At 41.9% G+C, this 57,671-nt stretch carries 53 protein-coding genes and 2 pseudogenes; 12 read left to right on the top strand and 43 right to left on the bottom strand.

All coding sequences use genetic code 11. The features are described 5' to 3' along the window. Positions 1-272: 272 nt before the first annotated feature. The 7 genes from HP552_RS03740 to HP552_RS03710 all read right to left on the bottom strand — a co-directional run bounded on the left by HP552_RS03740 (position 273) and on the right by HP552_RS03710 (position 6,137). Positions 273-434, bottom strand: coding sequence for a hypothetical protein (locus HP552_RS03740; protein ID WP_175394294.1), 162 nt, complete (start codon positions 432-434; stop codon positions 273-275). A gap of 128 nt (positions 435-562) precedes the next feature. Next, entirely contained in the window at positions 563-1,420 is an 858-nt protein-coding gene (locus HP552_RS03735) for a hypothetical protein (protein WP_175394293.1), read from the bottom strand. A gap of 122 nt (positions 1,421-1,542) precedes the next feature. Next, on the bottom strand, positions 1,543-2,745 hold the full coding sequence (locus HP552_RS03730) for a DUF4179 domain-containing protein (RefSeq protein WP_175394292.1): 1,203 nt from the start codon (positions 2,743-2,745) through the stop codon (positions 1,543-1,545). Further along, a complete protein-coding gene (locus HP552_RS03725; RefSeq protein ID WP_175394291.1) occupies positions 2,717-3,310 on the bottom strand; it encodes an RNA polymerase sigma factor in 594 nt (197 codons plus the stop codon). Before HP552_RS03725 ends, HP552_RS03730 begins: the two co-directional genes overlap by 29 nt. Before the next feature lie 248 nt (positions 3,311-3,558). After that, positions 3,559-4,776 (bottom strand): outer membrane protein assembly factor BamB family protein, encoded by a 1,218-nt coding sequence (locus HP552_RS03720; RefSeq protein ID WP_175394290.1) that lies wholly within the window; start codon positions 4,774-4,776, stop codon positions 3,559-3,561. Positions 4,777-4,818: 42 nt separating this feature from the next. Then, positions 4,819-5,229 (bottom strand): carboxymuconolactone decarboxylase family protein, encoded by a 411-nt coding sequence (locus HP552_RS03715; RefSeq protein ID WP_175394289.1) that lies wholly within the window; start codon positions 5,227-5,229, stop codon positions 4,819-4,821. 98 nt (positions 5,230-5,327) lie between these two features. Then, a complete protein-coding gene (locus tag HP552_RS03710; protein WP_175394288.1) occupies positions 5,328-6,137 on the bottom strand; it encodes a tyrosine-protein phosphatase in 810 nt (269 codons plus the stop codon). Positions 6,138-6,437: 300 nt separating this feature from the next. Here HP552_RS03710 and HP552_RS03705 point away from each other — a divergent pair, with 300 nt between their 5' ends. The 3 genes from HP552_RS03705 to HP552_RS03695 all read left to right on the top strand — a co-directional run bounded on the left by HP552_RS03705 (position 6,438) and on the right by HP552_RS03695 (position 9,265). Continuing rightward, a complete protein-coding gene (locus HP552_RS03705; protein ID WP_175394287.1) occupies positions 6,438-7,916 on the top strand; it encodes an MDR family MFS transporter in 1,479 nt (492 codons plus the stop codon). After that, positions 7,913-8,191 (top strand): DUF1648 domain-containing protein, encoded by a 279-nt coding sequence (locus HP552_RS03700; RefSeq protein WP_175394286.1) that lies wholly within the window; start codon positions 7,913-7,915, stop codon positions 8,189-8,191. The genes HP552_RS03705 and HP552_RS03700 overlap by 4 nt, the downstream gene beginning before the upstream one ends. Before the next feature lie 168 nt (positions 8,192-8,359). Further along, positions 8,360-9,265 carry a TetR/AcrR family transcriptional regulator gene (locus HP552_RS03695; protein ID WP_175394285.1) on the top strand — a complete coding sequence of 302 codons (906 nt, stop codon included), beginning with the start codon at positions 8,360-8,362 and terminating at the stop codon, positions 9,263-9,265. A gap of 72 nt (positions 9,266-9,337) precedes the next feature. On the opposite strand, the gene HP552_RS03690 is transcribed toward HP552_RS03695, so the two are convergent. Both HP552_RS03690 and HP552_RS03685 read right to left on the bottom strand, forming a co-directional pair. Continuing rightward, positions 9,338-10,732, bottom strand: coding sequence for a sensor histidine kinase (locus tag HP552_RS03690; RefSeq protein ID WP_175394284.1), 1,395 nt, complete (start codon positions 10,730-10,732; stop codon positions 9,338-9,340). Continuing rightward, positions 10,729-11,444, bottom strand: a pseudogene (locus HP552_RS03685) (response regulator transcription factor). The gene HP552_RS03690 and the pseudogene HP552_RS03685 overlap by 4 nt, the downstream one beginning before the upstream one ends. Positions 11,445-11,636: 192 nt before the next feature. On the opposite strand from HP552_RS03685, the gene HP552_RS03680 reads away from it, so the two are divergent. Further along, positions 11,637-13,118, top strand: a complete 1,482-nt coding sequence (locus HP552_RS03680; protein WP_175394283.1) for an alpha/beta hydrolase family protein — start codon at positions 11,637-11,639, stop codon at positions 13,116-13,118. 318 nt (positions 13,119-13,436) lie between these two features. Here HP552_RS03680 and HP552_RS03675 read toward each other — a convergent pair whose 3' ends face one another. Next, positions 13,437-13,943 (bottom strand): GNAT family N-acetyltransferase, encoded by a 507-nt coding sequence (locus HP552_RS03675; RefSeq protein ID WP_175394282.1) that lies wholly within the window; start codon positions 13,941-13,943, stop codon positions 13,437-13,439. Between the two features lie 284 nt (positions 13,944-14,227). Here HP552_RS03675 and HP552_RS03670 point away from each other — a divergent pair, with 284 nt between their 5' ends. Continuing rightward, positions 14,228-15,019, top strand: a complete 792-nt coding sequence (locus tag HP552_RS03670) for a substrate-binding domain-containing protein (RefSeq protein ID WP_312884199.1) — start codon at positions 14,228-14,230, stop codon at positions 15,017-15,019. 391 nt (positions 15,020-15,410) lie between these two features. Here HP552_RS03670 and HP552_RS03665 read toward each other — a convergent pair whose 3' ends face one another. The 11 genes from HP552_RS03665 to HP552_RS03615 form a co-directional block, all read right to left on the bottom strand. Beyond that, the gene (locus HP552_RS03665) at positions 15,411-15,662 is read right to left on the bottom strand and encodes a hypothetical protein (RefSeq protein WP_312884198.1); all 252 of its coding nucleotides are present in this window, start codon (positions 15,660-15,662) and stop codon (positions 15,411-15,413) included. A 161-nt stretch (positions 15,663-15,823) separates the two neighbouring features. Beyond that, positions 15,824-16,756, bottom strand: coding sequence for an HD domain-containing protein (locus tag HP552_RS03660; protein WP_175394281.1), 933 nt, complete (start codon positions 16,754-16,756; stop codon positions 15,824-15,826). Positions 16,757-16,920: 164 nt separating this feature from the next. Next, positions 16,921-17,625, bottom strand: coding sequence for a zf-HC2 domain-containing protein (locus HP552_RS03655; RefSeq protein ID WP_175394280.1), 705 nt, complete (start codon positions 17,623-17,625; stop codon positions 16,921-16,923). Then, on the bottom strand, positions 17,622-18,116 hold the full coding sequence (locus tag HP552_RS03650) for an RNA polymerase sigma factor (RefSeq protein ID WP_312884197.1): 495 nt from the start codon (positions 18,114-18,116) through the stop codon (positions 17,622-17,624). Before HP552_RS03650 ends, HP552_RS03655 begins: the two co-directional genes overlap by 4 nt. A gap of 626 nt (positions 18,117-18,742) precedes the next feature. After that, positions 18,743-19,060, bottom strand: coding sequence for a hypothetical protein (locus HP552_RS03645; protein WP_175394279.1), 318 nt, complete (start codon positions 19,058-19,060; stop codon positions 18,743-18,745). Between the two features lie 320 nt (positions 19,061-19,380). Continuing rightward, positions 19,381-19,635 carry a type II toxin-antitoxin system HicB family antitoxin gene (locus HP552_RS03640; protein WP_175394278.1) on the bottom strand — a complete coding sequence of 85 codons (255 nt, stop codon included), beginning with the start codon at positions 19,633-19,635 and terminating at the stop codon, positions 19,381-19,383. Between the two features lie 252 nt (positions 19,636-19,887). Continuing rightward, positions 19,888-20,130, bottom strand: a complete 243-nt coding sequence (locus tag HP552_RS03635) for an Imm8 family immunity protein (protein ID WP_175394277.1) — start codon at positions 20,128-20,130, stop codon at positions 19,888-19,890. A gap of 1,248 nt (positions 20,131-21,378) precedes the next feature. After that, entirely contained in the window at positions 21,379-21,732 is a 354-nt protein-coding gene (locus HP552_RS03630; RefSeq protein ID WP_246310742.1) for a protein-tyrosine phosphatase family protein, read from the bottom strand. A 64-nt stretch (positions 21,733-21,796) separates the two neighbouring features. Further along, on the bottom strand, positions 21,797-22,708 hold the full coding sequence (locus HP552_RS03625) for a flavin-containing monooxygenase (RefSeq protein WP_175394275.1): 912 nt from the start codon (positions 22,706-22,708) through the stop codon (positions 21,797-21,799). A 67-nt stretch (positions 22,709-22,775) separates the two neighbouring features. Beyond that, a complete protein-coding gene (locus HP552_RS03620) occupies positions 22,776-24,191 on the bottom strand; it encodes an NAD(P)-binding domain-containing protein (protein WP_175394274.1) in 1,416 nt (471 codons plus the stop codon). 64 nt (positions 24,192-24,255) lie between these two features. Continuing rightward, positions 24,256-24,684, bottom strand: coding sequence for a MarR family winged helix-turn-helix transcriptional regulator (locus HP552_RS03615; protein ID WP_175394300.1), 429 nt, complete (start codon positions 24,682-24,684; stop codon positions 24,256-24,258). Positions 24,685-24,825: 141 nt separating this feature from the next. Between HP552_RS03615 and HP552_RS03610 the strand changes: the two genes are divergently transcribed. Beyond that, positions 24,826-25,320: an arsinothricin resistance N-acetyltransferase ArsN1 family A gene (locus HP552_RS03610; protein WP_175394299.1), complete on the top strand. Its 495-nt coding sequence runs from the start codon at positions 24,826-24,828 to the stop codon at positions 25,318-25,320. A 169-nt stretch (positions 25,321-25,489) separates the two neighbouring features. On the opposite strand, the gene HP552_RS03605 is transcribed toward HP552_RS03610, so the two are convergent. The 4 genes from HP552_RS03605 to HP552_RS03590 all read right to left on the bottom strand — a co-directional run bounded on the left by HP552_RS03605 (position 25,490) and on the right by HP552_RS03590 (position 26,874). Then, positions 25,490-25,927, bottom strand: a complete 438-nt coding sequence (locus HP552_RS03605; RefSeq protein WP_175394273.1) for a hypothetical protein — start codon at positions 25,925-25,927, stop codon at positions 25,490-25,492. Positions 25,928-26,050: 123 nt separating this feature from the next. Next, the gene (locus tag HP552_RS03600) at positions 26,051-26,395 is read right to left on the bottom strand and encodes a hypothetical protein (protein ID WP_175394272.1); all 345 of its coding nucleotides are present in this window, start codon (positions 26,393-26,395) and stop codon (positions 26,051-26,053) included. 6 nt (positions 26,396-26,401) lie between these two features. Next, positions 26,402-26,665 carry a hypothetical protein gene (locus HP552_RS03595; RefSeq protein WP_175394271.1) on the bottom strand — a complete coding sequence of 88 codons (264 nt, stop codon included), beginning with the start codon at positions 26,663-26,665 and terminating at the stop codon, positions 26,402-26,404. Beyond that, positions 26,662-26,874: a hypothetical protein gene (locus HP552_RS03590; protein WP_175394270.1), complete on the bottom strand. Its 213-nt coding sequence runs from the start codon at positions 26,872-26,874 to the stop codon at positions 26,662-26,664. Before HP552_RS03590 ends, HP552_RS03595 begins: the two co-directional genes overlap by 4 nt. A gap of 302 nt (positions 26,875-27,176) precedes the next feature. On the opposite strand from HP552_RS03590, the gene HP552_RS03585 reads away from it, so the two are divergent. After that, complete coding sequence (locus tag HP552_RS03585; RefSeq protein ID WP_175394269.1) at positions 27,177-27,590, top strand: hypothetical protein; 414 nt, start codon at positions 27,177-27,179, stop codon at positions 27,588-27,590. A gap of 439 nt (positions 27,591-28,029) precedes the next feature. On the opposite strand, the gene HP552_RS03580 is transcribed toward HP552_RS03585, so the two are convergent. The 3 genes and pseudogenes from HP552_RS03580 to HP552_RS03570 form a co-directional block, all read right to left on the bottom strand. After that, entirely contained in the window at positions 28,030-28,401 is a 372-nt protein-coding gene (locus tag HP552_RS03580) for a hypothetical protein (RefSeq protein WP_175394268.1), read from the bottom strand. A 699-nt stretch (positions 28,402-29,100) separates the two neighbouring features. Next, on the bottom strand, positions 29,101-30,198 hold the full coding sequence (locus tag HP552_RS03575) for an NADH:flavin oxidoreductase (RefSeq protein ID WP_175394298.1): 1,098 nt from the start codon (positions 30,196-30,198) through the stop codon (positions 29,101-29,103). A 530-nt stretch (positions 30,199-30,728) separates the two neighbouring features. Further along, positions 30,729-31,259, bottom strand: a pseudogene (locus HP552_RS03570) (excinuclease ABC subunit UvrA); the annotation flags it as partial. Between the two features lie 257 nt (positions 31,260-31,516). Here HP552_RS03570 and HP552_RS03565 point away from each other — a divergent pair. Next, positions 31,517-31,765 carry an erythromycin esterase family protein gene (locus HP552_RS03565; protein WP_246310741.1) on the top strand — a complete coding sequence of 83 codons (249 nt, stop codon included), beginning with the start codon at positions 31,517-31,519 and terminating at the stop codon, positions 31,763-31,765. A 177-nt stretch (positions 31,766-31,942) separates the two neighbouring features. Here HP552_RS03565 and HP552_RS03560 read toward each other — a convergent pair whose 3' ends face one another. The 4 genes from HP552_RS03560 to HP552_RS03545 form a co-directional block, all read right to left on the bottom strand. Then, a complete protein-coding gene (locus tag HP552_RS03560; protein WP_175394267.1) occupies positions 31,943-33,496 on the bottom strand; it encodes an alpha-L-rhamnosidase-related protein in 1,554 nt (517 codons plus the stop codon). 13 nt (positions 33,497-33,509) lie between these two features. Continuing rightward, a complete protein-coding gene (locus tag HP552_RS03555; protein ID WP_175394266.1) occupies positions 33,510-34,346 on the bottom strand; it encodes a carbohydrate ABC transporter permease in 837 nt (278 codons plus the stop codon). After that, positions 34,343-35,221: a carbohydrate ABC transporter permease gene (locus HP552_RS03550; RefSeq protein WP_175394265.1), complete on the bottom strand. Its 879-nt coding sequence runs from the start codon at positions 35,219-35,221 to the stop codon at positions 34,343-34,345. Before HP552_RS03550 ends, HP552_RS03555 begins: the two co-directional genes overlap by 4 nt. Positions 35,222-35,308: 87 nt before the next feature. After that, entirely contained in the window at positions 35,309-36,640 is a 1,332-nt protein-coding gene (locus HP552_RS03545; protein ID WP_175394264.1) for an ABC transporter substrate-binding protein, read from the bottom strand. Positions 36,641-36,770: 130 nt separating this feature from the next. Between HP552_RS03545 and HP552_RS03540 the strand changes: the two genes are divergently transcribed. Together HP552_RS03540 and HP552_RS03535 are read left to right on the top strand one after the other, a co-directional pair. Beyond that, the gene (locus HP552_RS03540; protein ID WP_175394263.1) at positions 36,771-38,579 is read left to right on the top strand and encodes a sensor histidine kinase; all 1,809 of its coding nucleotides are present in this window, start codon (positions 36,771-36,773) and stop codon (positions 38,577-38,579) included. A 5-nt stretch (positions 38,580-38,584) separates the two neighbouring features. After that, positions 38,585-40,162, top strand: coding sequence for a response regulator (locus HP552_RS03535; protein WP_175394262.1), 1,578 nt, complete (start codon positions 38,585-38,587; stop codon positions 40,160-40,162). Positions 40,163-40,195: 33 nt separating this feature from the next. Here HP552_RS03535 and HP552_RS03530 read toward each other — a convergent pair whose 3' ends face one another. The 10 genes from HP552_RS03530 to gyrA all read right to left on the bottom strand — a co-directional run bounded on the left by HP552_RS03530 (position 40,196) and on the right by gyrA (position 55,151). Continuing rightward, positions 40,196-44,614 (bottom strand): glycoside hydrolase family 3 C-terminal domain-containing protein, encoded by a 4,419-nt coding sequence (locus tag HP552_RS03530; RefSeq protein ID WP_175394261.1) that lies wholly within the window; start codon positions 44,612-44,614, stop codon positions 40,196-40,198. 776 nt (positions 44,615-45,390) lie between these two features. Continuing rightward, complete coding sequence (locus HP552_RS03525; RefSeq protein WP_175394260.1) at positions 45,391-45,819, bottom strand: hypothetical protein; 429 nt, start codon at positions 45,817-45,819, stop codon at positions 45,391-45,393. Positions 45,820-45,987: 168 nt separating this feature from the next. Beyond that, positions 45,988-46,227, bottom strand: a complete 240-nt coding sequence (locus HP552_RS03520; RefSeq protein ID WP_175394259.1) for a hypothetical protein — start codon at positions 46,225-46,227, stop codon at positions 45,988-45,990. A 27-nt stretch (positions 46,228-46,254) separates the two neighbouring features. After that, positions 46,255-46,770, bottom strand: coding sequence for a CarD family transcriptional regulator (locus HP552_RS03515; RefSeq protein WP_175394258.1), 516 nt, complete (start codon positions 46,768-46,770; stop codon positions 46,255-46,257). 66 nt (positions 46,771-46,836) lie between these two features. Next, the gene (locus HP552_RS03510; RefSeq protein WP_175394257.1) at positions 46,837-47,748 is read right to left on the bottom strand and encodes a sigma-70 family RNA polymerase sigma factor; all 912 of its coding nucleotides are present in this window, start codon (positions 47,746-47,748) and stop codon (positions 46,837-46,839) included. A gap of 164 nt (positions 47,749-47,912) precedes the next feature. Continuing rightward, positions 47,913-49,013 carry a recombinase RecA gene (gene recA / locus HP552_RS03505; protein WP_175394256.1) on the bottom strand — a complete coding sequence of 367 codons (1,101 nt, stop codon included), beginning with the start codon at positions 49,011-49,013 and terminating at the stop codon, positions 47,913-47,915. A 345-nt stretch (positions 49,014-49,358) separates the two neighbouring features. Next, positions 49,359-49,715, bottom strand: coding sequence for a hypothetical protein (locus HP552_RS03500; RefSeq protein ID WP_175394255.1), 357 nt, complete (start codon positions 49,713-49,715; stop codon positions 49,359-49,361). Between the two features lie 5 nt (positions 49,716-49,720). Continuing rightward, the gene (gene uvrA, locus HP552_RS03495) at positions 49,721-52,282 is read right to left on the bottom strand and encodes an excinuclease ABC subunit UvrA (RefSeq protein ID WP_175394254.1); all 2,562 of its coding nucleotides are present in this window, start codon (positions 52,280-52,282) and stop codon (positions 49,721-49,723) included. Between the two features lie 12 nt (positions 52,283-52,294). Continuing rightward, entirely contained in the window at positions 52,295-52,537 is a 243-nt protein-coding gene (locus tag HP552_RS03490; RefSeq protein ID WP_175394253.1) for a hypothetical protein, read from the bottom strand. Positions 52,538-52,715: 178 nt separating this feature from the next. Beyond that, positions 52,716-55,151 (bottom strand): DNA gyrase subunit A, encoded by a 2,436-nt coding sequence (gyrA, locus tag HP552_RS03485; protein ID WP_175394252.1) that lies wholly within the window; start codon positions 55,149-55,151, stop codon positions 52,716-52,718. A gap of 337 nt (positions 55,152-55,488) precedes the next feature. On the opposite strand from gyrA, the gene HP552_RS03480 reads away from it, so the two are divergent. Both HP552_RS03480 and HP552_RS03475 read left to right on the top strand, forming a co-directional pair. After that, positions 55,489-56,061 carry a CarD family transcriptional regulator gene (locus tag HP552_RS03480; RefSeq protein WP_175394251.1) on the top strand — a complete coding sequence of 191 codons (573 nt, stop codon included), beginning with the start codon at positions 55,489-55,491 and terminating at the stop codon, positions 56,059-56,061. A 41-nt stretch (positions 56,062-56,102) separates the two neighbouring features. Beyond that, a complete protein-coding gene (locus HP552_RS03475) occupies positions 56,103-56,759 on the top strand; it encodes an endonuclease III domain-containing protein (RefSeq protein ID WP_175394250.1) in 657 nt (218 codons plus the stop codon). 689 nt (positions 56,760-57,448) lie between these two features. Here HP552_RS03475 and HP552_RS03470 read toward each other — a convergent pair. Continuing rightward, on the bottom strand, positions 57,449-57,671 hold a 223-nt coding region (locus HP552_RS03470; RefSeq protein WP_175394249.1), incomplete at its 5' end, for a TraB/GumN family protein.

Raw genomic sequence — 57,671 nt, 5'->3', positions numbered from 1 at the left:
ATTGTAAAATTATACGGCTAATAAATTTTACAAATAATATATCATGTCAATTCGGATTAACGTTCATTTGAATCAATATTTTATTTAAGTTATATTTCACCATCGTAGCATCAATCGGCTAACTACTTCACGCCGTAGTATTAAAACTAACCTGCCCGTTAGTTGAATGAAATGAAGGACAAGAACTTGTACCGGTATAGTAAAAAAGCCGCTAAAATAGCCACTTCAATAGGACCATGTTCTTGTCCCTCGACACCAGTTATATAGATTCATCATAAGGACAAAACAGAGTAAAACATCTCGTCTGCTTCAAGAGATCTACCTCTAGAGTACATGACCTCTATGGCTTTAGGGATTTCAAGGGAGGTTGGTCTTTTTACCATCAACCTCTCTTTGTCATTTCCGTCAAAAATAAGGTTGATTTTTACTGCCATAGAAAAAACACCTCCAAAATTGTCTCCAAATCTCAGGACATGGCTACATTTTCTTGAAGGTGTTTTCATTTTTCTCACGTTATGGGGTTAGTCCCCATGGACACTTCACGTATTGAAAAATTTCAGGATTATAGGTATTTCACTCCAATGGAGTAGAACAGACCGTCTGAATTGAAGTTACCTACAATGGTAGGGGCTCCTTTTTTCTCAAAAACAACGCGGTCAGATGGGAAAGCACCCTTTGTTGCTTTGTATCCGGTCAGATCCACACCAAGCCAAGCTTCGGCCTGTTCTGCTGCTTGTGCTAGTAGCTCCTTTTCGGTGAGGGCTTTGATGCTTTTTTCATATTTATCAATTACCTCCTGATCCTTCTCAAACAGATCATCTGCCAAGGCTCTAGCGTTTACACTTTGAACATTTAGAGTCTTTTTGTCGATCTCGATCCACGTCCCGAATTCACCGTCCACGAACATGAACTCATACACTTGCTTAGCACCTTTTTTAATAAGAGAGACACCGCTCAGCTTGCCTTGCTCCACACCTTCCATCTTATCGAAAACAGCATCCACAGCACGTTGTACTGAAGAGTCTACCGTTTCCAGCTGGATTGACTCGGAAGTGTGACTGAGCTTGTCCTCTTGGATGTGGTAGGTCATTTTACCAGTGCTGATGCTAGCACTACTAATTTTCCCTTTTGCATCAATAAGAACATAGCTATTAGGGGATTTTTTAACGGAATAGGACCATTCCGTCCCACCTAAGAAATCACTTTGGTCAAGTTTATAGGCAGTGCCTGTTATTTTCTTTAATGTTTGCTCAGCTTTCTTGACTGCCGCAGCAGGTGCAGTTGTTGCAGCTTTTTCAGTTGCAGAGACCGTTTTATCGACACTGGCTGCACTTGTCGGTGTTTGAGAATATCCCAACGTAGTGGCACCAATGATTCCTGCTAACGCTACAGAGCTTAGTACTTTGTAAACCTTTTTCATTATGTTCCCTCCATATTGTTTAATTTGTTTTACACCTATATAACGATCATGAACTCGTCGATTGTGACAAATAATAATTTTTCATACTCCTACAGGGTTAGAATCACCTCAAACCAATCCTATTATTGAACAATCGGGATCGTCATTTCCAGATCTTTGTGATAGGTTTTAATCGACTGTCCCTCGTGATCTGAAACCACGCTCCAATCTTTTTTCACGGTCAGCGTGTACGGTTTGATAGTGATGGATTTTGGTGTTTTGCCAAACGGCTTGTATGTCTCGTCTTCATGATATTTGGTGCCTGGGCTGCTATGGAAGTAGCCAACTATATTCTGCTGTACCTGATTCCCGTCTTGATCCACGATGTCGTAGTACATTTTGGTTGCACTTAAATCACCAGTCTGTTCCGGTGTTTCAGGTACTTTCCCTTCACTGTCCAGAACCAAACGCGTGGTTACCGAAGTCAGATCTACCTGACTGACTGTGTAGCTGAACTCTCCGTTGCTTTGCGTTTGATTGGGATGAAGAACAATAGAATCTTTCGCCAAGTTTTTGACTGGTACGACAAACTCAAACGGCTCCTGAATTCCACTTACATTCAGCTTTACTGTCATATCAAAACTTTCAGGAAGATTTTTCTCCGTCAATCCCTTCGTTATTTCATACATAGCCATGTTTGGTATGTTTTGTCCATCTGGCGTCTTGCCTACATAGTCAGTGAAACTTCCAAAAAACTTGCTATGCTCTTCAATTTCGATATCTGGTATCGCGAGATAACCTTTATTTTGCAGCTCTATGGGTGTGGTCGGAATAAGCTTTCCATTTTCGTCGGTAGCTCCTTCGGGCGGATAGAGTGAAATCATATTTTCGTCATCAATACCCTGACGTTCAATGGCAAAAGCAAGCCGCGTTCCATCGAACATCACTTCTTTAATGCTTAATGTTACCCCATTCTTGGTTACGGTTAGGTTCGGCAACGTCGTCAGCCCAGTTGTGCTGGCTTGTTTCAAGCTGCTGTCAGCATTATATTCGAATACGTTACCGATCCAAGGTACGTTTTTCAAGGCATCTGCCATAACAGGCGACACGAAGCCGCTACCCATCACCAGCACCCCAAGCATAGCTGCAGATGTCATGCTAACAAGCGTCTTCTTTTTCCAGCTTCCTCTTTGAACGGGTTCTCTTCTCCTTCTGTTTTCCATACGATCCAACCTCTCCATAATTTGATTAGCATAGCTTTCTTGCGGCATCTTAATCTGTTTTACCGTTCTTCTAATTTGTAATATTTGCTCTTCTTCATTGAGTTCTGAGCATTTGTTGTTCATGGGTTACCCCTCCCTTAATCTTTTTTTGTTGAATTAATTTTCGCCTAACTCGTTCATATTTCTTGCGCAGCGTTGCTGGTTTGCAGTCCATGATTTGTCCAATTTCCTCGAAACTGTATTGTTCTACTGCTCTCAGCAGCACGAGATTCTTCTCTTCTCTCTTCAAATTCATAAGCAGTTCTTCTACCTCAGCTACATTTGCGCTTTGGCGATGCTCTTCCATCAACTGAAGCTCATTTTGGAGTGATAGGGTCTTTCTCTTTAGCCGAATTGTCTTTCTGGACATATCCAAGCAATGGTAGTAAGCCACTTTGTACAACCATGATTTGAATGAAACCTGTTGTTCATATTTATGGATCGACCGATACACCTTTATAAAGACCTCTTGTAATGCATCTTCAGCTTCCTCACGATTTTTCAAAATGTAATAACAATAAGTATAGATTTGACGCTCAAACTCACGAATGATGACAACAAAAGCATCCTTATTTCCTTTTTTGGCATCCTCCACGATGGCTTCAATATTCTGTATCAACTCTTCTGTCTTTGGGACTAAGTAATCCATAATATCACCTCCCTTTGCCCTGTCCTCACTTGTTATAACGTGCTGAATATTGCGTTATGTGACATTCGCGAAAAAAAGAATGTCCACAGATTTGATCTGTTAAAAGAATTCGATATGGATGGTTTAGAAATAAAAAAAGCCGCTAGTTAGCGACTTTGTCTATCGTAGAGCCTATCTGCGAGTTCCTAGGATTTGCGTTACTCTAACGGTTTTAGCATAAGTTCGTACATCGTTCTCGCTACGATCTATTATTTTCTATTGACCGGCGATGTTACCTTTACACCACTAATATTGGCTCCGTGCTGGATGATCATCACGTCCTGTCCGACGAGAGTTGATAATGGATTTCCTTTGTAATGTACAGCAGCTAAAGTTTTGCCGTTTTCCGTATCTAAAGCGATTTGTTTTCCATTATTCAAACTGATATATGCAACACCATCACGGTTTGCGAATGACCAATCCACTACTGGAGCATCGAAGGTGTAAGTTTTATCAGGCTCTTCGCCGGAGCGGCCATCCACTGGAAAACGTGAAATCACGGCTTGCTTTTGCTCGTCATCGTACCTTCCAATGATATAAAAGTAATCTCCATCCGAGACAACATCGGATGCACTTTGCATTTCCACAAAATCTACCGGGACATACGACCGGGTGGCCGTTACAGTTCCATTGCTTAAACGAATTTCGTCAATATTTGCAGCATAACCAGCATCAATGCCGCTCGATTCATCGCGAGAATATAACGTTTGGCCGTCTGAGTAAAGAATATCCTGATGATTTCCATCGGTTAGTGTCCATTTTACTTTGCCGCTCTTTGCCTCAATTCCTTGTAATCCACTCGTCGTCAACGCACCTGAGATGGTAGTAGACACCACAAGCATATCTCCGGTTTGAAGAAGGTTGAATCCGTGATTGTTACTTTTTGTTTTCCACTTTACCTTTCCGTTGGAAGCATGGTATGCCGTCAATCCATATTCATCCCCGACATAGATCACTCCATCGGCCAGATGTAGGCTATAATTTGAATACCGCTCTCCCTTTTTGGGACTTACTTGCGTTTGGACTTTCCATTGCAGCTTGCCTGATTTGGCATTCAGCTTTAGAAGTTGTCCCTTTGCATCCGTAAACCATACCGATTGACCATCCGTTACCGTCTGGGATACTGCCGAGGCTTGAACTGTCCAGCGGGTCTTGCCAGCAAGGGCGTCAAACGCAATATACGTATTGCCAACGGTATAATATAGATCATTCTTCAATAATGTGGCCCTAGTATTTATTTTATTCGGGTCTCCTACCGTTTTGGTCCAAAACGGTTTCAGATTTATAGATGTATGATTAACTGCTGATGCGGCTGATACATGGCCTAAGCCAATCTCATAAAATGCAGAAGCTGGCGATAAGAATAGCGCTGCTGCAACACTAGTTTTAACAAGACTAGATAACGTTTTTTTTGTAGTTACTTTCATTACTCTTCTCCTCCAGTTCATTCTAGATTGAATAAGAGACCATTATTCAGGCTGTAAATCCATGATTGCCCCGAACATTTGGGATGCTGTGGTGAAGCAAACGAACGAACAAAGTTCGGCAATCTCCGTCTCTGAAAACTCTTGTCTCAACACATCAAATGTCGCCTGATTAATGGAGGAACGATGGTTCAGAAACAGCTCGGCAAAACCCACCGCAAGGCTGATCTTTGAATCTTTTTGATCCATTACGGCCTTTCCTTTAGCCTGACAGTACTTACATCCATTACCGAATGCTAGCGTGCGGCGAACTTGTTCTTTTAAATCACCATCTAATTCACCATCTTGATAGAAAGACTGTTCAAGTTTGGTCCAGTTCTTTAGAATCTGTTCATTGTGACCCAACAATTGCTGAAACGGGGTGTCACCTGTACTGGAGTAAGATATACTTGGCAATTCGTCTACCTCCTATTCCATATCATTCCAATTTCATAAAAGAATAGTGACATCGTATTAGTACTGATAAGTTTAAACAAGAATATATCATCACGATTTTAAGCATTCTCAAGCGCAAACGACTTGAAACGTACGATGTGGCTTTCGGGAATATCACATTCCTGTTCCAAATAATGTTCTATGTTCTCATGTCTGCCGAGAATATCCTGAAGCACATCCTCTAGATAATCACGCCTCACCTCCAGCATTGGCTTGATTCTTTCAGAAGGCACGCGATATAAACTCATCAGACGAATCATTTTTTCTGCTTTTTTCATACGGGGTCCGATTCGTACATTGGAATATAAGTAATCCTTCATGACGTTCTCGTACGGAACCTTTAGAAGAAGCTGGATGATTGCAGCCAAAAATCCGGTTCGGTCCTTTCCCCCAGTACAGTGAATAAGAACAGGAAGATTTCCTTCTTTGGCAAGCAACCCAAATAGCTCTTTGAGCGTTGACTGAGCGCTCGTCCCCATATGACGATACATGTCCTTCATCGTTTTCTCGAAATCAAGCCCGTCTCCATGAAAGATCAGATGTTTCATGAACTCAAGGCGCGTAAACGCCTGACTCTGATCCTGCAACGTCAAATTTGCAATTGGTGTTCCCTTGTTCAGCATGCGGCTTTTGTTTGACTTTTGCTCTGTTTCTGTCCTCAAATCACAGATTAATTGGAGACCAAGCTGGTCGAACCGTGCCATATCTCCTTTCGATAGTTTCGACAATTCATCCGAACGAAATAGTATTCCCCTTCTTACTCTTTTTCCATCGGTTGTAGCATAACCTCCAAAATCCCTGAAATTATTCAATCCGTCGAAGTGAGACAGGGAGGCGGAATTTAGATTATTGTTATTATTGTTCTTCATGTGCGTTCCTACTTTCTGACCATCCAAAAGTTTTTAGTTATATACGAGCATTTTCTGTTGAAACTCAACAATCATATTAGTGTGACTTATTAGTTTTGTAAAGAACTTATTGTTCAAAATATTAATTTTTATATTGTATTCAAGGATTGACACAGCATCTTACTGAACGCTATGATGAATCTGCGACCTTATAGTTTTTAATAAAACCAATTGGTTCATAGGGGCTTCTGCTCCTTGGGGTAAGTTGAAGCCGGCTCAACTTGATCCTAATCATTTTCATAAGAAAGCAGGTTTACGTATATGTCACAACCGTCTTTGAGTAATGAATCTCGCAAGGAAGGTTCCTTTTCGCTTCTTCCCTACCTTCCGCCGTTATTTGCGATTGTCATAGGAACATTTATGGTGATCTTAGATAGCACCGCTGTCAATGTAGCTCTCCCAACCTGGGTAATCGAATTCGGTGTAACACTTCAAACCATGCAATGGGCAGTGACCGCCTACACTTTGGCGCTCTCGGCAGTCATCCCCTTGGCTGGATGGCTATCGGACAAATTGGGCGCCAAGAGAGTGTTCCTCTCTTCCATAGCATTTTTTACGCTTGGCTCCATTCTTTGTGCATTCGCACAAACGCCTGGACAATTGATTTTGTTTCGAATCGTTCAAGGGCTGGGGGGAGGCATGGTTTCTCCCATTGGGATGGCTATGGTTTATCGCCTGGCACCCCCGGACAAACGCGGGTCTATTATTGGCATGTTAGGCATTCCGATGCTGCTCGCTCCCGCCCTCGGACCCGTATTATCCGGCTGGTTAGTAGAGTATGTGAGCTGGCATTGGATTTTCTGGATCAACCTGCCGATCGGATTACTGGGAATATGGATTGGAATGACGCACTTACCCGCCTTTCAAGCTCAAGGCAATCCATCATTGGATACCGTGGGAATGATTCTCGGTCCGACTGCTTTCGCCTGCTTGACGTATGGTTTCAGCGAAGCCGGTATGGGCCTTGCTTCTTCACGTGCCTTCTTAGGCTTATCTGTCGGTGCTGTTTTGCTTGTGCTTTTCGTGATTTCGTGTTTGTTACAGCGACAGCCTCTCCTCGAATTGCGCGTATTTCGATCCGCTCCATTCACTTTCGGAATCCTGACATCTTGGATTATGCAAACAGCACTATTCGGCACCGTGCTATTGTTCCCGTTGCTCCTTCAGCAAGTCAAACAACTCGGCCCGCTGGATACAGGCCTGCATCTGTTGCCTCAAGCGGTCGGTTCCATGATTTTCATGCCGCTTGCGGGTAAATGGTTCGATCGGACTGGAGTACGACCGCCTCTGACATTAGGGATGCTTCTTATTGCCGGAGGGCTGTGCACGATGGCACTGGTTGGCACGAAGCAGGAACCCGCCTTTATTATGATAATTCTGTTTGCTCTCGGTTCTGGCATGGGCCTGTCCATGATGTCACTCAATACTTATGTATTGAATGCAACGCCCCCTCGTATGGTCAGCCGGGTTACCCCGCTTACGAGTGCTTCTCAGCAGGTGGTTTCATCACTTGCCATTGCTGGTTTCACGGGATACCTTTCGTCGCATATTACAACCAATATGGAAGGTAATATGCCTACAACTGAAGCTTCAATCGCCGCCTTCAGCGACACGTTCTGGATGGCTGCATGCATTGCGGGACTGGGACTTGTGCTCGGTTTATTTTTGAAAAAAACGCAGACACCAGTGAAAGAACATACCTCTATGAGTGAGATGCAAAGAAAGGATACAGCTACATGATAAAATTTCTCTTCGATCCGAAAACTCCCGTTATGGTAACTGCGCTTGCGCTGCTTGCTGCCATGATTGCAGTCTGGTTTTCTCCATCGGAAATCCCCATCCATTTTATGAATGGACATGCGGACAGGTTTGTCAGCAAATGGATAGGCCTATTCTCCTCTCCAGGCATCATGCTGCTTTTGCTCTGGATCCGGAAATGGTCGGACACTGCTGTGTGGATCATCTATGTGTTGGCACTATTGCAGATATTCATGTTATGGGTTGCCTTCATTTAAATACGTCTTGTAGCCAGCTTGATCAGTAGCCATACACTGCATTCAAAGGGATATCGTTTTCCTGTGCGGGATCTTCTTTTTTGCTCGTCGAATATTGGTTATACTTATGCAAGGAGGTTGGAAAGGAATAACGCCCGATATCCGTAATGAGTGATAAGGAGAATTAGCATGAGTTTATTGAAAGAAAAGATCATCCAATCCGCCGTCCGTCTTTTCATGGAGAAGGGCTACAGAGCGACGTCCATTCAGGATATCGCTGACGATTGCAGCATTGCCAAAGGCTCCTTGTACAAGGTCTTCGGATCCAAGGAAGATTTGTTTATCTGCATTTTAAAGCAACGTCAGCAATATATGATGGATGAGGTAGAGCGAATTCGAAAACTTGCATTGCCCCGCCGGGAAACCTATCTGGCCGAGATCACAAGTTTATTTCAATTTTTTAGCCGTCACGGCTATTACATTTCCCGGGACTATACTGAATTTCCCCCGGCGAGCAGCGACAATGTGTATTCCCTTATTCAACAGATCCAGATTCAGATGTTCAATTATTATGAGAACCTGTTATCAAGACAGTATGGTTCAGCCATCTCGCAATGGAAGTGGGATGTGACCTCTCTGTTCAGCGGTCTAGTTCGTGAATATACCTTTCATCTGTTATTCGCCTTCAAACCGATTCACATCGAACAACTGGCCTTATTTATCGCGGAACGCATGGATGATTTGGTTGAGGGATTGGTTAAGACCTCTCCGCAGGCTTTATTGACAACCGAGCTTATGAAGGAATATGAAGCGGTAGATTTGGAGTCCCTTGTGCCAACAAACTCGGCAAGAATGTCTTCATTACTTCATACCATACAGTCGATCATCCCTGAGCTGTATGTCCCTAATGTCAGAAAAAGTGAATTAGAGCAAGTGGCGAAATTACTGGAGGAAGAGATGAACAAGGAAGTGCCGCGGGCCTTTCTGATCCAAGCATTGCTCCGCGACTTGTCCGTCGAACCTGAGTTGTCCTCCCATGCGGATCAGCTGCAGCAGCGGTTAGGTGAAATTCGCCAAGAGAATAAACCAAGGTAATCAAGCCAAATGATAAGCCCGTAAGCTTTAGGACTGTTTTAGCTTAGGGCTTATTTCAATGTGCCAGCATTCTCAGAAAGGAAAGTAAATGGAAATCAGTGTACCCTTAGCCTTACGATTCACCCAGACGACTCCGTTATGCCTCTCAACCGAGCCTTTCACGATGGAAAGTCCCAATCCGGACCCCCCGTCATTGGGGCGCGCCCGGTCTCCGCGTACAAACGGATCGAAAACCGTTTCCAGTAAGTCTGCCGATATCCCTGGACCATCATCCCCCACGGTCAGAAGCAAACCTTCCGTTCTTTCTTCCAAGGTAAGCGAGGCATGAGCTCCATGAGTATTGTACTTCAACGCATTCGCGAGCAAATTATGAATAATTCTTCTTATTAAGCCTTCATGAAAATGAAATATGACCGGCTTATCAGGTATCGTAACATCCAAATGAATGCCTTTCCGCTCAAAGGAGTCATACAGATCGGCGGCTTCCGTACGGCAGATCTCCGCGAGATCGCCTTTCACACGTTCAAAAGAGAACGAGGCGTTTTCGAGCTTGGTCAGCTCCAACAGGTCATTAACGAGAGAACCAATAAAAAGGGCTTTCCGGTGAATGTGCCCCGCATACTTTTTGCGTTGAAGATCGTCCTGTTCCAGTCCTAAACGCAAGACCTCCGCATATCCCTGAATGGTGGTAACGGGGGTCTTCAAGTCATGCGAAATGTCCATTAACATACGTGTACGGTCATTTTCCAGCCGCCGCTTGTCCTCGTGCGCTTTCTTCAGCCTGGTTGTCATCCGGTTGAAATTCAGCTGAATTTCCATCAGTTCCCTATTGGCCTTGATTTGAAGGTGCTCCCCTTGCTCCTCTTCTGAAACTTCCGCCAGTCTATTCGAGACCGCTTGGAGTGGGAGGGTTATCTTTCTGGCGGTAATCCAGCTGTATAACCAGAGAATGAGAGAAAACCCTGCAACAAACACAACCAATCCAGTCACAATAAGTTTGACAAAATACGCAGTCTGTTCCCAATCTGTTCTGACCATTCTGCTTCCCTTTATGAGCATTCCTCCGGGTATGGCCACTAGCAAATGATACTTTGCTCCCGTTTTCGTAAATTGAGGTGCAATGGAGTAATAACCTGAATCGGAAGATTCATAGAATAGACTTAGCAGTTCTTCTTCCGTATAACTTTTAGGATATTCTGCATCTGCACGTCCCCGATAAAAAACGACACGGTTATTTTCATCCAGAACCTGCACATAACCACCTAAAGACGCTACAGTTTCATAGGGAATATCCTCCCAATGCTCCCGAACCAAATTGTCCGCCTCCACCAAAGGCAAAGTTCGGTTCATGTATCCATCCCGAGCACCGTACATAGCGCTATACACCAGATAACAGATTAAAGCAAAAATGATGGTAAACCAGACATAATTGATCATTAGGCTTGAATGCATGCTGCGTGTTTTCATTCGCCGCTCTCCTGGCTGACCAATTTGTATCCCAATCCCTTAATGGTCCGAAGATAGCGTGGATGCTTGGGATCATCCTCAAGCTTGTCCCTAAGTCTGCTGATCTGTACCATAACGGTATTGCTATCCTCAAGGTAAGGCTCGTTCCATACCGCTTCATAGATTTGTTTCTTGGTATAGATTCGTCCCGGAGCATTCATGAACAGGTTTAACAGCTTATATTCCAACGGTCCGAGCACAATGCTCTGATTCTCTCGATACAGCATGCAGGACTCATGATCCAACTGTAATGAACCGCATATACTTCGCGCAGGCTTTATTTCAGCAACCGGTTGAGCGCCAAGGAGGTCATAATATCTCCGCAACTGTGCTTGGATGCGCGCCACGACTTCAATCGGACTGAAAGGCTTCGCTATAAAATCATCCGCGCCAAGTCCAAGTCCTGTAACTTTGTCTACATTCCCGGTTTTGGCCGAAACGATGATGACTGGCAGCCTCAGCTTCTCGCGAATACGGCTAATTAACTGATAGCCATCCATTCCAGGCATCATAATATCGATTAGTGCAAGGTCTATATGTTCCCTCTGAAGGAGGACCCAGGCTTCCTCCCCATTGCCGCTTCCCTCACAGCATAATTCTCCTTTTCAAGGAAAATCCTCAGCAGTTCCACAATATCTTCTTCGTCGTCTACGATCAAGATCGTGCGTGTCATGTTTAGGTTTGGGTTATGATTCATTTCTGTCTTTCCTCCAAACTAGCAATTTCTCCTACCATTACTATACATGCTTATCATCGGTTGAGGTTCTCTACAATTCATTTGTAAGGATCATGTAAGATTGGCTACAGGATCTTTACAGTTACATGTAGTAATCTTTAAATTACAATACATGATTTAGGAGGCTTTATGCGAAATATTGAAGTGCTACTTCTCATTGTGAATACGATTCTGCTCTTCGTTTGTGCTTTCCTTCGTCTCCCCAAAAGAGCCCTGCTGCAAACGACTGGTGCCGGAATTTTGTTGTTATGTGCAGGAATTCAGATCCTTCTTGAAGGCTACCGCTGGCAAAATATTCCTCTATACGGATCGACTCTCATTATCGGTTTAATGGCTTTACAGTCGTATAGAGCTGGAAGATCAGATCAATCGATCCTAAAAACCTCTGTCTCTAAGACAAAAACGCGGTTGAAACAAGCTGTGGTCATTCTGCTCCTGGCAGTCTATACCAGCATTGCAGCCCTCTTGCCAATCATCTTGCCGGTCTTTGCCTTCTCAGAACCAACTGGCTCTTTTCCAGTAGGAACGACCACGCTCTTCATGGAAGACGTCACGAGAAGCGAACCAGAAACAGACAACCCCGGTGATCACCGGAAGCTCATGGTTCAGATATGGTACCCTGCTGAAAGTGCTTCGGAGGCACCAAATGCAGATTATATTGAGAATGTGCCTGTTGTATTATCTGGTCTTCGGGAAGCCGTGTCTATGCCGCCTTTTTTACTTTCTCAACTTCGTTATGTAAAAACACATGCTTATACAGATGCCAAAATATCATCTGAGCAGGAACGCTTTCCGCTGCTGCTGTTTTCTCCAGGTCTAACCGGTTTTCGTAACCAAAACACATTTCAGGTGGAGGAGCTGGCCAGCCAGGGGTACATCGTGGTCGGCATTGATCATCCTTACGATGCGGCAGCCGTTATATATCCTGATCAATCAACGGCTCTGCTCAAATTGGAAGGTTTATCGGGCTTTGAAGATTATAAAGCGAAGACCCGCTATTGGGTTGATGACACCAAATTTGTTCTCGATCATATCGAGGCCATGTCCTCGTCAGCACAGTCTGGAATTCTCTCGGGAAAAGTGGATATGAAGCGAATCGGGGTGTTCGGCCATTCATTCGGTGGTGCAACAGCAGCCCAGATGCTGATGAAGGATTCTCGAATCCAAGCGGCTCTGAATATGGACGGAGTCCTTTACGGCGAGCCCGTTCCCGAGCATGGCTTCGATAAACCGTATTTGCAGATGAATGCAGCTCAAAGCATCGACTACGAATGGTTTGCGCAATCTCTGGATCAAGCCGTTGAAGCTTCCGATCATGACCGGGACCATTATGAGCGATTTTGGGCCGAGTCCCAGCAAAGACGAAAAAAAGCAGCTATGGGAAAGGATTCTTACTTTGTCGTTTTTGACCATGCCAACCATATGAGTTTCACGGACTTTTATCTATTCTCCCCATTACTGCCGCCGAGAGGTGCTGAGCCAAAACTTGTACAGACATATATTAACGAATTGTCGACGGCCTTCTTTGATAAATACCTGAAAGGAAAACAGGAGATCATCATGGAAACAATCGTACGGGATCGGAGCAATGTTACTTTGCAAAAGCCTTAATTTGGAGGCGAATTCTGGAATTACGGAACAACGATCTGTTAGCAATGCAACCACCGTGAATTCAAGTCTTAATCCATAGGAAGGCATTCAACTTTTTTAGAAGGCGTTTTCCATGCGTAAACATTCTAATTCAGCTTCGAGAGCTTCAACGGACCACCCCAATTGCTAGATGGCGTCTAACAATTGGGGTGCAATTCATGCTTGACGGGCCAAATTTTAACTAAAGCTAGGATAGAGGCTAAGCCATAAGAATTCAGTACCTTAGTGAAAGAAACGTTAGAGCATAAATAATTAGGCTTAGCGATTCAACACAAAAACTCAATCCCATTCCGACGCTATAACCCCCATAATATACGTATCGTGAAACTCTCCCTCAAAAAAAGCATGTTTCCTTAATTTCCCTTCCACACAAAATCCCACTTTCTTATACAAACTAATAGCTTGTTCATTAACACCTCTTGTTGTTAAGTAAATTTTATTTAAACGTAGTTGCTTAAAGCCAATGTCAAGCATTTGCTTCATAGCAGGTTCTCCATAACCTTGTCCACGAGCTTCTGGAGCTAACAAGATACCAATACTTGCTCTACCATGTTCAAGTTCTATATTTTGAAGAAAAACCCATCCAATTAGACGCTTTTCTTCATTTTTTATAGCTAATAACAGATCTCCGTCTTGACGTTTTTTCTCCACATGATTCAGAGTTTGTTCATAGTTCAATGGAGTTCTTCCAACCATGGAAATAGAAACGGAGTCATTCAACCAGTGATGCAGTTCTTTAATGTAATCTGTTTCAAAAGCATGTAGAGTTACTTGTTTATCGCTCATTTTTCTTCCTCTTTTCATAAAATTATTTATAGTAAATATAAATTGACACGATTCAAGTAATTATTTTTCATTGTAAACTTCAAATAAATAACTGAAAGGGTCATTTTTGTTATCTGTTTCCGACTTTCTTTCATGTAGTGATATAGCAAATGATGCTAAAATCAAGATACAAGCACACATATAGATTAAACTCAACATGCCCAACACTAGACCCATACAAGTTCCTCCTAAACTTTTTATACATTGATAAAAGCTTAGATTATGGAACCCGTTTCAGAGCAAGCATGGAAAATTTGAAAGGAGAAAAAATGGCCGGCGTCTCAATTACAACCGTATCCCGTGTAATTAATAATCAGCCGTATGTAAGCTTAGAAAAAATAGAAGCGGTTAGACGAGCTATTGAGACAAGCAAATATGAAAAAAACATAAATGCCGTCCATTTAAGTAAAGGAAAAACCTTTCTTATAGGTGTTGCAATCCCATTTTTTAATCATCCTTTTTTTGCTTTGATCGTAGAGGGTATTGCAAACGAAGCATTGAATTCTAACTATAAGATGGTTCTATTCCAGACTAATTATGAAGAGAGTCGGGAAATTGAATCGTTAGATATGTTAAAACAAAAGCAAATAGACGCTTTGATTATCTGTTCCAGAATTTGTGAATGGAATGTTATAGATACCTATTTAAATTATGGACCAATCATCTTTTGTGAAAATACGGGAGACAAAAATGTTTCTTCAATATATATGGATCATTATAAAAGTTTCTCCAAGGGTTTAGAGTATTTGTATTCTAAAGGTCATAGAAAGATTGGCATTTGCGTAGGGAGAAAAGTGGGAACGAACGGTGTGCAAAGGATATCAGCCTATAGGGATTTTTTAAGAAAGCTCAACGAACCATTTGAATCTGAATATATTTTCTCAGACTATTATGATTTCGAGGATGGGCACGAGATTGTTGAAAAATTAATAAACCTGAATAATCCTCCCTCAGCTTTATTGGTTTCAAACGACCAAGTAGCTGCAGGAATAGTTACATGTAGTAAGGAAAAGGGAATTTCAATACGGCAGTTATAGGATTTGACAATCAACCAATAGTTGAAATTATGAATATTACTACAATTGAAATACCTCTAGTGGAGATGGGAAGAAAGTTATTACTTCGGACAATTAGTAATGAAGTTCTTTCATGCGAAGAAATAGCAGTTAAAATAGTTGAAAGACTCACAGTTTAGTAAAAAACTTTGGCGGTTCCAACTTGCTTTTGTGACTATTTCCAAGCGCATCGATAAATAAACCGATTCAGAATGCATCAAAACTAACTTTTGTTACCGAAAAAAATAAAGCGCCTGCTAATCCGCAGACTACTCATGGCTTTTCAACTAACCTGCACGTTAGTTGAACAAAAAGCAGCTAATCACATGGATCAGCTGCTTTCTTAGTTTTAACGCTATCGTTTCCCGTTAGTTCAATGTCTTGGCGCATAAATACGGTCAGTATCCGTATCAATTACAACATCTGGCCTATCATCTATTTCGTGTGAAGAAGGTAGACGCTCAAATTGAAACATCCTACAAAAAATATCTGTAAATTTACTTATGTCTTTACAACGAGTTTTGGCTATTTTATATTTCTTTTTTAATTCCGAAATTGAACATTTCTTGCCGATGATAAGTACATTTTCAAAATAACCATCAATTTCAACTATCAAGTTAATCACCGCCGGTCGCTATCCAGCCTGTAAGCTCAAAAGTATTGATACATAAGATTATTAACGGTCTCTTAGTTAACCCGTCTTTACCAAACCCTTTCGTTCCAACATCATTTGCCAGAGGGGAAGAAATGAAGGTAACTTAACTATCGATACATCAGATACGCCTTCTATACGACCAGATTCGCCGAGTTGACATACACCGTCTTCTGACCATTCTTAGTCTTAAAGTCACCATTCTCCAACTTGTCTAAGAATCCTGTAGTGTGAGCTTCAAGCATGTCAATGAGGTGAACTATGTAAGCCCAAATGGTTACTGGCTTATCGGCAAATTCACCGTGATGCCCCAACTGAACTGAAATAATATCGTAATAAAACTTCTCGCCAAACGTCACCACGATTTCATCTTTATTTCTCATCGTGATCTCAGCACCAAAAACCCTGTGACTTATATAGGACAATTCGGTGTAAACACCATCTTCAATTTCTAACACCTTACCTATATCGTGAAGGATAATGCTCAGGTAGAGTAAATCACCCCAAGGAGCTAGTCGAGAATCATTTTCGATCAAGGTTTTAGCAAGACGAAGCATCTTCATCGTATGGTTCATCAAACCACCGATCTGAGCGTCATGCATCTTCGCCCCCGCCCAAGTAACCTTGAACGGATCGAACAAATTTTCCTTCTGAAAAATGCCGAATAATAGAGTTGCAGCGGGCTGAGTGAGGTTACTGTTTACAAATTGCACGAAACTTTTGAAAACTGATTCCACATCTATTCGCTTGTAAAAGATATTGATATCCGTTACACCGTGCTGGAAGTTTATTTCTGTTAATGTCAACTCGATTTTATCGTTGTAGGAATCAACATTGCCTTTAATCAAGGCAATAGCCCCTACAAGGTTGTTGATGTTGAGATTGTTCTGAAGGTACTCGTCACAAATCTTGAAACCTATTGTCTTACCGTAGTAATGACAAGTACCGTATATAGGTGCCTTACTTGCCGCATCTGTCTTTGGTGTGTAATCAGTGATGTAGATAAGTCCGTTGATAATCTCCCCGTCTTTAACGCTATGCAAATCTATAGGCTGTATGTTTATCACTACTTAATCTCACCTCAAAAATATTGGTCATCAAAATAATTCTATATCATCAATGCAAACCCCTTTTTATTCCAGTGGCCTGCCCGTTAGTTGAATTAAAGCAGCTGATCAAAGTGATCAGCTGCTTTCTTGGTTTTATTACGTAATCATTTCCCGTTAGTTCATTAGTTGTCCTGCGCGAAATGAGCTTCGACTTCGGCGCTCGCAGGCGGCAGTTCCATTCCTTTTTTCCACACGAGTACAGGATCCTCTTCGCTTCCGAAGTACAGCGCCTCGATGGCTTTGCCGTTACCGTGATTCGCTTGGTAAGCATTGTTTTCCGCTTCGCCGAACGTGTAGTACATATTGAACAGTCCCACTTCGGTGATCGGTTTCTTCTTTAAAATGGGACGTACCGGGGTGACGTAAAATCTTCCGGATTCGTCGGTTTCGAACTTGGTTCGGTTCAGATCATACCCGTCTGTAATCTTCACGTGGTAGACGATCCGGCCGTCCGACAGCCGGGACACGTCCGAGATTTGGATGACGTCGGAAGGGACGGGTCGAGTGTTCCATTGGAACAAACCAACGTACCCGAGCAGCAAGACTGCGCAGAAGGAAGCCGCGATAACAGCCCCTTTCAGAAACGCTCTCAGCTTCGCACGGCTCCATAACGCGGAGAGAGACTGCAGAGCCGTCCCTTCGAGGCGGTTCGCCTCCAGCATCGACGGGGGCAGCGGCAATGCGACTTCGATGTTCGCGAGCGCCAACCGGCAACTATCGCATGCCGCGAGATGTTCCTCTATGAATTGTCGGCTTGCCTCGCTGCACACCTCGTCCACGTAGAGTGGCAATAAATCCTTAATGATTTCGCATTTGGCGGTGCTCATGTCTGTTCCTCCTCAAGCTTGGCGATTAATTGATGTTTGGCGCGATGGAAGGTCACTCTTGCCCAGGTCTCGGTTTTCCCGAACAGCAGACTGATTTGAGCGAACGGTAACTCCCCGAACACCCGTAAGGTGAACACTTCCTTGTATGGTTCGCCGAGCCGGTGCAAAGCCTGATGGATGCGGAACGCCTGTTCCTTGTCCGCAAGCGTTGCTTCGAACGTTTCGCCGGCATGCACTGAATAGTCTAGTTCGTTTGTAGGCGCCTGCCTCTTCTGCTTGTCCAAATAGGAAAAGTAACTGTTTTTGGCGATTTGGCAGAGCCAGACACTCATTTTGCACTCGCCTCGGAACGAATCGATTTTCTTCATTGCTTTGAAGAAGGTATCCTGCGTAATCTCTTCGGCGACGGCGGCATCTTGGCTGAGCGATAACACAAAGGTGTATACGGGCTGGAAGTATTCAGCGTACATTTGCTCAAAATCGGTGGTCACATTCTCACGTCCTTACGACTATATGACTACGGAGGCCGAATTTCGTTACAGCCTGGACAGAAGATTTTTAATTTTCGTGTGACAATAGGCATGGGAATTCTTCAAAACATCGTATCATTTAGAGTTTAGGGAGGAGATTGTCTTGCGGATTCAATTCACATCGTTCATCCCATGAAAAAGAAAATGACAGTCCAGAATGTGAAAATAAAGTTCTGAACTGTCAGATTTGATGAACTATCTTTTCCTGTTAGTTTAATGGCTTATTAGTCCTTTTTGGAGGAGTTGGGAATTACAAACCTTGAATTTTAAATAAATCCAAAACCGCAATTATAGACAATCTCAAACCACTATTCCATCGTTGTTTGTTTTCGGCAATGGTACAATGTTCTTGTCCCGCGACATCAAACCTTTTCTCTCTGTTGTTAGTATACCAACAAATTAGTGGGCATTCTGGTGTAATACACCTGACACTATATATTGCCTTTTATAAGAAAAACCTTTGAACTCTTGATAGGGTTCAATGGTATTAGGAATGTTTTACGAACGGACCCTACAATTCCTCATCTGCAGGCTGTTTTTTCACATATGATTCACTATACTATATCTTCACGGATTGACTTAAAACCTTATAGAGACAAGTGATCGTCCTCTACTTCTCCAGACAAATTAAATATCATTTGGTACAATGCAGCATACGAATCTTTGTAGTGCATTCTAATTGTGGTAACTACATGATTATAACCATCATCTGGCCAATTAGTAATACGAAGAGAAACACTATCCATAAACAACTCTACGTCATTTTCATTATAATCCGGGAATTCTTCGTTAAATTCTTGACTGCATTCTTTCTTATAATTGTTGAAATATTTCCAAAAACCAACGTAACTTCGTTCTTCTAGACTATACAATTGGACAAAATCTTTTATTCCTTGTATATCCATAATAGACTCCTCTAATGTTATTTTTCTGTTTTATGTTTACCGATAAGTAAATTTAACCTGACCTGATTTTTCATCCCAGTTTCCATAGAAACGATAATCACCAAATACTTTTGATATGTTTTTAGTTCATATTGGTACCATGTCTTACCTATTTTAACACCTTGATTGGATAGTCTCTTAATTCCTGCCTCACCTTCACTTCGTACAATTCCTTTACGTAATGCATTGACAAATATCCCTACCAATGATTAGATTTACATTTAATCAGTAATTGGACAAGTTCTTGTCCCTAGACAGGATTTTTGTTTAATTATGTACAGTTAACTAGTCATATTCGCTTCAATTAAATATGCTTTATCTTTAGGGTTTAACAATTGAGGCATTATTCTTTGAGGAAGTGGAATATCTTCATTTGGTTCTCCATCTAAAAATAATTCTAGTGCTTCTTTTGCCATGATTAGTGCCTCTTCAACAGAATGCCCAAAGGTAATGCATCCAGGAAGATCGGGAAATGTAACGTTAATCCCATCATCTGCAATGTTAAAAATTGCGTAGTATTGATAGGTTCGAATCATATAGGGCTCACCCCTCTATTTATACCCAGCTTGTTTTTTTATACTACCTAATGTCTTCGACTTATTTGTTAAGCAATCCTACCCGTTAGCTATTAATAAAAAGCAGCAGATCTCAATGATCGGCTGCTTTTTGGATTTATTGAGCTATCGTTTCCCGTAATTTGAAAATTCGATATGTATGCTTCGTAAGAGTCCCTCTACGTTTCATCTTATCTTTTCCCTTGGCTTCAAAATAACTCGTTTCCTGTAATTTCATTGTTCAGATTCCCAAATTGCATAGCGAGAAATGCCATGAATTACATCATCCCAAAAAGTTCTTTGACAATTTCCTAAGATTGTATTTATACGATACTCTACTTTTGAAATATTATAATCACTTGTAATTAAGTATCCTCGTCCTAGTTCAATTTTATCTGAACCTTCTAGTACTTTCAATAACCACTTAGGGCTGACAATATAGAATCTAAATACCTCATCCTTTACTTCCGACTTCACCTATAAAGGCATCTAAACAAACGTAAAATTCATCAGGATCAACCCATTCTTCTGACATTACATGTGTGAACTTTAACTCTGGAACTATCAAACTTCCACCTTCTTTTTTAATTTGATTCTATCATACTGCTTTAAAACTAACCTGCCCGTTAGTTGAATGGATTAACGGGCAAAATAACTATTAAATGTACGCCTAATCAGCAATAGGAATATGTTCTTATCCCGCGGTGCCCCAAAGCCAGGTAATTCCGCACCAAAAATAAGAGATAAGTTTTTAGTGCATTGTTTTTATTAAAATTTGGAGAAAATCTAATATTTTGATCAATGGGTCTTAGTAGTTTATTAACTCGGTGATTGAAGTTATATAGCAATCCAGATAAACCTTATAAAAAATGCGGAGATAAAAGAAAAAAAGATCGTATTCATTGCTATGTATTGTCCCTTCCTATTTAGAACATATAAAGCGACAATAAAAGGTAGGAGCGTTAATAAAAGATACATGATGGTATGTAATTTTGGTGGTCCCTCAAAAGCAATAAATCCCTCTCCAGTAGTTAACAGAAGTGTAATAAAAAAATTAAAGAAAACTAATCCACCGCAAACACTTAATATAGCAGTCCCAATAAGTAGAAAAATTCGAAAAATGATATTCAACTCCTTTCTATATTAAAATCGGATAATTTTACAAAATCATTAGTACTAACTGCTTGAATTATTGCTGAAAATGGTATTTTGAACTCATTACTGTCCTAGTTATATCCTCAATCTCAATCTGCAAGTGTCCTTCGGGCAAATCCTGATTCATTGACTCATCCAAAAGCTTTAACTGTGCTTGTTTTCCCTCTCAGCTTCTTTCTGTTTTCGTTTAGATCTCTTCTTGCCTTTTCTTCTCTTCTTCCTCAATTTCAGCTGTCTTTCTTTTTAACCAGAGATGATTTGACTAACTGTTTTAGCGGAAAGATCTGTTCTTTGCATACTCAAGTGATTTACTTTAATAATCTTTTTCCTGATGTATGAGTTGAGTGCTGTCAAACTCTGCTTCTTGGCCATTACCCTAAGTTTTCCCTTTGATTCACTTACGTTTTAATTTTCTTTGCCTACAACATGTGATGAGCACTTACGTTTGGTCTTAGTACCTTCACGAACAAATGGATAGCTAAGCAAAAAACGAGCAGTCTAGGAATTATAGACTGCCCATTGTTTGTTGAACTAACGTTTCCCGTTAGTTTAACGGTTAAGATCATTGTTTTAGTATAATTTCTTTAATAGTTCCTTTTGCATTGGCTTAATATTGATGATACTTCTGATGGTTTTTGCCTTTAACTCAGCATCCTCAATGGAACTGGCTAACCCTAGTTCTAACAGAGTGCCAGCTGCTACGGTCCCTGTTCTACCTTTGCCTCCTCCACAGTGAAAGGCAACTTTCTTGCCGGCATTATACGCTCTGACAACCTCATGAATGGCTTGTTTGAAAAGCTCGGCTTCATGTTCTTTCGTATCGTCATCAAGCGGAACCTTTACCCACTTCACATGATCTGCTGGATACGCACACTCTGTTGCTTCTTCTCGAAGATCCACCACGACCTCAATGCCTTCGTTCAAAACCATTGCCTCTACGTCGGCAGCTCCGCCCTAAAAACTTGTTCAGCAATAAGTGCATGGTATTTCAAGGTACACCTAATGAGTCAAGAATGTTCAATCCACTAAGATATTCGAAATTCGGAATATAACCTGTGGCAAAAAGAACGACATCCACATCTTCACGAGTCTCATCTGCCCACACTATCCCATTTTCCGTAAAGGCTTTAAACATCAGTTTGGTATCTGGCTTACCTTGATCGATAGCATTTTTATATATACCTGTATCAAGGACACCGTCACTGCTTTTTTGCAATAGCCGTTTCCCCCAAGTTGATTGATCAAGCCTAAGTATGGTTAGCCAAAAGTGAATATCTTTCCCCGCAATGACCTGCGGCTTGAATTTGATCGGTCTTCTGGATGCAATCGTTACATGAGCCGTCCTAGCAAGTTCAACCGCTATTTGGACCGCTGAATTGCCTCCTCCCACTACAATGATCCGTTTATTTTTAAACTCTTTCTCATTTCGGTAGTCTTTGGCATGAAGCATTTCCCCCTTAAATTCATGCATGCCAGGAATGTCTGGAATATGAGGATTTACGAATGCCCCACTTGCACAAATGATGGACCGTGTTCGAAACTGTTCTCCGCTTGAGGTATGGACTGTATAGATATCGCTTTCCTTATCCACCTTAATTACTTCTTGCCCTGTGTATATTGGAAAATTAAATGTAGCTGCGTAGGACTTTAAGTATTGAACAACCTCATCTCTACGCGGATATACATTTGCACCGCCTGGAAATGCGAGTCCTGGCAATGAGGAATACGACGCAGGTGAGAACAACGTTAAGCTATCATAATAATTTGCCCATGATCCTAAATGCTCTTCACTCTTTTCCAGTAAGATAAAGTTCCGTTTAGCTTCTTGTAAGTAGTAGGCTGCTGCCAAACCGGATTGACCACCACCAATAACGATGCAATCATAAATCATGTTTTTCATTTCTCTCCCTCCTTCTATAAAAAAGCTACTGCATCACGTTCCGGATGCAGTAGCTTTAAATTCTGGTTTATCCGCAGCAAGAATTTGATCCTGCCTTTTCTGTTTTTGAAGGAGAGCAGCAATTCGAAGATGATGTTTCCTCCACTTGAACCGGTTCACAGCAGCTGTCCTTGCTATTAGCACCAAGACTGCAAACCCCCGTCTCCGGCAGTTCCAGTTCTACTTTTTGAGCTGACTCCATATCTCCCACCAAAGCCGCTACAATGGATCTGACTTGCTCATATCCCGTTGCCATTAGGAAGGTTGGCGCTCTTCCATAACTTTTGGCACCCACGATATAAAAGTCCTTTTCAGGTTGACGCAGTTCTTTTTCGCCATGTGGTCGAACTGTACCGCAGCTGTGTACATTGGGGTCAATCAATGGTGCAAGCTCATAAACACAGTCTAAGCTTGGGTCGGTTAATACCCGAACTTCTCTCACCATTGATAAGTCAGGACGAGAGCCTGTGTTACCTACAATTTCATCGATGTGATCTATAACCACTTTTTCATCTTTAATGGTTCCGGTAACCTGGATCTGTTCACCTTGTTTTTGAAGTTCTTCAATATGGAATCCTGTCAGGCCCTTTACGGCACCGGATTCAACCACCTTTTGAATGCGAGTACCCAGTTCCCCCCTTGCCTGAAGCCCATCTAATTCTCGTCCTCCATAAACATCCTCAATATTCGCCTTGCGAATAGCCCAAACGATTTCAGTTCCCGACTCCTCTTTTTGAAGCTGGGCAAGTTCAAGCAACGTGTTGATCGCAGAATGTCCGCTTCCTACAACAAGCACCTTCTTGCCGCTATAACGATTTCTCTCTCTTCCTAATACAGCAGGAATACCGTATGAAATTTGACTATTAAGCGCTTTTTCCTCTTCTGAAAATATACCGTCTGAACGAAGCGGGTTGGGATTGGACCATGTCCCAGAAGCATCGATAACAGCCCGCGCTTCATAAATAAACGAAGATCCGTTTTGTTCAACATGGATCACAAACGGCAGTTTCTCACGCCCACTTGTTTTCACTTTACTTAACCCTTTGCGACTGATCGCAGTAACTTTCGTATTCAAGTGTACATTTGGACTTAATTCAGGTAGCGCAGCCAAAGGTTTTAGATAATGCTCAACAATTTCCTTACCCGTTGGGATCTTTTCGTTTTGTGGAGCAACCCAATTCGCCGATAGCAGTAACTCTTTAGCAGCTTTATCGATGTTATATTGCCATGGCGAGAACAGTCGTACATGTTCCCATTTTCTAATGTTTGCCCCTACTTCATCTCCAGCTTCAAACAACATAAACGGCTCACCTTTTGAAATGAGTTGTGCCGCTGCCGCAAGACCAACCGGTCCAGCTCCAATAATTGCAACAGGTAATTTGCCCTTCTCTTGTACAGGTGCTTCGCAGCAGTCTACTTGATTCACAGGAATATTTTTAATCATTTAAGTTTCCTCCTCATAATTAATTGCATTTTGCAAGTATTGTATTAAATAAATGGGATAAGTATTATCCCAGTGGTGTACAGCATACGCTGGATTTCGCCATGCTTTCGTTTAGCAGTTTGACGGCGTTGATGACCATATCCCGTTCAAACTCAGACATATGCGAAAAGACTTCTTTTAAATAATCATTCATCTGCTCATCAATGACCGTAGCAACAAACTTACCTTGTGTAGTCAAGGATAATATGTAAATCCGTCGATCTTCAGGTAAGGGTTTTTTTTGAACCAAACCCAATTTTACGAGACTTTGAACTTGGCGGCTAAAGGTCGTGATGTCAATGGAGAGTGCATCTGCCACTTGCTGAATGGATGGATTATGTTTACGATCAATTTCATAAATGATATGACTCTGAACAAGTGAAATATCTAATCCTCCTGCGGTGCAACAGTTTTTATCCAACAATCCAAATCGCCGTGTCATGATCTGAAACATTTCTCTTACGTTGTTTTCCAATTACCTCACCTCTTGTTATAGTTATACCCGTATTATTTGCAAATTGCAAATGTTTTTTTTTCCTTCCCATTTCAAATTACATTGTGATATATAAACATATACAAAAACAACATAGGAGTGATCAACATGGTAATTCTGCGGCAAGCTACCGAAGTGGATCTGGGAAGCATTTTAACTATCTATAACCAAGGTATTGAAGACCGCATTGCCACGCTAGAAACAGATATAAAAGATGAAGCTTACATGTCTGAATGGTTTAACAAGCACCAGGGGCGTCACTCGGTGCTTATAGCCGAACAAAATGATCAAGTGGTTGGATGGGCTTCTATTAATTCATATAATTCTAGAAGCGCGTATGACGGTGTCGGTGACCTCTCCATTTATATCCATCGTGATCATCGTGGTAAAGGAATAGGCAATCGGTTGCTTCAGAAATTAGAGGAAATCGGTAAACAGAATAACTTTTATAAGTTTGTTCTTTTCACCTTTCCATTTAATACGCTTGGTCAGAGCCTATATCATAAAGCTGGATACCGAGAAGTAGGTGTATTTCAGAATCAAGGCTATCTGGAAGGAAAATTTGTAGATGTGATGGCTATGGAAAAATTATTATAAACATCGAGCCGTATTGATCTTATACTACCTAGGTTAACGAATTACTTGAACACGATAAATTAACCTAACCTGCCCGTTAGTTGAACAAAAGCAGCTGATCACATTGACCAGCTGCTTTCTTTATATTGTAACATTAACATTTCCCGTTAGTTTAACAACTTATGGTGGTTTATTTTTTCACTACATTCATGACGACAAATCCTAAATCGTAACTGTGGCGGAAAGTTATTTGATATTTTTCTACTTTCTTGTCTACCTCATTGTTAATAACCTTGTGAACACTTGCTATTACATCCAATACATAAAAACCACCATCTACCGTTCTCATATTCGCCACTTGAAACGGGTCAATGCTATAAACATTTTCTTTCCCTGTCTTTAAGTATTGTTTTTCTTGGAGCGCAAATAGTGTCTTCCTTTGTAATTCAGTCGTTAACATACGCTCCAATTGTTCTTCTCTAGTTTGTGGGAATCTCCATAATGCAACCCATTCAATGGAATCCTTACCTTTAGTCGCTTCATCATGCGGATGAGCTGCACTTACTGACGGAATGGATAATATAGCCCCAATAGAAAGGACTAGAATAGACATAAAAATCTTTCTCATACAATCACCTCACCATGATTATTCCTCATATGGATGAGTTTTATGTATAAAGGAGTTGTTCTGTTAAACTGCCCGTTAGTTGAACAAAAGCAGCCGATCTCATGAATCAGCTGCTGATTTCTATTACTCCTCAATATTAAAGGGCTCTATCTTGTGCCACTTCTGCAAAAGTAACACTGGAGGGATATACACAGGCATGATCCACTGATACATTAACGCTTTGGTTAAATCCCCCAACCAGAATCGCTCCTGGTCATCCAACTGCATTTTGTAAGCACCACTTGCCATAGAATAACCTTTGCTTATCAGTTCGCGAGCTTCATCGTAGCTAAATTCCTCTCCCTTATTCTGCTCAATTTGTTCCAAGACAGATTCATATGCTATTCGTTGTTTCTGCTCTTCTCCCTCTGTCTTCTCGAGATCATATACTACTGAAAAATCCAACCCTTTCAGCTTATTTTTCTCCACCCAGTCTTAAAACTTATCTGTAATAAATACTTCCACGGCAGCTGTTTCCTTAATTTTAAAAATATATGTATTTTCAGGTATTTTAGCTTTATCAAACACCAAATTTTCGAAACTCATCCACGATCCATCTTTAAATCTACGAATATCTGAACGAAGATAATCCACACAATCCAGTACATTCGTAACATTTATCATAAATATATTTTTATCTTCATTACATAATGGCAGAAACTCTACTTTGTTTAGCAGAATGTGATCTTTCTCCATCATAAGCTTAACCGCTCTGAAACAACGGGTTGACCAATAATATAATGAGGGAAATCGCTATAAACTCTTTTATAAAGAGTCTCTACATCAATTTTTGTCCAACCTTCTAATTTTGATCCACCTTCAAATGAACTATTTATTGGATGAGATTCCTCTTCCACCGCTTCCAACAATTTAACTTTAGAATGTTTAATTAACTTAAAAACCTTCAAATCGTCCTCTCCTTACCTAGATAATACAACACAAACAATTATTATGTTAAACTAACCTGCCCGTAGTTGAATTAAAGCAGACGATCAAAGGGATCAGCTGCTTACTTGGCTTGATTACACTATTGTTTCCCGTTAGCTTAAAGATTTGAGAATTTAACTGATTCTTTTTCGTTAGTTTAATACAAACATATCATAGTACTCTTCTATCCACCTAAGTAAAAAAGTGGTATAAAAAAGGGAGGTTAGGATCATCCTATTACTAATAAATAGTAGTATCTAATTATTAGGAGGGGCTGGTGCTTATGAAAAAGATATTCCATGCTTCAATTGTTATTTTAATTCTGCTTATTAGTTCAACAGCCAATGCCGAACCCACCGCTACCAAAGTACCGAATGCAACTGCAAACTCAGTCGAACTTGTTGACAAAACAAACAGTAAGATTCCAGTTACTGATAATATTTCTTCCGTTATAGAGACAAGTTGGAGCTCTGTTTATTATGATTTTTATGGGGAGCCGGGACATAATTTTACTGTAACATGGCAAAAACTTGTTAATGGTAAGTATGTAACCCAACAAGTTTGGGCGGATAATTTTGATGAAAAGGGCCAGAGGCCAGGATCTTGGGCCCAGGGAGCCAACACATCGTGGAAAGTTCTTTTAGAAGATTCTGACAACGAATCTTCTGCAACATATACCTACACTATTGGTAACTGAAGCAAAAAAGTCCTTAGTTTTTATAAGGGCTTTTTTTTATTAATTCACCATAAATAAGTAACATAATATCTCAACAATTATATTAAGAATGTGTCAGTAGCTATCTTTATTATTTTCAACTAACCTGCCCGTTAGCTTAATGAAACAGATATCATATTCTAATCGACATTGTACCGATTGTAGTTTGCCCGTGGTGCGGGCAATCGCATGTATTTGATAACGCAGTATAGACCAAGGATTATTTCCTTGGTCTATACTTTATTTAAATTCATCAAGCGCATTAATTCGTAAAGGCAGATTATTTAGTTGTTGAATAGTGATTCTTACTCTTTCGATATTTTATTTACCCACCATAATATTAGACTAATTCCGGTATTAAGACTATGCTAAAACCAATAATTATCAACATTGAATCGCTCCTTTAAGATGTGAATGTTAGTTATTTACTATTGATCGTCGAAGCTAATTGTTCATATACTATTTCTTTCATTTCATTGTTCAAATTCCCTACTCTAATTAGTTCCGAATACCATAATCCATCAATAGCCAATCTTATGATCGCAGCTGTAACCTCATCCAATCCATCCTTGCTCAATTCTTCGTATAAACTTTCAATATTCTCTTTAAAAGCTGAAAGCATAATCGGATCTGTAAACAAAGCCGCTGTATACACAGAAACAACTTTGATAGAAGAATTACTATCTAGTATCGTGGATTCTAGATAGGCACGATGCCACTTTCCATTGGAAACTGGATCTTCATCTGCTTTCTCCCTTATACCGTTTATAAAGGCGTCAGATAATTTATACAAATGTAACCCGTTTTAATTATTCTATATTCAGGAATTATTAAGTTAATTGGTAAAGGAATCTTCTTCACTTTCACACAAAATAACTGGCTTACAAGCCAGTGCACTTGTTAAATAAGTTATTTTGATCTTTCAGAACTTTATCCTCTCTAACTAATTCAGAAATCCTCAACGATAGACCATCGGGCTGAGTGATTTCATTAATAATTTTAGTTTTTTCCTTACATTGTTATGATAATAATTTGTAATCTTCTAGTTCTGTACAAACAGCTCGTGTAATAAGATTATCGCTTACTTTTGAGAAACAAATGCATGAAGAATACGTTTCATCTTGTCTTTGTAACCCCCTTACAGTTAAATCTTTATCAACAAACACGAACATTTTTAATTAAAAATATATAAATGAAACCTTTGTCCACTTTTTCAAAAAAAATCTCGTTTTGTTTTGTATTTTCCACAATAGTATTTTCAAAATAGATGTGCGCAACAACTAGTTCTTGATTAAAATATTTAAAAATTTGTTATATCGCCAAATAGGCTAGTGAACCCAACGACATCTAATGACCTAAACACCCATCAATTTTAAACTAACGCATCATGACTAAGTGGGGTATAGAAGTAAAACATGGTTTAGTTGCTATTATACAAAAAAAGAAAAGCAAGATCACGTAAGTGTTCTCGCTTTTCTACTAATCTTTTTAATCAAAATAAAGTACTCAAATCCTTTTTTTTGAAAACTTGAACTTCTTTTTCCTTACCATTTTTTATTTTTGTTACCCATGCTGGATCCCCAATCAAAGCACGACCGATTGCGATTAAGTCGAAGTCTTCTTTGTCTAGTTTATTCCACAGTTCTTCTAAATGAGCAGTTGTGTCATTCTCCTCTGTTTCATCGATGTTTTTAGTTAACTGAGCAGTTAAACCTACAGATCCCACTGAAATGACTGGCTTTCCAGTAATTTTTTTAGTCCATGCCGCTAAATTGAGATTCGACCCTTCAAATTCAGCCTCCCAAAAGCGACGAGTCGATGCATGGAAAATATCAACACCAGCTTCGACAAGCGGTACTAGAAAGCTCTTTAACTCTTCTGGACTATTAGCTAGTTTATAGTCGTAGTCATTTAACTTCCATTGAGAAAATCGGAAAATGATCGGAAAGTCAGGAGCAGTTGCTGCTCTAACTGCTTTAATCACCTTAACAGCAAAGCGGGTACGCTGTACTAAATCACCGCCGTATTCATCCGTCCTTTTATTAAAAGACTCTGCAAAAAATTGGTCAATAAGATAGCCGTGTGCTCCGTGTATTTCAACAGCATCAAAACCTAGATTCTTTGCATTTTCTGCAGCTTCTGCATATTTTTTTATGATTTGATCAATCTCATCGATTGATAGAGGTTCAGAACTTGGCTTACCTTCATAATTTATACCTGAAGGACCAACCGGTTTAGCATTTGAGAGAGGAAACTTATTAGGATCTCTTGCCATTCCAGTGTGCCATATCTGTGGGGCAATTTTCCCGCCAACTTTATGGACTTCCTCAACAATATGAGCCCACTCTTGCAATGCTTTTTCCCCAAATAAATGAGGCACATCGTGTTCTGCACCTGCAACTTCATGATCTATTAGGACACCTTCCGTGATGATTAAACCAACTTCATTTTCAGCTCTACGCCGGTAGTATGCTGCCACATCAGGATTGGGTATTCCTTCTGGTGAAAAACATCGAGTCATTGGAGCCATGACAACTCGATTCTTTAGTTTTAAACTCCCAATCTCAAACGGTTTCCACATAGAAGTCATGATATTTTCCACGTTAGTTAACTCCTTTTAGTCGAATTTGAATAAATAAGGATCAAAACATAAAGTAACAAAATAAGCAATAAATACCTCCTTTTTTCATTTGTGGAATAATGATATCACAAAATGTATAATGAAATGCAAGTAGAAATTTTCTGCGACGATACCCCGTTTTATGTTATTAATACTCCCCTTTTCAAGGTTCTATATCATAGTTATGCTAGGTAACTTTTAATAAGTTTTAAGATGAGATAATATACTAGCTTAGTAGGCAGATTTAATAACTGCTAGAATCTTCCAATGGAAAGGGATACTATGGAAAGAGATACTATGGAAAGAGATACTATGGAAAGAGATATCTAAAATTGTATAGAAGGCATCAACTCATCACTCTCTACAAATGGAGATAACAAATGTAACAGTTACATAAAGCAGTTAATAATCGACACACAAATACAGAAAGCAAATTTAACTTAAACTCTGTGATTCCTCCCCGCTAGAAGGCACATGGTCTACTTAACTGTCAGAGGAAAGCCTGTGGTCGGTTCGTCCATCACATATAGGGTTTTCCCAGTGGCTGGCTTTAAAAGTTCTGCTGCAAGCTTTACCCGCTGAGCTTCTCCTCCAGATAACGTTGTGGATGCTTGTCCCAGTTGGACATAACCCAGCCTCACTTTGCAAATTGCTTCAATTCTTTTACGAATTTTCGGCATGTTTTCGAAGAACGTTAAAGCTTCTTCAGCGGTCATAGCCAACACATCCGCAATATTTTCCTCCTTGTAATAGATTTCCAAAGTTTCACGGTTAAATCGTTTCCCTTTGCACACCTCACAAGGAACAAATACATCAGGAAGAAAATGCATTCGGATTTTAAATACACCATCTCCAGTACAAGCTTCACATCGTCCCCCCTTTACATTAAAAGAGAATCCTCTCGCTTCGTACCCACGTACTTTTGCTTCACTTGTAAGTGCATAATGGGAACGGATAAGGTCAAACAAACCTGTATATGTCGCAGGATTAGATTGCGGCGAACGCCCAATTGGGCTTTGATCAATGTGGATCGACAATTATCATCAGACATTCAGGTGGAGTTAATCGTCTATTTTTAGGAATGGAATCCTTGTTGTGTACCTTGAATGGACTGTAAGCAGATTGTTGGTCTGATTAGCGGGGATCGATGTTTGGCTAACTGTTTTCTAACAGAGTGAAAGAGAACTTTACTAATCCTCCATGGAGGTACTCGCGGGAAGAGCTTGGGGAGATCCTGTGGAGAAAATGATGGTTCCACCTGGACAGCCAAGAAGCTGGGAGGAATTACATGCACCGGGCAGGTGAAGGCCGGGACGGCATGGTCATGCTCTCCGATACATCCTCCGTCTTGCATAAAACTATTGGCCACCGTGCGATTGGTGTGGTATATAATCCTGATCATGAGCGATACGGCAATTATATACCTTCCAACATGGCGGATCGTTATGATGTGTTTATTCATATCGATCGGACCATCGCTCTTCAGCCACTGTCAGTCCAACAACCGGTTGCAACCGAAGCTTTATTTTCAACATAACGGATCTTGCTGAATGTCTGTGGGTCTAGCAGGCGGATTCCAACATAAAAGCAGCAGTCTCTGAATCGTTCAATCGAAACGGGAGACTGCTGCTTTTATGTTGGCTATCGTTTTCCGTCAGTGAATGAGTAAAGAACTAAAATGGTCAGCTCCTTCGAACTTAGTTCGAAATCATAACTATGAAAAATACCGTCTTATAAAATAACTTGGAGTACAGCTCCATGCGTGGCAATAGCTATTGACCAAATTACTGCCGTAAGGAGAAAACGTTTTGTCTCCCGGGTCATAGAGCTCCCAAAACGTGTCTGCTCCATCTTTTAGCATACCGCCCCAATATTTTCGGATTTGTTCCATGGCTTTTTCCCTTTCCCCACAAAGAACCAATGCATCTACGTAATGATGAACCATATACGGGGTGGTCATACCGATGGCATTTCCGTTGTGTTCCAGTCGTTCGAGCAGTTTCCTGGCAATAGGCGCATCAACAACTTCCGCAAGAATCATCCATACCTGAGATGCCCAGGACACCTGTCTCGCTTCCCCACTAATGAAGTATTCCTGTTCTTCGTCCCATAAATATGACAGCGTTGCATTCATTGCCCTCTGAATTTGGACCCTAATCCAGGCCTCATGCTCTGATTTTCCCAGATCATTGGCGATCTTCAATGCTCTTCTCATGTTGTAAATGAGCACTGCCTGGGCACCAGCCTGCTTGTTGAGTTCATCATGCCAATCGAGGAAGCAATACCATGTGTCATCATCTTGTACAAGTCCATGCTCGTCTAGTCTTGCAAGTGAAATGTGAATCTGCTCGTATGCCACCGGCCAGAGTTCTTCCAGCGTATCCCGATCCCCAGTCGCTTCGTAATAATCGTACAGGGTTGCTATGAAAAACAGCGCGTAGTCATATAGGTAAATATCATCCACATAAGGCTCAGGGTGCTCATACAAACATCCCCCAACTTTCCCGCCTTCCAACCTTGTTCCGGCAAACAGATACAGGCAGCGTTTGACAAGATCGTTGTAGCCAAATGTTTCGTAGTTTACGAGGGCCTGCAGCCGGAGGTCTCCGATCCATAAACGGCGATCGCGCTTGGGGCCATCCTCAAAAACGGTTTGCATGCAATCCCGCAATGTCTGCACAGCAACTCGGTCAATGTTTGCCATGTCCTGATCGATGCCTTCCCGCAATGGAGGCACTAGTGCCAAATCAGCTGAAGTCACTGTCGTGCAGTACAGATCGGTAAACCGAACATCATAGCGAATTGAGGTTTCCAGTACGTCAATCTTCAGATACCGGAATGCATAACGGCGATCCATCGTGATCGTTCCCGGCAGAACGTCCACGTTTATAATCTCGTCCTGAAGCCAGGAGCGGCTAAGCCACCCCTTGTATTCCTTAAAATCTTCTCCGACTTCGCATGGCATTTCACCGAACGTCAGTTTGAGCCTGAGCGGTGCATCCGCGTTACTGCGCACATTCTGAAGAGATAGTGTTAAATAACCAACATGATGAGTGCCAAAATCGAGCGTTATACTGTCACCTTTCTTCAGAATTTGATCGTACAGTTGACTAGCTGAGCCCAACGGATCAACACCCCACCCTTGGAAAGCAGATTCATATGGAGCCACATTTACGATACGTTCCGGGTAAACCTTTTGCTGATGAAGCTCAGGAGCAAGTTGTTTTGCCTTGTCTAGCCAGGTTCTATTTATCATGTTTTCATTCATGGACCTATCCTCCCTATCCTTTGACCGCCCCAACGGTCATGCCGCCAATGAAATATTTTTGCAGGAACAAAAACGCTATCAACAACGGGAAAGCACACAGAAAACATGCTGCAAACAGCACATTCCACTGCGTGGGATTTTGCTGATCCCCCAAAAAGCCAAGCATCGCAAGTGGTAATGGAGAGTCATCTGCTCCGGATATAAAGATCATGTTGAAAAAATAATCGTTCCAGATCCAGACCCCTTGCGTAATAATGACCGATACGGTTACTGGAATGAGCAAAGGGAACACCACAGTCCAGAAGCGTTGGAACAACCCCGCCCCATCGATATGCGCCGCTTCCTCCACCTCTTCAGGAACACCGCTTCGAATAAAGCCGGTATATAGAAAAGTCGAAAACGGAAGACTGCACGTAATGAACATGAATATTGGCGTATATTGATTCGTCGGAATATGCAGCGCATTGATCATCTGCACGATCGGTATCAGTACCATTTGCGCAGGTACGACGAGTCCGGACAAGAAAAACAAATACATGAACTTGCTTAGCTTCGTCTTCAAACGTGCCATTGGATAGGAAGCCATGGCTGCGAATAAGACGACGAATATGACAGATACGCCCGTTAATACAATGCTGTTCCAGAGCGCCTCGGGAAAGTGCATGCGTTCGAAGGCTGATTTGTAACTTGCAAAAGACAATTCCTGAAACAGGGCGAGCGGATTCGTATTATTGCTCGGATCGCGAAGCGAAGTGGAAAAAGCGATAATCAGCGGAATAAGGTTTAGGGCCATAACGACAAGTACGACGATCTGAACCGACCCTTTTCCCAACCATTTTCGAAGCGTCATGCCGACACCTCCCGTTTGTTCATTTTCAGCACAAAGACGGCGGTAATCAAGATAATCACGGCAAATGAAATGACACCAAGTGCGGAAGCTTTACCAAAGAGCTGTTCGGTAAATGCCATCTTGTAGATGGTATAGATCAGCGTATTGGTAGCCGTGCCAGGACCACCATTCGTCATAATAAACGGGAAGTCAAAGGCTTTGAGTCCATTGATCAAACTTAACGTCACGTTGATTGTAATTGCTGTGGCCAGCAATGGAATCTTCACATGCCGCAGCAGTCTCCAGGAGCCGCAGCCGTCAATCCGGCCAGCTTCCAGCAGGTCGTTAGGAACGGTTTGAAGCCCTGCGAGGAAGATAATCATGGTGGTTCCGATAGTCTTCCAGATTTCCACGAAAATAATGGAATACAGCGCGGTCGAATAATCCCCCAGGAAATTCAGTTCATTGGCAATACCCAGTTTATCGAGAAAGGAGGAAATCAACCCATAATCTGGCATATAGACATAGCTCCACAAAAATCCGACAACGATCGCACTGAACAATGTGGGAATATACGCCAGGGAACGGTAGATTCCGGTTCCTCTTATTTTCATGTTTAACAGCAATGCCAGTGCCAACCCGATGATATTGCCGGCGATGACGGTGACAAATGTATAAATCAATGTATTTTTTAACGAAATACCCAGGATATCGCTGCGGAACAATTCCTTATAGTTGTCGAACCCAATGTAGTTATAGACTTGGGCGTACCCGTTATAGTCCGTTATGCTGTACTGGAACAACCGCAGGATCGGGAATATCCAGAAGGTCAGGTAGAAGATTAATGCGGGCAAGGCAAACCAGTACATGGACTTTTTCATTACAGTAGAGCTCATTCTGCTCCATCCTTTCCAAGAAGGGCCTGCGCCTAGGGAAAAAAGGCTAACCGTTCTTCCCCTAGCGGCAGACAGCATCATTTTGTTCTAGTTTTTCCACAGTTCTCTGAACTTGGTCTCCATGGCATTCGCCACATCCTCAGGTGTTGTTTTTTGTCCAGCAATGACCTCGGCAAACTTTGACTGCATGACATCGGACACTCCGGCTGGCCACATCTGGTTGCTGAAGTAGACAGAGTTTCCGGTTTGTTGATAGTTGTCATTGACTTCCTTGAACAGTTCGTTCTCCAGTTCCACGTCTTTGTACACGCTGATGGAACTGTTGGCTTCTACAAATGCCTTAAAGAGATCTGATTCACCATCGAACAGGTAATTCAGTACTTCCTTGGCAGCATCCAGATTTGCCGATTTCGCGTTCAAAGCGTAACCCGCAGACGTTGCAGCTGATACAAATACAGGCTTTTCGGGCTCATTACCTGGCAAAGATGCAAATCCTCTTGTAAAGTCTGCAGCGCCTTTGGACGTCATGGAAGCATAATCCCACGTTCCGGTAAAGGTCATGGCTGCTTTCCCGTCGATGAACAGCTGTGCAGATTGGGCACTTCCAATACCAAGTGAGTTTTTAACCACATAGTTTTTATCATAGAGCTCTTTGTACTTGGAGATGGTTTGAACCCACTTTGGATCGGTCAGTGATTTTTCGCCGTTTTGCAGTTTGACATCAAAATCCATCTCATCCGGATACACGACGTTGGCCGCAATCGGATACATGCCGAATTGGATCATCCAAGGGTCCTTATCGCCCATCGCGATTGGAGTTACACCTGCAGCCTGCAGCTTCTGGCATAATTCCAGAAACGAAGGCCAATCCTTCGGAAACTCGGAATATCCTACTTGCTGTAATAATTCCTTGTTGTAATAAACGCCAAGGAAGTCGAGTCCTTCGGCCACTCCATAAGGTTTGCCCTCATAGGACATATCCTCCTTCGCACCTTGGCTGATGTTATCCCAGAACGTCAGGTCGGATAAATCGGCAGCGAATCCCGCTTTTGCGAAATCAATGACACCGCCGGCTGCATTTTTGGGAAAGATCCAGAAAATGTCCGGTCCCTGCCCGGCCGCTAGCTTGGTTCGCACGGACGTATTGTACTGGTCGTCAGGCAGTTTCTGTACTTCCAGCGTAATGTTCGGGAACTTCTCCTTGACCAGGCGCGGTAAGGTCTCCAGCTCAAAATCCTCCCCCTCAGACGCTTTGTTGCCTGATAACATCATTGTCAACGTAATCGACTTGCCGGACTCCTCTTTACTTCCGTTACTATTATCCGTACTGCTCTCCTCCTGATTGCCAGAACTGCATGCGCTCAGGAACACCATAAGAAGCACCAAAGTTAAGGACCACAGTCGTTTTCTTTTTTTCATCTTGTCATTCCCCCAATTCATGTTTATTCTTGCTTTGTGCACATTCTCATCATACGGTGGGCAAAAGTGCATTTGCTTTGGTTCGTATGGTGCACTATTTTTAGATTTGACAATGGCGGGAGGAGCACGTATGATTCTGTTCAACATCAAAACCAAACTTTTTCTGGTCCTCGTCCTCGTGTCGATCGTGCCGATTATCGTCGTGTCTGTCAGTTCCTATCGAAGTTACACGAAGCTGGTGAATGAGCAAACCTCACTCGTAACGTCGACTACTATCGGCAATTCGGTCAAAAGCATGGAAGAGATTTTGCAGAATATCGACCGGATCTCCGTCACGCTTCTTCAGCAATCTTCTAATGCAACCGCTTACAGCACAGTGAGTGACGAACTCATCAAGTTGAACGGTACGAATGACCAGTATGAAATCTTCATGATCCGCAGCAAATTGAAATTAATCTTCGAAAACATTCTGCTTGGCTACAATTACATCAATGGTTTATACCTGTTCACACCAGATGGCAAATGGATCAGTTACGGCAGCAGTGGTACAGACTTACGCCTCGATTATGTCGCCCTTCGCGATGAATGGTATCTGGACACAATTCAGCGAAAAGGCGATTTGTACATCGGTGAAGTTGGCGTCAAACCATACATTATTAATGCCAAGGAATCCATTGGCTTCTCCAGAGCCCTCTATGATCCAAACAACAACGAGTTTCTTGGCGTGTTTATGCTGGATTGCAGCATGAACATTTTTGACGGGCTAAAACGCAATCCGGCGCCAAGTTTGTCCAATCTATACCTAGCGAACGATGCTGGCGAGATCTTGTATTCAACCGATGGAAGCAAGGTTGGGACTCCTCTCTCCGCTTCTCTCGCTGCGGCAACTCAGCAAGTCGGCAGCAGTTCACAGTATAAATCGATTCAGGACAATATCATGACAGTGATCCAAAAGGTACCAGGGCGCAATTGGAATGTGATCGCCAACATCTCCATGGATCGCCTGTACGAGGAGTATAATATCTCGCAGAAGCTGCTTCTTTACGTAGCCGTGAGCTGTGCAGTTATCTTCTTGCTGCTTTCCTTTTTCTTGTCGAACCTGATTACCAAACCGATCATTGAATTGACCAAAATGATGCGTAAAACCAAATCTCATCGTTTCGCAACCATTAAGCCTCAAGCAACGCGACAAGTCGACGAGATCGGTATTTTGTACCATGAGTTCAATAAAATGATGAAGGATATCGATACGCACATCCGAGAGAGTTATCAAAACAAAATTCTCATGCTGGACTCTCAGATGAAGGCATTGGAAGCGCAGATTAACTCCCATTTCCTCTACAATACCTTGGAGTCAATCAACAGCATTGCAGAAATTGAAGAAGTCGAGAGCATCGTAGTGATGACCAAGTCGCTCGGCGACATGTTCCGCTACAGCATCAAAACAGACAGCGAACTGGTCGCCGTCCACGAGGAACTGCAGCATGTAGAAAACTACATGGCCATCCAACAAATCCGGTATGGAGACAAAATGAAGTTCGACCTTCATGTGGACCCTGAGATTCAGAGTAGTCGCATGTTAAAACTGTTACTGCAGCCACTCGTGGAAAATGCAATCTATCATGGGCTTGAGAACAAACGCGGAAAAGGTTGCATCGCCATTACCGGTTTGTTTCAGGGGGATCGAATGGTATTCGAAATACAGGACGACGGTATTGGCATGTCCGCGGCACAGGCAGAGGAACTTCGACAATTGCTCCAGCAGCCGCCCGAATTTGTCTCCGTCGGTCAACGTCAGAAACAAAGCATCGGCATCAAAAACGTGCATTCACGAATTGCCCTGTATTATGGTGACACGTACGGCCTTTCCTTCCATACCGAATTGAATAAGGGAACACGAATTAAACTCGAAATTCCGGCCAATTGGGAAAAGAGGTGACTCTGATGTACACATTTATCGTTGTGGATGACGAACCTTTGATACGCAAAGGTCTATTGAAAAAGATAGAAGCTTTTGAACATTCGCTTGAACTTCTGGGCGAGGCAGATAACGGTGCAGATGCCTTGGCTTTGATTGAATCATCCAAGCCGGACATCATCTTTACGGATATGCGCATGCCCGAGGTCGACGGCAAGATGCTGATCCGAACGGTATGCCAGCAATATCCGCACACGAAGTTAATTGTTATTAGCGGGCATGCCGATTTCGATTACATGCAGGAGGCCATCTCCGCCAAGGTTGTAAATTACTTGCTGAAGCCTTTTAGCCGGGACGAGATTCACAGTGCACTTCACCAAGCTATCAATGCCATAGAACAGGAACGCTCTATGCAGCGGGAAGTCCAATTACGAGCAGTCGAAACGGAGCAGATGAAAACGGATGCAGACATGCAGTTGTTCCTGAATTATATGCTTACTCCCAATGCATCAACCAAAATGCCTGTATTCCGCTCTGCCGAATTTACCGCGATCATGTCATCTGAGCAGTTCGTTTTGATGACGCTTTATGGTCCGCACCCGATCTCGGCACATGCATTGCCTACCTTTTCAAATGGATTGTACATTCCTCATCCACAATCGGATCAGCTGCTGTTTTTCCTGATGCATGATTCAGAATGCACGGCCGTGGAATTGCAGGAAAAGGCATCGCAAATAGCGAGTATGATTTTGGCAAAAGCCCAAACTGCGGAATGTTGTGTTGGGATCAGTTTGCCGTTTACAGACATTGGCGAAGTCCGAGCGGCTCACCATCAAACCATTCTCGCCTTGGATGAACGAGCCATTACCGATTTCGGGAAATATTATGTATATTCAGAGGGACAACATCCGTTACATCCGCTAAAGTGGTCTCGAATGTATGAATTATTATTCTTCATTGAGAGCGGTAATGCGCCGAAGGTGGAAGAGCTCACTATCGATTTTTTTGCCTTCTATCTCCGTCAGCCTGACGCTCTGCTTGCTCACCTAAAGGAACAGTGCAGGGATATTATTATGGAAACCAAGCGGCTGCTGATTGATTATCTCCAGAACGGGATCAATAGTGGCGCATCCTCCAGTCTGGAAGCCGTCCTGAACGTCTCGTTTGATATGGAAAGCATCCGGCATTATATGGTTAAGGTACTGACAGGAGCAGCCCTTTTACTCAAAGAAGACAACCCCTACTCATCGGATCAGGTGATTGATAACGTCAAGAAATATATTGATAATCACTATGCCAAGGATTTAACGCTGGAATGGGTTTCGTCCCTGTTCTACCTAAATCCAAGTTACCTCAGTTATTTGTTCAAAGAAAAAACATCCGAGAATTTTACAGATTATGTGAACGGTCTCCGCATCGGGCAAGCCAAGCATCTCTTGATGAGTACAGACCATAAAATTTACCGAATTGCCAAACAGCTAGGTTACGACAATCCAAAATATTTTTTTCGGGTGTTTAAAAAAATGACGGGTTGGACTCCAGAGGAATTCCGAAAGCAGCACAAACTGTACTCCATAAAAAACAAGGAACCAGGCCATGTATGATGACCTGGTTCCTTGTTTTCGTTATGGTGGCGCTTAACCTTCAAGCAGTACTGCTAGCCGGTCGTGAACGCGGACAATGACCGTGGCAAGTTGTGAACGTGTCAGCGTGCTCTGTGGTTGCAGGAGACCCTCCGGTGTACCTTGAAATATACCGAGTCCAATCGCTGCAGCCATGGCTGAGCGGCTATTTGGCGTTAGCTGGTCCCGATCTTTAAAGTCTTCCAGCCATGATTCAATCTCTGCTTCCGGCAGTTCCGTGTCCACCCCGGCCAAGTTCAGCGCATGGATGAGCACTATTGCCATGCCTTCTCTTGACATTGGGGCATTCGGCAAGAACTGCCCTTCTTCCATCAAGTCATACTCCACAGCGGCTCGCAAGACCGGATCAAACCATTTCTCGTTTAATGCCGCTGCTCCCGGATCAATCCCTATTGCGTTCATAGCTGCCATCAACGTTTGGGCTGATGTTGTCGTTCCCTGAGGCTGCACGCGGCGTTCCGAAACGCCATTGATTAGCAGCTTGCTGCTGGCTTTAGCTATATCTCCGGCATACCAGGCTGAAGACGCTACATCAACAAAGGTGCGCTTCGAATGAATCGCTACGTATGTGCCTGCTTGATTAATCAGCACTTTCCACGCCTGATTTCCGTTCGTGTCTTGCGTCAGTACACCAGGCACCGGAGTAAGTTTGCCTGCCTCGCCAACGTGAACAATAGCAGTCGAGTCTGCAGCAACATCGTTGACAGCTGGAAGCGTTGCTGTTACGTAAATGCCTTGTTTATCCTTAATTGTCACATTCCATGGTTCTCCTATAACCCGTACGCCGGATGAGCGAATGCTTTTTACCTTTTGCTGATCAGCCTCACTTCCCTTTTGCACTGTCACCAGTGCAGATAGATTGCCTCCCGAATTCGTTTCACCTTCTGTCTCGGACTCGGATGCTGGTGGATCAACAGGAGCAGCACCATTACCCGATCCAGGCGAGCTTGGTGAACCGGGATTTGTTCCTGGGTTGGTGCCTGGACTTCCAGGATTCGTTCCCGTTTCGTTCAATGTAAATGACAATCCGTCAATTCGAAGATCCGGTTCATGGAACACCAGGTACAAATCATGCACGCCGCTTACAGCAGCAGAAATATCGGCCTCCACGTCAACGTACCCCAACTCCTTGACCGTTACATTAGCGTTGCTGATTTTGTAAGAAACAGGATCAGTCACCGGTACATTCCATACAGCAAGTGGTGAGGAATCGAGTGTATCTGCATGCAATGAGATTGTGCCTCCCTGCGCATTCGATGCAACGGATGCCTTCACCTTTCGTGCACCGGTCAGATCGGCCTTTGGCAACGCGACCCACGATCCATTTTGTTTGGACCGGACCGCATAATATCCGCCTACAATGGCTTTTGCTTTTAGTTGGGCAGCGGTGCGTTCCTTGGATACTTCGTGATAGACAACTTCATTCGATGCAAACGCATGATCGAATACATTTATTGGCTCAGTAAGGGATAATGACGCCACCAACTTACCACCCATACTTACCGCCTTCGAAGCTTGCACGTCTGCCTCACCTGCGGAGGTACCGATCATGAAGTCATAGCTTCCTTGTTCGACGATCCATTCGCTTCGATTCACATCCCATAATGAGAGTGTTTGTGGATCGACCTGCAGCGGTACTTCTCTCGATTGACCTGGTTCGAGGTAAACTTTCTCGAATGCCACCAGTTTCTTTTTGGGCGCATGGGCGCCGTATGCGGAATGGCTATTGCGAGCGTACAGCTGTACTACCTCGGAGGTTGCCACGTCCCCAGTATTGGTTACACGGACCGATACCGTGAATGGTTCATCCCCTGGAACGGTAGAGGGTGCGGTCAGAGCATCGTATGAAAAACCAGCATAGGACAACCCGTAACCAAACGGATAAGTCACCTTGGCATCCGTATACATGTAAGTCAACCCGGACTCAATCGGATCTGCATTAGTCATATCCACCGCGAATCGAGGATCAATGCTGTCGAGACCCGATGTATTGCCTTCCGGCACAACGTAAGAATTAATCGATGGGAAAGCATCCATCCCCGCATACCATGTGGAAGTCAGACGTCCTGTCGGCGCGTAATCTCCGTACAGTACCTGAGCTAGCGCATATGAATCGTATTGGCCGCCATATGGCTGGTACACAATTGCTGAGACATTCGGGTTGTTTTGAATGCGTTCCATGCTTACCGGAAAGCTCGATTTAACCACGACGACGGTCTTTTTGCCCTCGGCTGCAAACGCAGCAGACACGTTATCGACCAGCGCGTAATCAGCCTCGCCCATATCCAGGCTAGAGCGATCATTGCCCTCGCCTGCGCTGTGACGTGGTGCCGCTCCGACGAAGACGATGGCATAATCGTCTTCAGCAGCTCTTGCTGCTGCCTCTTCGCCCACGTCCTGCACGATCGATTTCTCGAACTTCACCTCGTCCGGGCGATTCGCAGCATTTTCCTTGCTACCCAGTGGAGATGATGAGGTCACGAGCTTACCATCGTCATCCACCTTAATGAAGCGTCCGTGAGCATAATACCAGTTGGTGAAGTCCCCGGAAAATCCAGTACGGTACCCATTGGCTACAATCGATAATGACCCATCCTCGTTGTTTTCGATTCGCAGCGTTGGTGGTATGGCACTCGTGTCACCCATCATATCCGGAAGGCTCCAATCGTTGTTCGTCAGATTTAGGCTGGTGCCATCCGTATTTCCTACGGCTGCATTATTGGTTGCAGGAGAAGTCATCCAACGTTGGTTGTGAAGTGACAATAAACTAGAACCCTCTTGACCCCAATCGTACACACGGAACAAGTGGGAAGAACTGGCCTCCTCTGGCGTATCCGCAGTGGTAATGAGCTGCGCTCCCTCTTTCCCGGCATTTGGACTGTATACGTCTGCCGTAACCGTTTGCTGATTTGCTTTGGAGGTTAGTGCGATGACTTCACCTCCTGGGGTATAGTTTACGTTGCTGCTGCCGTTCATTTTTATGATCGAGAGCAGCGGCGATTCACCTGAGTTTTCCAGCGCAGGCGTCGTGCCGACTGAATACGTTGTTTTGAAGCGCGCATCGGCATACACCCCGGAAACAGCAGCACGATTCCCCTTTTCCAGCGGAAGGGTGTTATCATTTTTGAGCAGCACAATACTCTCTTGGGCCGCGCGAAGTGCCACGTCCTGATGGTCCAACTGGTTGTAATCAGAAGGTGGAGACGTCCGTACGTCCTTTGCTTCCTGGGCGAAAGGGTAATCTTTCGGTATGCCTTGCTCGTCAGTTTCATTAAAGATTCCCAAACGCACCAGTTGATTTACGTGTGGTCTGGCTGCCTCAATAAGCTCTTCCCCGGTAATGCCGTACTCTCCCTGTTCCACCAGCGTCACGAGATCCGTCACATCCGCAGGCGTCGTGCCTGACGGACGGCCCGCATTCGCCTTGGCAAACGCCATAAGAACCGTTGCATGACCACGGTCCACGGCATAGCGGTCATCGTACCCGTTTCCAAGCTGGTTCGCGTTGGACACGATTGCATCACCGTTGAAATCGGGTGAGCTATATACGCCATATTTGGCGTCCAAGTTGGCCAATAGCTGAAGTGGCGAAAGAATGTTTGGAATGCCGTTCGTCCGACCATAAGACGTCATCGTACCGGCTAGCGCGCCAGATTCAAACCCTGGCAGCGCGGCCCGGGTTTGATACTCAAATAATGAGCGCGCCCCTGCACTGTTATTTGCGGTTTGCCTGAACCATTGTGCGTTATAGACGGAATAATGCTTCGTCCCCACGGCAGCTCTCATCCAGAATCCATCTTTAGTGGCGGGTTGGCCAATTCCGCTTAGACCTGTAGCCATCTTGTCAATCAACACACCCGCCATATTCGGATCTTCAGAAAACCCCTCGTCAAAACGTCCGCTAAGCGGATTGATGCGCATGTCGCTGACGACCGTGAATGCAACACTCAGAGAAGAATCTTCGCCGCCATGGATATTTGATTCGCCCTGTTTGACTTTCAGTTTGCTGATTTTCTCATTACCCATGACTTCTCCAATTTCGGACAGAAGCTCTTTATTCCAGCTCTGACCCATGCCGATCAGCGCCGGAAAATCTGTCGAGACACCCTGAACGTTATCTGCAGCAGATAACGCACCAGGAATGACTTTGCCTGCATTCGCTCCCTTCGTCAGTGTATAGTGGTTACGGGAACCAGTGACATATACCGCTGGCCCCTCGAGTCCGGTGTACTCAAAATATGTGTCTACGAAAGAATTCAGATGATCGGGATTACCGTCAAACAAAGGCATGCCATCAAAAACGCCACCTTTTTGAGTTTTGAACTCCACAACATTTGCAGCTGAAACAGATGACGGGATCGTACCCCAAGACGACCCCACCATCAGACTAGCGATTGTTACGATTGAAAGCATCCTTTTACTGACTCTTTGTCTTAAAACCCTCGACATTTTTTGTACCCCTCCCCATATAATGTAATCGCTTTCAGATACTGATTATAATGGGGGCCTTGGTGCATTTTGTTTGTGCATTGAAGTACATTATTTTTAGGTGAGTACAGATCTTTTACCAGGCTGAACTTAAAATGCTATAACAAAAAAATGGCCGCTAATACGGCCAGCCTTTCCTTTTTAAAGGTAAATCCTTTTCACAGATATCGATCCATTCTGGCATTCAGAATTAGACCGATTAATAGTAGTCTTCGCAATGGTATACCATCTGATAATCGGCTATATATAACCATAGATAAGGCGTAGTCAATAAAGTATCCTGAAATAACCCACGATCCTTGATCTGCTGTAATGTTTAAACTTTCAATAATCCTGGAATAGCTACATTAAACATCGTCGTATTCATTAGTACTATAAATATGCCAAACATCCAGATTGGCATGACAATTTTGTCATTCATTCGTTTTTTACACTCCTAAACATCTAAGTATTTACTTACATTCTGATTTATTTGAGAAAGCAATTTTTTAAATTGTAATAATTCTTCCTTTCTTAATTAAAATTACTATTCCATCTTTTGTTGTAGCTTCAAAAGAAAAACCACCTAAATGATTAGGTGGTTGATACGGAACTAACGTTCACTAATTGTGATATCGCTTAAGTAATATACGAATAATTTTCTGATCCATTCCACAATGTAGACGATAGTTTGCTCATTACTGACATTTAAAATTCACATCTCATTTTGCTTGAAAATGCTGATTATTATCCTCTACTACCCCCTTATCTGCTAATCCAAGGTTCATAATCATTAGATTTAAAGTCACCTTATTTAAGTTAAGTTGACGTGCGATCTCCCTTCGAGGGATTACCCCATATTGACTTCTAATGTAATTTTCGTATTCTTCAGGGATCAAGATCTCGATCACTTTTGTTTTTTTAGGCATAACCGCTTGCTCGCTATTTTCATCCACTTCATAAGTGTCCAAGACCACTCTATACTCATAACTCTTTGATTCCAGTTTCTGGATAGTTGAATGATTCTCGAGCTCTAAAACGATACTATCTAATTCATGCATCCTTATATTGAGTTTCCGGGCAATGTTTCTTCGAGTTTCACAACCACGAAGCATCTCAATTACTGCGGCCTCTCTCTTTGTAAGAATCATATTTTCCTCCCTCTATAGGAACTAGAAGATAGAATCGGAATGGAATTTTATATTTCCCCTATACTATTAACATAAAATTTGTCTCCGAAGTGCTCTTCGTTTCTTTTCGTTAGACTAACTCTTCATAAGCTCGAATTCGCGATAGACTTACCAGATGCGGTATCAATTTCATTCCATATAAATGTCGCAATCATAGTCGGCATATTGTCTTTTTAATTTCACAATGATCGAACCATCTGGTTGATTGGTTTCCTCAAGTATTTTATATTTTTTTCTCTTTCGATTTAATGTTGTCTTGAAATCTTCTAGTTCTGCTTGAACACCTCGTACCGCAATCTCATGCTTGGTATCCTCTTTTAAACGAAAATGAATGGTTTGCTCAATACATGCATAAAGTACACGTTTCATCTGCTTTTTACCACCTTGTCTATAATTTCATAAAGATTCTGATTTGTGCTTTAGTCTTAAATTAATAGTTTTTTTCAGGCTATCCGCTGCCTGTTCACTCGATATGCTAAGCACATGCATTAGCTCATTTTTCAGCAAATTACATGCAGCTTCAAGTAATAGTTTGTCCTGGGAACTCAGCCTGAGATCATATTTAGGTGCACACACTAAATCCCGGATCACTTCAGTTACGTTGAGAATATCTCCTGACCTCAGTTTCTGGGTCAATATTTTTTTCCTGTCCGATGCAAGCTCGGGTAATTCACGAAATCTTTCAAAGAAAAGAGTCTTTGACCGTTCTAATGTTTCGGGGGTGCTAAGAGGTCTTACTCCTTGTTGTTCTGCAGAATCCTCAGGAATGAAAATATTCATTTTCAATTCTTCAAAATAGACTTTGAAATAATCCTTTTGTTTGTCTTCATATGGAAGGGTTACTTTTTCTTCCAAAAGTCCAACACCATGCAATGGATAGAAAACCAATTCCCCTGTCTTTATTCCATTCATGATATCCCTCCTTATGATTCCTAGAAATAGCGAAATATAATGCTTCATCTTTATAAATCAAACATTTTAAACCTCAAGAAAATCTTGAAGCTGTTCTTCAGCAAAATATTGGCCAATTTTCTTTAAAGCCTTGATTTCAATTTGGTAAATTCGTTGACGTGAAACGCCGTGTACCTTGCCAATTTCTTGGAAACTGTGTATCTCTCCATCATCTAATCCATACCGCAACCGAAGTACGCTTTCTTCCCTCTCGTTTAATGTTTGGAGAACTTCATTAATTTTTTCCTGAAGAATTTTTTGCTCTATGAGTTCTTCGGTTTTTTTACCATAATTGTCTTCAAGCAAATCTCCGAGTTTCATGACTGGGTCTACCCCGATCTCCAAGTCTAGAGATACCATTTGCTTCTCTGCGAGATTTTTTAGTTTGAGAATTCTACTTACTGGCATGTTCATCTTGTGAGCCATCTCTTCGGGAGTAGGTTCACGACCAAATTCCGAAAAAAATTGTTGGAAAGTCTTCGTCCATTTTCTCAACGAATCAAAAATGTGTGTGGGGTATCTTATTGCCCTTCCTTTATCAATTACAGCTTGTTCTATTGAACGATGAATCAACCAAGTCGCATAGGTACTAAACTTAAAACCTTTCTCAGAATCGAATCTGTCAACTGCTCTCATGAGACCTATATTTCCTTCTTGAATTAGATCAAGTAGAGGCATCTCACTCCACTTATACTTGCTTGCAATACTGACAACTAAACGTAAATTTGCCTCAATAAATTTAACCTTAGCGGCCTTATCTCCTTGTTTGATTTTTTCTGCCAGAAGCCGCTCATCTTCTATGGAAAGAAGCTGTATTTTACCAATGTTATCCAAATAAAATTGTACGGAATCCTTTGTCCCACTTTCTTTATGTGACAGTTGCGTGTGGATATCGTTCTTCTTTTCAGGCATAACGATAATATCTTCAAAATACTTCATACCACATGGTCCCTCCTACACCATTTGTTTTCATGAGGAACCAATCCTGATACAGTGTTCCTACCCTAGTATTGCCTTAATCAACACAGTTCTTCTCTCTAATAGAAGTTGATAAATTAGTTGTTATGAGAAGCGATTATCTAGCGACTCAACTCAATTCATTATTATTCACCATTCAATTCAGATCCCTCGACTATTCCACTAGACAACAAATTGTCTTTAACCTGCATTTCATTTCTTTCATTAACGTAAGAAGTGTGCTCGAATTTGCGAATTTCATTTTCTAGAACTTTTGCTTCATCCGGATGATCCATAAAATACTTCTTTGCTGAATCTCTTCCTTGTCCAAGCCTAATTTCTCCTCTAAAAAACCAGGATCCAGACTTCTGAACCAGCCCACGTTCAATTCCTATATCAATAAGTTCCCCCATTTTTGAAATACCTTCACCATACATGATGTCAAATTCAGTCATGCGAAATGGTGGAGCCAGCTTATTTTTTACAACTTTAACACGTATATGGTTTCCTACTATTTCAGATCCGTTCTTAATGGATTCTATACGACGAATATCAAGCCGAATGGAGGAAAAAAACTTCAAAGCTCGTCCTCCTGAAGTTACCTCCGGGCTACCGAACATAACACCAATCTTTTCTCTGAGCTGATTTATAAAAATGATTACGCTTTGTGTTTTTGAGATTGAACCTGTTAACTTTCGTAATGCCTGACTCATCAAACGCGCTTGAAGTCCCATGTGAACATCCCCCATCTCCCCTTCGATTTCTGCACGAGGAACCAGAGCTGCCACCGAATCCACAACAATCACATCTACCGAACCAGATCTTACTAATGCTTCTGTTATCTCTAATGCTTGCTCTCCTGTATCAGGCTGGGAGATAAGCATTGAATCAACGTCTACACCCAATGCTTTTGCATAGGTTGGATCCAAAGCGTGTTCAGCATCTATATATGCCGCTGTTCCACCTGATTTTTGAACTTCTGCAACGACATGAAGCGCCAATGTGGTCTTACCAGATGACTCTGGGCCATAAATTTCAATAATTCTACCTTTTGGCACGCCACCTATTCCCAATGCTAAATCGAGGCCAATAGATCCAGTTGAGATGGTTTCAACCATTTTATTCATTGAATGTTCCCCAAGACGCATAATGGACCCTTTTCCAAATGCTCGTTCAATCTCTGTTAACGCTTTTTCCAACGATTTTTGTCTATCATTCTTTGATGTTGCTGTTAATTCCATGTCCATAGTTAATACCCCCTCAGTAAATAACAGCATCTAAAGCAAGTTAGCCTATATTAATTCAGTTAAATCTTTTTCTTACCATTACGATGTGAAGGGAAATAAACATCTTCAAACGCCAATTAAAATTGACTGTACTTATAATATACTTGGTATTTAAATCTGATGATTTTTTAACTACACATCCCATTACTTTTGTTGGATCTAAATTAATTATATCACATGCGTGTCAAGTGACTCTGACCAGTACAGTGTGTCAATTTCTTGAACATTACTAGATTTTCATAGTATAATGTCGATTAAGGGCCGAGCTTTATCACTTCCCAAATTCAAACTTTCACACCTAAACAATTAGGAGTTCTTATTTTTATATCTAGAGTTTCTTCTCTTTAATGCTGCTTCTTTGCGAGATGCTGTTTTACGAGCTGCAGCAGTAGCCGCTTCACGTTCCTCTTCTTCCTTTTGAAGCTGCAGGTTCCGCTGTTTCTCAGCTTCAATTTCCTTTTGCTTTTGATAATATTGACTAATCACATATTCTTGAACATTAGGATCGTGCATCCACAAGTACTGTACAAAAGCATCAGGAAAAATGAACACCTTTTGTCCTATCGGGTCTGAAAAATGAATGCCAATTCGGTTTTCTGTTTTGCTCACAACACATCCCTCACCGAAACGAACATGCATTACTTTTTGGCTAATCAGTTCCATTGCTTTCAGTGCTCCTTCAACTCTCTTTTTAGAAATCTTCCAGTGTAACTTGTTTCACATCTGGAAACTTCCTCTGGTGTACCGGCACAAACAAGCTCTCCTCCATTTATCCCACCGTCAGGCCCCAAATCAATGATATAATCAGCGTTTTTGATCACTGCCATACTGTGCTCTATTACAATCACTGTGTTTCCGCTATTGACAAGTTCATGCATGATATTAATTAATTGATGCACATCAGCTGTGTGCAAGCCTGTTGTAGGTTCGTCCATTACATAGAGGGTTTTACCAGTGGCTGGCTTTAAAAGCTCTGCAGCAAGCTTAACTCGCTGAGCCTCCCCACCAGACAACGTTGTAGACGCTTGTCCCAGTTGGACATATCCCAGCCCTACTTTGCAAATCGCTTCAATTCTTTTACGTATTTTAGGCATATTTTCAAAAAACGCTAATGCTTCTTCTGCTGTCATCGCCAACACATCCGCAATATTTTTACCTTTGTAGTGGATTTCTAACGTTTCACGGTTAAAGCGCTTACCTTTGCATACCTCGCAAGGAACAAACACATCCGGAAGAAAGTGCATTCGAATCTTCATTAGACCTTCTCCAGCACAAGCCTCACATCGTCCGCCCTTGACATTAAAAGAGAATCTTCTTGCTTCGTAACCACGTACTTTTGACTCACTTGTTAGTGCATAATGGGAGCGGATGAGGTCGAACAACCCTGTATAAGTCGCAGGGTTGGATCGCGGCGAACGTCCAATTGGACTCTGATCGATATGAATTACTTTGTCGAGAAATTCTGTGCCTACAATATCCTTATGCTTTCCTGGTCTTGTCTGGGCTCTGTTCAGTTGAGCAGCCAGTTTCTTATACAAGATCTCATTGATCAGACTAGATTTTCCTGAGCCCGAGACACCCGTGACACAAGTCAGTGTTCCTAAAGGAATATAGACCTCAATATCTTTCAGACTATTTTCAGCCGCACCAATTATCCCTAATGTATTTCCGTTGCCAGAGCGTCTTTTCTCAGGCACTTCAATTCTTTTTTTGCCCGACAAATATTGACCAGTTATTGATTTTGGTGAGTTCATTATGATATCCATTGGGCCCTGCGCCACAAGTTCTCCACCATGTTTTCCTGCTCCAGGCCCTATATCTATAATCCAGTCAGCTTGCCGAATTGTTTCTTCATCGTGCTCCACGATAAGGAGAGAGTTTCCTAGATCACACAAATCACGAAGAGCGGCTAACAAGAGTGAGTGGTCACGTTGATGTAATCCAATGGAGGGCTCATCAAGTACGTAGAGTACACCCGCCAGACCCGAACCAATTTGTGATGCTAACCGAATTCGCTGACTCTCCCCACCAGAAAGGGTGCTTGAAACACGAGAAAGCGTTAAATATGTTAAACCCACCTTTTTCATAAAAAGAAGCCTAGCACGGATTTCAATAATTATAGGTTCTGCAATCGTCTTCTTTGCTCCCGATAACTCTAGGCTCCCAATCACATCAATAGCATCATTAACAGATAACTTGCAGAATTCAGCGATATTCATTCCTCCAACCGTAACAGCAAGGGGCTGTACCGACAAGCGATCCCCCAGACAATCCGGGCAAGTTGAAACAATCAGCTCACCATCAGTCTCATACTGCGAATTATTGAAACGTTCATAATCCTCAGGTTTAAGATGGATGCCAAGCCCATGACATGTTGGACATGCCCCTAGCTGATGATTAAAAGAAAATAAACGAGGAGATAATTCAGTGAGTGACTTTCCACAGTTGGAGCAGCTATAGCTTTGAGAGAAACTTGTTTCTTGCATATTCTCATATTCATAGATCAAGACAGTATCTCCTGACAGAGAGAGTGCCATTTCAAGAGAATCTACTAAACGCTGTTTATCCTCTGTCCTGACCGTCAGCCTGTCAACAACGATGTCGATAGTATGCTTTTTACCCTTGTCGACTTGTATTTCATCTGACAAGGTGTAGAATGTTCCATCTACACGAACACGTGCGAAGCCATTCTTTCGTGCTTGATCCAATACATTGCTATGCTCTCCTTTTTGTCCACGTACAATCGGTGCCATTACAGCAAATTTAGTTCCTTGAGGTAACTGATAAATACGTTCAACGATCTCGTCAACAGACTGGCGCCCAATTTCTATTTTGCAATCCGGACAATGCGGTGTACCTGCTCTTGCCCAGAGAAGACGCAGATAGTCATAAATCTCTGTCATTGTCCCTACAGTAGAACGTGGATTTCGTGAGGTTGTTTTCTGTTCAATCGCTACAGCAGGAGAAAGTCCCTCAATAGAATCTACGTCTGGCGTAGTGGCTTGACCTAAAAATTGTCGTGCATAGGCCGACAATGACTCCACGTATCTCTTTTGACCCTCAGCATACAATGTATCGAATGCCAAGCTCGATTTTCCCGATCCACTCACTCCTGTGAACACTACGATTTTATCTCGAGGTACATCAACATTGATATTTTTCAAGTTATTCTCTCTTGCCCCTCTGACATGAATGAAATTTTGCACTGATGGGCCTCCTTTATAAAACATAATTTGAACTTTCTAGACAGGCATACCTGCCTTTTCATGCAGTGCTTTTGTGAACATATATGGTTTTCTATTATAACGCTGCTTATGCTGTTCTCTTTTGTAAATGTTCACTCTCATTTCTAAATTGGCCACTTCTTTTTGGAATTTTGAAATATAGTTTTTAGTGTATTTGAGTCCACTTTCTTCATTTGCGCAAAAGTGCATTTTCAGAAGAAAACCATTTACACTTATTTCAAACTTGTAAAGATTCATCATCACTTACTCCTTATACCATTCGTTTAAAAAAATTTAACAGCTTAATCAACCTCATTAATAGTATTCATGTTGAACAAGATCCTTACTGTTCCTCAGTTGTTATACGTCTTGTTGACTCGAGTTCTAGTGATAACTCTTTAAAATGGACATCAGTACACACCGCACACAAATCATGTGATTAATCTTCCGTTTTAGATTGATCAGATCTACAAACTGAAGCCACGAAGTCATCATCTCGTGTGTTGATTAGCTTAACTCCTTGAGTGGAGCGTCCCATAGTTGAGATACTTTGCATTCTCATTCGGATGAGCGTGCCACTAGAAGTTATGATCATTAGGTCTTCTTCATTGCTCACAACTTTTAAACCGACCATTAAACCATTCTTTTTGGTGGTATTGATCGTTTTGATCCCTTTTCCACCACGACTTTGGCTCCGATATTCCTTTTCCGAGGTCCGTTTACCAAATCCATTCGAAGTGACCACGAGAATGTCCTTATTTGGTTCCATGATGTCCATGCCCACAACAGTGTCATCTGTGTTTAAATCAATTCCTTTAACCCCTACCGCAGTCCGTCCCATTGCCCGTACATTTTCTTCTGGGAACCGAATTGACATCCCCTTCAAAGTCCCTAATATTATTTCCTTTGTGCCATCAGTGAGTTTTGCGTCTACAAGTGAGTCATCATCGCGCAGAAAAATGGCTATAAGTCCAGATTTTCTAACATTCTTGTAACTGGATAGCGCTGTTTTCTTTACAACGCCTTGTTTAGTCGCAAAAAATATATATTCATCACTTTCAAAGTTTTCAACCTCTATAACTGCATTGATTATTTCACCAGGTTCAATTTGAATAAGGTTAATTATTGCTGTTCCACGAGCCGTGCGCCCAAGTTCAGGAATTTCATAAGCCTTCAATCGATACACTTTCCCTTTATTTGTAAAAATTAACAAGTAGCTATGTGAGTGGGTTATAAACAAATGCTCTACAAAATCAGTACCTTTGGTATCCGTACCGACGACCCCTCTTCCACCTCGTTTTTGCGAACGATATGTTGAAACGGGCAATCGCTTCGTATAGCCAGTGTGAGTAATCGTAACAACGACATCCTCACGTGGGATTAAATCCTCATCTAAAATGTCCTCAGTATTTGACATAATTTCAGTACGTCTAGCATCAGCAAAACGATCTTTGATACTTTTAAGTTCTTCTCGAATGATTTCTAATACTAGTGACTCACTAGCCAGAATTTCACGATAATCCGTTATCTTTGCTGAGATTTCATTGTATTCATTTTCTATTTTCTCACGTTCTAACCCAGTCAGTCTCTGCAATCGCATATCAAGAATAGCCTGTGATTGATCATGACTCAGCTTAAAACGTTGAATTAAGCTCTTTTTAGCACTCTCACTTGAAGGGGATCCCTTGATCACAGCGATAATCTCATCAATATGATCTAAACCGATCCGCATACCTATTAAAATATGAGCCCTAGCCTCTGCTTTACGCAGTTCAAACTCCGTACGACGACGAATGACAACAATTTGATGCTGTAAATAATGATGGATGATCTCTCGTAAATTTAATACTTTGGGTTCATTGTTCACAATTGCGAGCATGTTAATGGCAAAGTTAGATTGTAACGACGTATTTTTGAACAAATTGTTCAGTAATACATTTGGATTAATCCCGCGTCGAATTTCAATGACAATCCTCAAACCCATTCGATCGGATTCGTCACGTAAATCAGTGATACCATCAATTTTTTTGTCGCGAACAAGTTCTGCTATCTTTTCTACAAGACGTGCTTTGTTTACTTGATAAGGTATTTCGTGTACAACTATTCTTGATCTATTTTCAATTTCTTCTATGCTCGTCTTGGCTCTCATTGTTATCGAACCTCGACCAGTTTCATAAGCCTTGCGGATACCAGAATGCCCCATGATATAAGCTGCGGTGGGAAAATCCGGTCCTGAAATATGATCCATCAGTTCTAGAGACGTCAAGTCCGGGTTATCTATCAGTGCATTCACCGCATCGATTACCTCTCCCAAATTGTGAGGTGGGATATTCGTTGCCATTCCCACAGCAATCCCTCCCACACCATTCACCAGAAGATTGGGATATCTAGCAGGTAATACGAGAGGTTCTTGCTCTTCACCATCATAGTTCGGTTGAAAATCAATTGTGTCTTTGTTGATATCACGCAACATCTCTGTAGCCATTTTAGATAACCGTGCTTCTGTATAGCGCATTGCTGCAGCCCGGTCCCCATCTATGGATCCAAAGTTCCCATGCCCATCAACAAGCATGTAACGTAGAGAAAAGTCTTGAGCCATTCTAACCATTGTTTCATACACAGCAACATCGCCATGTGGATGATACTTACCAATGACCTCTCCAACAATCCTTGCGGACTTCTTATAGGGTTTATCAGAGGTTATACCAAGCTCTGACATTGCATACAAGATACGACGATGTACTGGTTTTAGTCCATCTCTCACATCAGGCAGGGCTCGACTGACAATGACACTCATCGCGTAGCCGATAAAAGATTCTCGCATTTCAATGCTTATGTCCCGATCTACTATTTGTCCATCAGTTTTAATATCCATTTCAAACCTCTTTTTCTTTCAAAACATTGTCAGCAACTGGTGACTTTTCACAATAATACAAACTAAACAAACCTGTTTACTTGGTATAAGTGAACAACAGGCTGCATAGGACTTTACCTCTTCACTTCATACCTATGATCAATATTTGTAACTTATTTTGTAAGCATACACTTTTTATTATCGTACTAGTCAAGCTTTTTTTTATTCAAGTTTTTTATTCTACCTTTTGCTTGTAATGATATTCGTTCAGATATATATTGACAAAATTTCATCTAAAGGGGGGTTGACAGGGAAATGCTATAATTAAATAACTTACTAATGAACTTGAGGGAGAAATATGATTGATATCAAGGTAGGGGGATATCTTTTCTATCCTTTGCACGGTGTAGGGCGTATTGAAGAAGAAGTATCACTTTTATTAGAAAATCAACAACGGGATTATTACAAACTGTACTTTAGAGAGCTCAAGATGGATGTTTTAATTCCTCAGGAATCGGCAGAACAACTTGGAATCCGCCCTCTCTCCAGCTTAGCCATTTTGGAAAAGTCACATTTTCACTTTTTCACAAAGTTCAGTAAACTACCTATTCTTGTATCAGAGAGAAGACAACTGTTGAATGCTAAGTTAAAATCAGGGGAAATTTTCAACCTGGCCGAGGTGATCCGCGATTTGGTTTGTGCACCAAAATATGAACTCAAACTTACTTCACATGACAAAGATTCACTACAAAGAGCATGTGATTTGGTAATAAATGAACTTATGTATGTTGCAAAATTACCCATTGATAAAGCAATTGATAATTTGAAAAAAAGTATCGACTTGCGTCTGAGAGGAAAAAAGAGCGATTTCACCTCGCTCGTTCGAGAAATAAGTCTCCAAAATTTAAAAAGTTCTAGAATAACTGACTAGCCCTAGCAAAAAGGAAAAGAAGAAGGGAATATGAAATCATTGTGGATCAGCAAAGAATATATCAAATATATGAACTTTTGAGTGAATCACAACCAATATTCAACGATACCGACAACGAGTGGATTGCCAAAGGATTGTCCAGTACACCCTTTAAAGCATTGGTATCAGTAACAATTTCTACGATGACTACAGACAAAAGAACGATTGACGCGAGTAGAGCTCTTTATGAACGAGTCTCTACTCCCAGACAATTACTTGAACTAGAGGATGAAGAGTTAGCTTCTTTAATCAAACCAGCAGCGCATTACAATAGAAAAACAAAGAATTTAAAAAAAATGTGCCAACAGTTAATTGAAAGACATAATGGAGAAGTTCCAGATACAAGAGACGAACTCCTTGCTTTAACTGGAGTTGGACGTAAATGCACGGACATCATGATGCATTTCACTTTTAGCGAGCCAACTATTGCAGTAGACACACACGTTCATAGGGTTGCTAATCGTTTAGGGATTGTACACACAACTTCAAGGGAGGACACAGCAGATACGATAAATGAAATAACCTCACTTCAATTTAAACACCATGCCCATGAGTGGATTATTCAACACGGCATGAAAATTTGTATCGCACGCAAGCCAAAATGTTCTGAATGCTCTTTAACTGATTTATGCGATTACTATCAAACTAGAGTGAAGTAACAGTTGAATAGTTATAGTCACTTTCACAAAGTATAAGTTTTCTAATACCGAATAACAGCAACAGTGGTAGTTAATGCTTTCAGAGAGTAATAAAAAAAATAAAAAATGGTGCTGCATGATCAATTAAAAAGTGGATCATACAGCACCATTTATTTTTGAAGTACACAAACTCTTTATGCACTTCATATAGTTCTCAAACAATTCTATCGAAAAAACTTTAGTGAAGTTGACAGTTCGCATTTTACAAGGAGTACTGTCAAGTAGTAAGCACAAATGGCCAATGAATTTAATGTAGATAGAACTGGAACTATAGAAACAGCCTTGAAATTCTTGTTGGAAAATGGAAACCCATCATCCTTTTTCACATTTTTGATAATGAAGCATTGCGCTTCTGTGATGCACACTACTCAGCTAAGAGAATTGGCATATCAAAATGTGGTATATTGTAAGATTTATGAACAAATCTTCTCTAAAGTTGAATACACCGAATATGGAAAGGGATTAATGCTTTATTGGCGTCAATGCATGAATGGGTACGTTACAATTAAAACATTTTGAAGATTAAAAATAGAGCTGAATTTCAGCTCCTTTTTCTCTATATAAAACTACTCTTCTAATTAAAGATCCTAAACAAAAAGGTCGAGAACTTCACTCGACCTTTACTTGCGGTGCTTCCGTGTTCACCAACATTATTTTCTTTCCACTTTATAACCTTTTTCCTCAAGCAACTTCACGATTCCATGCTCGCCCAGGTAGTGTGCAGCACCTACCACGATAAAGTACTCCTCTTTCTTGTCGCTCTTCAAATATCCATCGATCTTGTCAACCATGCCAATGTTACGGTCGATCAGCATTGCTTTGTTGTACTCCTCGTTATCAGAGAAGTTATTAGTGAAGTCTAACAACTGCTCG

Source organism: Paenibacillus xylanilyticus (assembly GCF_013359935.1).
Classification (GTDB): Bacteria; Bacillota; Bacilli; order Paenibacillales; family Paenibacillaceae; genus Paenibacillus; species Paenibacillus xylanilyticus.
Note: the sequence above shows the minus strand (reverse complement) of the source record. Positions and strands in the feature narration are given on the sequence as shown.

Excerpts from the sequence above, each read along its gene's own strand:
- HP552_RS03525 (WP_175394260.1), bottom strand. The coding sequence starts at position 45,819 with ATGATTCTTACAAAGAGAGAGGCCGCAGTAATTGAGATGCTTCGTGGT.
- gyrA (WP_175394252.1), bottom strand. The coding sequence starts at position 55,151 with ATGGATATTAAAACTGATGGACAAATAGTAGATCGGGACATAAGCATT.
- HP552_RS03540 (WP_175394263.1), top strand. The coding sequence starts at position 36,771 with ATGATTCTGTTCAACATCAAAACCAAACTTTTTCTGGTCCTCGTCCTC.
- HP552_RS03625 (WP_175394275.1), bottom strand. The coding sequence starts at position 22,708 with ATGAAAAACATGATTTATGATTGCATCGTTATTGGTGGTGGTCAATCC.
- HP552_RS03585 (WP_175394269.1), top strand. The coding sequence starts at position 27,177 with ATGAAAAAGATATTCCATGCTTCAATTGTTATTTTAATTCTGCTTATT.
- HP552_RS03545 (WP_175394264.1), bottom strand. The coding sequence starts at position 36,640 with ATGAAAAAAAGAAAACGACTGTGGTCCTTAACTTTGGTGCTTCTTATG.
- HP552_RS03690 (WP_175394284.1), bottom strand. The coding sequence starts at position 10,732 with ATGAAAACACGCAGCATGCATTCAAGCCTAATGATCAATTATGTCTGG.
- HP552_RS03700 (WP_175394286.1), top strand. The coding sequence starts at position 7,913 with ATGATAAAATTTCTCTTCGATCCGAAAACTCCCGTTATGGTAACTGCG.
- HP552_RS03560 (WP_175394267.1), bottom strand. The coding sequence starts at position 33,496 with ATGAATGAAAACATGATAAATAGAACCTGGCTAGACAAGGCAAAACAA.
- HP552_RS03655 (WP_175394280.1), bottom strand. The coding sequence starts at position 17,625 with ATGAGCACCGCCAAATGCGAAATCATTAAGGATTTATTGCCACTCTAC.
- HP552_RS03490 (WP_175394253.1), bottom strand. The coding sequence starts at position 52,537 with ATGATGAATCTTTACAAGTTTGAAATAAGTGTAAATGGTTTTCTTCTG.
- HP552_RS03510 (WP_175394257.1), bottom strand. The coding sequence starts at position 47,748 with ATGAAGTATTTTGAAGATATTATCGTTATGCCTGAAAAGAAGAACGAT.
- HP552_RS03740 (WP_175394294.1), bottom strand. The coding sequence starts at position 434 with ATGGCAGTAAAAATCAACCTTATTTTTGACGGAAATGACAAAGAGAGG.
- HP552_RS03645 (WP_175394279.1), bottom strand. The coding sequence starts at position 19,060 with ATGGATATACAAGGAATAAAAGATTTTGTCCAATTGTATAGTCTAGAA.
- HP552_RS03480 (WP_175394251.1), top strand. The coding sequence starts at position 55,489 with ATGATTGATATCAAGGTAGGGGGATATCTTTTCTATCCTTTGCACGGT.
- HP552_RS03725 (WP_175394291.1), bottom strand. The coding sequence starts at position 3,310 with ATGGATTACTTAGTCCCAAAGACAGAAGAGTTGATACAGAATATTGAA.
- HP552_RS03730 (WP_175394292.1), bottom strand. The coding sequence starts at position 2,745 with ATGAACAACAAATGCTCAGAACTCAATGAAGAAGAGCAAATATTACAA.
- HP552_RS03605 (WP_175394273.1), bottom strand. The coding sequence starts at position 25,927 with ATGAGAAAGATTTTTATGTCTATTCTAGTCCTTTCTATTGGGGCTATA.
- HP552_RS03695 (WP_175394285.1), top strand. The coding sequence starts at position 8,360 with ATGAGTTTATTGAAAGAAAAGATCATCCAATCCGCCGTCCGTCTTTTC.
- HP552_RS03615 (WP_175394300.1), bottom strand. The coding sequence starts at position 24,684 with ATGTTTCAGATCATGACACGGCGATTTGGATTGTTGGATAAAAACTGT.
- HP552_RS03735 (WP_175394293.1), bottom strand. The coding sequence starts at position 1,420 with ATGAAAAAGGTTTACAAAGTACTAAGCTCTGTAGCGTTAGCAGGAATC.
- HP552_RS03675 (WP_175394282.1), bottom strand. The coding sequence starts at position 13,943 with ATGAGCGATAAACAAGTAACTCTACATGCTTTTGAAACAGATTACATT.
- HP552_RS03595 (WP_175394271.1), bottom strand. The coding sequence starts at position 26,665 with ATGATGGAGAAAGATCACATTCTGCTAAACAAAGTAGAGTTTCTGCCA.
- HP552_RS03720 (WP_175394290.1), bottom strand. The coding sequence starts at position 4,776 with ATGAAAGTAACTACAAAAAAAACGTTATCTAGTCTTGTTAAAACTAGT.
- HP552_RS03520 (WP_175394259.1), bottom strand. The coding sequence starts at position 46,227 with ATGAAACGTGTACTTTATGCATGTATTGAGCAAACCATTCATTTTCGT.
- HP552_RS03670 (WP_312884199.1), top strand. The coding sequence starts at position 14,228 with ATGGAAAATTTGAAAGGAGAAAAAATGGCCGGCGTCTCAATTACAACC.
- HP552_RS03575 (WP_175394298.1), bottom strand. The coding sequence starts at position 30,198 with ATGACTTCTATGTGGAAACCGTTTGAGATTGGGAGTTTAAAACTAAAG.
- HP552_RS03680 (WP_175394283.1), top strand. The coding sequence starts at position 11,637 with ATGCGAAATATTGAAGTGCTACTTCTCATTGTGAATACGATTCTGCTC.
- HP552_RS03620 (WP_175394274.1), bottom strand. The coding sequence starts at position 24,191 with ATGATTAAAAATATTCCTGTGAATCAAGTAGACTGCTGCGAAGCACCT.
- HP552_RS03530 (WP_175394261.1), bottom strand. The coding sequence starts at position 44,614 with ATGCTTTCAATCGTAACAATCGCTAGTCTGATGGTGGGGTCGTCTTGG.
- HP552_RS03555 (WP_175394266.1), bottom strand. The coding sequence starts at position 34,346 with ATGACGCTTCGAAAATGGTTGGGAAAAGGGTCGGTTCAGATCGTCGTA.
- HP552_RS03515 (WP_175394258.1), bottom strand. The coding sequence starts at position 46,770 with ATGAATGGAATAAAGACAGGGGAATTGGTTTTCTATCCATTGCATGGT.
- HP552_RS03640 (WP_175394278.1), bottom strand. The coding sequence starts at position 19,635 with ATGATTCGAACCTATCAATACTACGCAATTTTTAACATTGCAGATGAT.
- uvrA (WP_175394254.1), bottom strand. The coding sequence starts at position 52,282 with ATGTTTTATAAAGGAGGCCCATCAGTGCAAAATTTCATTCATGTCAGA.
- HP552_RS03500 (WP_175394255.1), bottom strand. The coding sequence starts at position 49,715 with ATGGAACTGATTAGCCAAAAAGTAATGCATGTTCGTTTCGGTGAGGGA.
- recA (WP_175394256.1), bottom strand. The coding sequence starts at position 49,013 with ATGGACATGGAATTAACAGCAACATCAAAGAATGATAGACAAAAATCG.
- HP552_RS03535 (WP_175394262.1), top strand. The coding sequence starts at position 38,585 with ATGTACACATTTATCGTTGTGGATGACGAACCTTTGATACGCAAAGGT.
- HP552_RS03550 (WP_175394265.1), bottom strand. The coding sequence starts at position 35,221 with ATGAGCTCTACTGTAATGAAAAAGTCCATGTACTGGTTTGCCTTGCCC.
- HP552_RS03705 (WP_175394287.1), top strand. The coding sequence starts at position 6,438 with ATGTCACAACCGTCTTTGAGTAATGAATCTCGCAAGGAAGGTTCCTTT.
- HP552_RS03710 (WP_175394288.1), bottom strand. The coding sequence starts at position 6,137 with ATGAAGAACAATAATAACAATAATCTAAATTCCGCCTCCCTGTCTCAC.
- HP552_RS03565 (WP_246310741.1), top strand. The coding sequence starts at position 31,517 with ATGCACCGGGCAGGTGAAGGCCGGGACGGCATGGTCATGCTCTCCGAT.